71 protein-coding genes are annotated in these 49,965 nt (G+C 50.8%); 12 read left to right on the forward strand and 59 right to left on the reverse strand.

Annotated features, from left to right (window positions below; translation table 11 throughout):
* From V3O24_RS04365 to V3O24_RS04485, 25 genes are all read right to left on the reverse strand, one after another.
* On the reverse strand, positions 1 to 358 hold a 358-nt coding region (locus tag V3O24_RS04365; protein WP_331306345.1), incomplete at its 3' end, for a hypothetical protein.
* A gap of 7 nt (positions 359 to 365) precedes the next feature.
* Complete coding sequence (locus V3O24_RS04370; RefSeq protein WP_331306346.1) at positions 366 to 1,682, reverse strand: DUF3440 domain-containing protein; 1,317 nt, start codon at positions 1,680 to 1,682, stop codon at positions 366 to 368.
* A gap of 49 nt (positions 1,683 to 1,731) precedes the next feature.
* Positions 1,732 to 2,055, reverse strand: a complete 324-nt coding sequence (locus V3O24_RS04375; protein ID WP_331306347.1) for a hypothetical protein — start codon at positions 2,053 to 2,055, stop codon at positions 1,732 to 1,734.
* Positions 2,056 to 2,445: 390 nt separating this feature from the next.
* Positions 2,446 to 2,715, reverse strand: coding sequence for a hypothetical protein (locus V3O24_RS04380; protein WP_331306348.1), 270 nt, complete (start codon positions 2,713 to 2,715; stop codon positions 2,446 to 2,448).
* A 69-nt stretch (positions 2,716 to 2,784) separates the two neighbouring features.
* Positions 2,785 to 3,495, reverse strand: coding sequence for a hypothetical protein (locus V3O24_RS04385; protein ID WP_331306349.1), 711 nt, complete (start codon positions 3,493 to 3,495; stop codon positions 2,785 to 2,787).
* Between the two features lie 114 nt (positions 3,496 to 3,609).
* Positions 3,610 to 5,067, reverse strand: a complete 1,458-nt coding sequence (locus V3O24_RS04390) for a DEAD/DEAH box helicase (RefSeq protein WP_331306350.1) — start codon at positions 5,065 to 5,067, stop codon at positions 3,610 to 3,612.
* 8 nt (positions 5,068 to 5,075) lie between these two features.
* Positions 5,076 to 5,381 carry a hypothetical protein gene (locus V3O24_RS04395; RefSeq protein ID WP_331306351.1) on the reverse strand — a complete coding sequence of 102 codons (306 nt, stop codon included), beginning with the start codon at positions 5,379 to 5,381 and terminating at the stop codon, positions 5,076 to 5,078.
* A 148-nt stretch (positions 5,382 to 5,529) separates the two neighbouring features.
* Entirely contained in the window at positions 5,530 to 5,838 is a 309-nt protein-coding gene (locus V3O24_RS04400; RefSeq protein WP_331306352.1) for a hypothetical protein, read from the reverse strand.
* Between the two features lie 35 nt (positions 5,839 to 5,873).
* The gene (locus V3O24_RS04405; RefSeq protein ID WP_331306353.1) at positions 5,874 to 6,167 is read right to left on the reverse strand and encodes a hypothetical protein; all 294 of its coding nucleotides are present in this window, start codon (positions 6,165 to 6,167) and stop codon (positions 5,874 to 5,876) included.
* 90 nt (positions 6,168 to 6,257) lie between these two features.
* Positions 6,258 to 7,445, reverse strand: a complete 1,188-nt coding sequence (locus tag V3O24_RS04410; RefSeq protein ID WP_331306354.1) for a hypothetical protein — start codon at positions 7,443 to 7,445, stop codon at positions 6,258 to 6,260.
* Positions 7,446 to 7,891: 446 nt separating this feature from the next.
* Positions 7,892 to 8,278, reverse strand: coding sequence for a hypothetical protein (locus V3O24_RS04415; protein ID WP_331306355.1), 387 nt, complete (start codon positions 8,276 to 8,278; stop codon positions 7,892 to 7,894).
* A 36-nt stretch (positions 8,279 to 8,314) separates the two neighbouring features.
* Positions 8,315 to 8,557: a hypothetical protein gene (locus tag V3O24_RS04420; protein WP_331306356.1), complete on the reverse strand. Its 243-nt coding sequence runs from the start codon at positions 8,555 to 8,557 to the stop codon at positions 8,315 to 8,317.
* Between the two features lie 19 nt (positions 8,558 to 8,576).
* Entirely contained in the window at positions 8,577 to 9,038 is a 462-nt protein-coding gene (locus tag V3O24_RS04425) for a hypothetical protein (protein WP_331306357.1), read from the reverse strand.
* Positions 9,038 to 9,664: a hypothetical protein gene (locus tag V3O24_RS04430; protein WP_331306358.1), complete on the reverse strand. Its 627-nt coding sequence runs from the start codon at positions 9,662 to 9,664 to the stop codon at positions 9,038 to 9,040. The genes V3O24_RS04425 and V3O24_RS04430 overlap by 1 nt, the downstream gene beginning before the upstream one ends.
* 232 nt (positions 9,665 to 9,896) lie before the next feature.
* Positions 9,897 to 10,472: an MT-A70 family methyltransferase gene (locus V3O24_RS04435; RefSeq protein ID WP_331306359.1), complete on the reverse strand. Its 576-nt coding sequence runs from the start codon at positions 10,470 to 10,472 to the stop codon at positions 9,897 to 9,899.
* Positions 10,473 to 10,484: 12 nt separating this feature from the next.
* Positions 10,485 to 13,130, reverse strand: a complete 2,646-nt coding sequence (locus V3O24_RS04440; protein ID WP_331306360.1) for a toprim domain-containing protein — start codon at positions 13,128 to 13,130, stop codon at positions 10,485 to 10,487.
* A gap of 3 nt (positions 13,131 to 13,133) precedes the next feature.
* A complete protein-coding gene (locus V3O24_RS04445; protein ID WP_331306361.1) occupies positions 13,134 to 13,946 on the reverse strand; it encodes a hypothetical protein in 813 nt (270 codons plus the stop codon).
* Positions 13,939 to 15,273, reverse strand: coding sequence for a hypothetical protein (locus V3O24_RS04450; RefSeq protein WP_331306362.1), 1,335 nt, complete (start codon positions 15,271 to 15,273; stop codon positions 13,939 to 13,941). Before V3O24_RS04450 ends, V3O24_RS04445 begins: the two co-directional genes overlap by 8 nt.
* Positions 15,270 to 15,458 carry a hypothetical protein gene (locus V3O24_RS04455; protein WP_331306363.1) on the reverse strand — a complete coding sequence of 63 codons (189 nt, stop codon included), beginning with the start codon at positions 15,456 to 15,458 and terminating at the stop codon, positions 15,270 to 15,272. The genes V3O24_RS04450 and V3O24_RS04455 overlap by 4 nt, the downstream gene beginning before the upstream one ends.
* 3 nt (positions 15,459 to 15,461) lie before the next feature.
* A complete protein-coding gene (locus V3O24_RS04460) occupies positions 15,462 to 15,773 on the reverse strand; it encodes a hypothetical protein (protein WP_331306364.1) in 312 nt (103 codons plus the stop codon).
* Positions 15,770 to 16,228, reverse strand: a complete 459-nt coding sequence (locus V3O24_RS04465) for a DUF3310 domain-containing protein (protein WP_331306365.1) — start codon at positions 16,226 to 16,228, stop codon at positions 15,770 to 15,772. Before V3O24_RS04465 ends, V3O24_RS04460 begins: the two co-directional genes overlap by 4 nt.
* Positions 16,218 to 16,496 carry a hypothetical protein gene (locus V3O24_RS04470; RefSeq protein WP_331306366.1) on the reverse strand — a complete coding sequence of 93 codons (279 nt, stop codon included), beginning with the start codon at positions 16,494 to 16,496 and terminating at the stop codon, positions 16,218 to 16,220. The genes V3O24_RS04465 and V3O24_RS04470 overlap by 11 nt, the downstream gene beginning before the upstream one ends.
* A gap of 2 nt (positions 16,497 to 16,498) precedes the next feature.
* A complete protein-coding gene (locus V3O24_RS04475; protein ID WP_331306367.1) occupies positions 16,499 to 16,876 on the reverse strand; it encodes a hypothetical protein in 378 nt (125 codons plus the stop codon).
* Between the two features lie 10 nt (positions 16,877 to 16,886).
* Positions 16,887 to 17,264 (reverse strand): LuxR C-terminal-related transcriptional regulator, encoded by a 378-nt coding sequence (locus V3O24_RS04480; RefSeq protein ID WP_331306368.1) that lies wholly within the window; start codon positions 17,262 to 17,264, stop codon positions 16,887 to 16,889.
* An 80-nt stretch (positions 17,265 to 17,344) separates the two neighbouring features.
* Positions 17,345 to 17,548 carry a hypothetical protein gene (locus V3O24_RS04485; RefSeq protein WP_331306369.1) on the reverse strand — a complete coding sequence of 68 codons (204 nt, stop codon included), beginning with the start codon at positions 17,546 to 17,548 and terminating at the stop codon, positions 17,345 to 17,347.
* A 46-nt stretch (positions 17,549 to 17,594) separates the two neighbouring features.
* On the opposite strand from V3O24_RS04485, the gene V3O24_RS04490 reads away from it, so the two are divergent.
* From V3O24_RS04490 to V3O24_RS04500, 3 genes are all read left to right on the forward strand, one after another.
* On the forward strand, positions 17,595 to 18,038 hold the full coding sequence (locus V3O24_RS04490) for a helix-turn-helix transcriptional regulator (RefSeq protein ID WP_331306370.1): 444 nt from the start codon (positions 17,595 to 17,597) through the stop codon (positions 18,036 to 18,038).
* Positions 18,028 to 18,291 (forward strand): hypothetical protein, encoded by a 264-nt coding sequence (locus V3O24_RS04495; RefSeq protein ID WP_331306371.1) that lies wholly within the window; start codon positions 18,028 to 18,030, stop codon positions 18,289 to 18,291. The genes V3O24_RS04490 and V3O24_RS04495 overlap by 11 nt, the downstream gene beginning before the upstream one ends.
* 421 nt (positions 18,292 to 18,712) lie before the next feature.
* Positions 18,713 to 19,723: a tyrosine-type recombinase/integrase gene (locus V3O24_RS04500; RefSeq protein WP_331306372.1), complete on the forward strand. Its 1,011-nt coding sequence runs from the start codon at positions 18,713 to 18,715 to the stop codon at positions 19,721 to 19,723.
* Positions 19,724 to 20,224: 501 nt separating this feature from the next.
* Here V3O24_RS04500 and V3O24_RS04505 read toward each other — a convergent pair.
* The 3 genes from V3O24_RS04505 to V3O24_RS04515 are packed head-to-tail and all read right to left on the reverse strand — an operon-like array spanning position 20,225 to position 21,087.
* Positions 20,225 to 20,374, reverse strand: coding sequence for a hypothetical protein (locus V3O24_RS04505; RefSeq protein WP_331306373.1), 150 nt, complete (start codon positions 20,372 to 20,374; stop codon positions 20,225 to 20,227).
* Between the two features lie 10 nt (positions 20,375 to 20,384).
* On the reverse strand, positions 20,385 to 20,942 hold the full coding sequence (locus V3O24_RS04510) for a BRO family protein (protein ID WP_331306374.1): 558 nt from the start codon (positions 20,940 to 20,942) through the stop codon (positions 20,385 to 20,387).
* A gap of 1 nt (position 20,943) precedes the next feature.
* Positions 20,944 to 21,087 carry a hypothetical protein gene (locus V3O24_RS04515; protein ID WP_331306375.1) on the reverse strand — a complete coding sequence of 48 codons (144 nt, stop codon included), beginning with the start codon at positions 21,085 to 21,087 and terminating at the stop codon, positions 20,944 to 20,946.
* Between the two features lie 305 nt (positions 21,088 to 21,392).
* On the opposite strand from V3O24_RS04515, the gene V3O24_RS04520 reads away from it, so the two are divergent.
* From V3O24_RS04520 to V3O24_RS04540, 5 genes are all read left to right on the forward strand, one after another.
* Positions 21,393 to 21,875: a hypothetical protein gene (locus V3O24_RS04520; RefSeq protein ID WP_331306376.1), complete on the forward strand. Its 483-nt coding sequence runs from the start codon at positions 21,393 to 21,395 to the stop codon at positions 21,873 to 21,875.
* A 12-nt stretch (positions 21,876 to 21,887) separates the two neighbouring features.
* Positions 21,888 to 22,205, forward strand: a complete 318-nt coding sequence (locus tag V3O24_RS04525) for a hypothetical protein (protein ID WP_331306377.1) — start codon at positions 21,888 to 21,890, stop codon at positions 22,203 to 22,205.
* A 171-nt stretch (positions 22,206 to 22,376) separates the two neighbouring features.
* Positions 22,377 to 22,631: a hypothetical protein gene (locus V3O24_RS04530; RefSeq protein ID WP_331306378.1), complete on the forward strand. Its 255-nt coding sequence runs from the start codon at positions 22,377 to 22,379 to the stop codon at positions 22,629 to 22,631.
* A gap of 271 nt (positions 22,632 to 22,902) precedes the next feature.
* A complete protein-coding gene (locus tag V3O24_RS04535; protein ID WP_331306379.1) occupies positions 22,903 to 23,169 on the forward strand; it encodes a hypothetical protein in 267 nt (88 codons plus the stop codon).
* 16 nt (positions 23,170 to 23,185) lie between these two features.
* Positions 23,186 to 23,434: a hypothetical protein gene (locus tag V3O24_RS04540; protein WP_331306380.1), complete on the forward strand. Its 249-nt coding sequence runs from the start codon at positions 23,186 to 23,188 to the stop codon at positions 23,432 to 23,434.
* Positions 23,435 to 23,811: 377 nt separating this feature from the next.
* On the opposite strand, the gene V3O24_RS04545 is transcribed toward V3O24_RS04540, so the two are convergent.
* The 25 genes from V3O24_RS04545 to V3O24_RS04665 all read right to left on the reverse strand — a co-directional run bounded on the left by V3O24_RS04545 (position 23,812) and on the right by V3O24_RS04665 (position 42,888).
* Positions 23,812 to 24,735 (reverse strand): site-specific DNA-methyltransferase, encoded by a 924-nt coding sequence (locus V3O24_RS04545; protein ID WP_331306381.1) that lies wholly within the window; start codon positions 24,733 to 24,735, stop codon positions 23,812 to 23,814.
* A 162-nt stretch (positions 24,736 to 24,897) separates the two neighbouring features.
* Positions 24,898 to 25,788, reverse strand: a complete 891-nt coding sequence (locus V3O24_RS04550) for a hypothetical protein (protein ID WP_331306382.1) — start codon at positions 25,786 to 25,788, stop codon at positions 24,898 to 24,900.
* Positions 25,773 to 26,468 carry a hypothetical protein gene (locus tag V3O24_RS04555; RefSeq protein ID WP_331306383.1) on the reverse strand — a complete coding sequence of 232 codons (696 nt, stop codon included), beginning with the start codon at positions 26,466 to 26,468 and terminating at the stop codon, positions 25,773 to 25,775. Before V3O24_RS04555 ends, V3O24_RS04550 begins: the two co-directional genes overlap by 16 nt.
* On the reverse strand, positions 26,468 to 27,019 hold the full coding sequence (locus tag V3O24_RS04560) for a hypothetical protein (protein ID WP_331306384.1): 552 nt from the start codon (positions 27,017 to 27,019) through the stop codon (positions 26,468 to 26,470). Before V3O24_RS04560 ends, V3O24_RS04555 begins: the two co-directional genes overlap by 1 nt.
* Entirely contained in the window at positions 27,016 to 27,735 is a 720-nt protein-coding gene (locus tag V3O24_RS04565; protein WP_331306385.1) for a hypothetical protein, read from the reverse strand. The genes V3O24_RS04560 and V3O24_RS04565 overlap by 4 nt, the downstream gene beginning before the upstream one ends.
* Positions 27,735 to 28,223: a hypothetical protein gene (locus V3O24_RS04570; protein ID WP_331306386.1), complete on the reverse strand. Its 489-nt coding sequence runs from the start codon at positions 28,221 to 28,223 to the stop codon at positions 27,735 to 27,737. Before V3O24_RS04570 ends, V3O24_RS04565 begins: the two co-directional genes overlap by 1 nt.
* Positions 28,224 to 28,233: 10 nt before the next feature.
* The gene (locus V3O24_RS04575) at positions 28,234 to 29,904 is read right to left on the reverse strand and encodes a phage tail protein (protein WP_331306387.1); all 1,671 of its coding nucleotides are present in this window, start codon (positions 29,902 to 29,904) and stop codon (positions 28,234 to 28,236) included.
* Between the two features lie 9 nt (positions 29,905 to 29,913).
* A complete protein-coding gene (locus V3O24_RS04580) occupies positions 29,914 to 30,519 on the reverse strand; it encodes a phage tail protein (protein ID WP_331306388.1) in 606 nt (201 codons plus the stop codon).
* Entirely contained in the window at positions 30,519 to 31,694 is a 1,176-nt protein-coding gene (locus tag V3O24_RS04585) for a baseplate J/gp47 family protein (protein ID WP_331306389.1), read from the reverse strand. Before V3O24_RS04585 ends, V3O24_RS04580 begins: the two co-directional genes overlap by 1 nt.
* On the reverse strand, positions 31,691 to 32,011 hold the full coding sequence (locus V3O24_RS04590; protein WP_331306390.1) for a DUF2590 family protein: 321 nt from the start codon (positions 32,009 to 32,011) through the stop codon (positions 31,691 to 31,693). The genes V3O24_RS04585 and V3O24_RS04590 overlap by 4 nt, the downstream gene beginning before the upstream one ends.
* Before the next feature lie 2 nt (positions 32,012 to 32,013).
* Positions 32,014 to 34,311 carry a phage tail tape measure protein gene (locus V3O24_RS04595; protein ID WP_331306391.1) on the reverse strand — a complete coding sequence of 766 codons (2,298 nt, stop codon included), beginning with the start codon at positions 34,309 to 34,311 and terminating at the stop codon, positions 32,014 to 32,016.
* A 130-nt stretch (positions 34,312 to 34,441) separates the two neighbouring features.
* Positions 34,442 to 34,774: a putative phage tail assembly chaperone gene (locus V3O24_RS04600; protein ID WP_331306392.1), complete on the reverse strand. Its 333-nt coding sequence runs from the start codon at positions 34,772 to 34,774 to the stop codon at positions 34,442 to 34,444.
* 95 nt (positions 34,775 to 34,869) lie between these two features.
* Entirely contained in the window at positions 34,870 to 35,085 is a 216-nt protein-coding gene (locus tag V3O24_RS04605; RefSeq protein WP_331306393.1) for a hypothetical protein, read from the reverse strand.
* A 9-nt stretch (positions 35,086 to 35,094) separates the two neighbouring features.
* Entirely contained in the window at positions 35,095 to 35,460 is a 366-nt protein-coding gene (locus V3O24_RS04610; RefSeq protein ID WP_331306394.1) for a hypothetical protein, read from the reverse strand.
* Positions 35,427 to 36,038 carry a hypothetical protein gene (locus V3O24_RS04615; RefSeq protein ID WP_331306395.1) on the reverse strand — a complete coding sequence of 204 codons (612 nt, stop codon included), beginning with the start codon at positions 36,036 to 36,038 and terminating at the stop codon, positions 35,427 to 35,429. The genes V3O24_RS04610 and V3O24_RS04615 overlap by 34 nt, the downstream gene beginning before the upstream one ends.
* Positions 36,038 to 36,496, reverse strand: coding sequence for a phage protein (locus V3O24_RS04620; protein ID WP_331306396.1), 459 nt, complete (start codon positions 36,494 to 36,496; stop codon positions 36,038 to 36,040). Before V3O24_RS04620 ends, V3O24_RS04615 begins: the two co-directional genes overlap by 1 nt.
* 13 nt (positions 36,497 to 36,509) lie before the next feature.
* Positions 36,510 to 37,640: a DUF2586 domain-containing protein gene (locus tag V3O24_RS04625; protein WP_331306397.1), complete on the reverse strand. Its 1,131-nt coding sequence runs from the start codon at positions 37,638 to 37,640 to the stop codon at positions 36,510 to 36,512.
* Positions 37,627 to 38,310, reverse strand: coding sequence for a phage virion morphogenesis protein (locus tag V3O24_RS04630; protein WP_331306398.1), 684 nt, complete (start codon positions 38,308 to 38,310; stop codon positions 37,627 to 37,629). The genes V3O24_RS04625 and V3O24_RS04630 overlap by 14 nt, the downstream gene beginning before the upstream one ends.
* Positions 38,307 to 38,774, reverse strand: a complete 468-nt coding sequence (locus tag V3O24_RS04635; RefSeq protein ID WP_331306399.1) for a phage tail protein — start codon at positions 38,772 to 38,774, stop codon at positions 38,307 to 38,309. The genes V3O24_RS04630 and V3O24_RS04635 overlap by 4 nt, the downstream gene beginning before the upstream one ends.
* A complete protein-coding gene (locus tag V3O24_RS04640) occupies positions 38,771 to 39,271 on the reverse strand; it encodes a head completion/stabilization protein (RefSeq protein WP_331306400.1) in 501 nt (166 codons plus the stop codon). Before V3O24_RS04640 ends, V3O24_RS04635 begins: the two co-directional genes overlap by 4 nt.
* Positions 39,271 to 39,537 carry a hypothetical protein gene (locus V3O24_RS04645; RefSeq protein WP_331306401.1) on the reverse strand — a complete coding sequence of 89 codons (267 nt, stop codon included), beginning with the start codon at positions 39,535 to 39,537 and terminating at the stop codon, positions 39,271 to 39,273. Before V3O24_RS04645 ends, V3O24_RS04640 begins: the two co-directional genes overlap by 1 nt.
* 101 nt (positions 39,538 to 39,638) lie before the next feature.
* Entirely contained in the window at positions 39,639 to 40,172 is a 534-nt protein-coding gene (locus V3O24_RS04650) for a hypothetical protein (protein ID WP_331306402.1), read from the reverse strand.
* Positions 40,173 to 40,182: 10 nt separating this feature from the next.
* Positions 40,183 to 40,905: a phage terminase small subunit gene (gpM, locus tag V3O24_RS04655; protein WP_331306403.1), complete on the reverse strand. Its 723-nt coding sequence runs from the start codon at positions 40,903 to 40,905 to the stop codon at positions 40,183 to 40,185.
* A 5-nt stretch (positions 40,906 to 40,910) separates the two neighbouring features.
* Complete coding sequence (locus tag V3O24_RS04660) at positions 40,911 to 41,933, reverse strand: phage major capsid protein, P2 family (protein WP_331306404.1); 1,023 nt, start codon at positions 41,931 to 41,933, stop codon at positions 40,911 to 40,913.
* A gap of 43 nt (positions 41,934 to 41,976) precedes the next feature.
* On the reverse strand, positions 41,977 to 42,888 hold the full coding sequence (locus V3O24_RS04665) for a GPO family capsid scaffolding protein (RefSeq protein WP_331306405.1): 912 nt from the start codon (positions 42,886 to 42,888) through the stop codon (positions 41,977 to 41,979).
* A gap of 197 nt (positions 42,889 to 43,085) precedes the next feature.
* Here V3O24_RS04665 and V3O24_RS04670 point away from each other — a divergent pair, with 197 nt between their 5' ends.
* From V3O24_RS04670 to V3O24_RS04680, 3 genes are all read left to right on the forward strand, one after another.
* Positions 43,086 to 44,951, forward strand: coding sequence for a terminase family protein (locus V3O24_RS04670; protein ID WP_331306406.1), 1,866 nt, complete (start codon positions 43,086 to 43,088; stop codon positions 44,949 to 44,951).
* Positions 44,952 to 45,246: 295 nt separating this feature from the next.
* Positions 45,247 to 46,311: a phage portal protein gene (locus tag V3O24_RS04675; protein WP_331306407.1), complete on the forward strand. Its 1,065-nt coding sequence runs from the start codon at positions 45,247 to 45,249 to the stop codon at positions 46,309 to 46,311.
* 93 nt (positions 46,312 to 46,404) lie between these two features.
* Positions 46,405 to 46,662 (forward strand): ogr/Delta-like zinc finger family protein, encoded by a 258-nt coding sequence (locus tag V3O24_RS04680; RefSeq protein ID WP_331306408.1) that lies wholly within the window; start codon positions 46,405 to 46,407, stop codon positions 46,660 to 46,662.
* 31 nt (positions 46,663 to 46,693) lie between these two features.
* On the opposite strand, the gene V3O24_RS04685 is transcribed toward V3O24_RS04680, so the two are convergent.
* On the reverse strand, positions 46,694 to 46,876 hold the full coding sequence (locus V3O24_RS04685; protein ID WP_331306409.1) for a hypothetical protein: 183 nt from the start codon (positions 46,874 to 46,876) through the stop codon (positions 46,694 to 46,696).
* 116 nt (positions 46,877 to 46,992) lie between these two features.
* Between V3O24_RS04685 and V3O24_RS04690 the strand changes: the two genes are divergently transcribed.
* Positions 46,993 to 47,310 (forward strand): hypothetical protein, encoded by a 318-nt coding sequence (locus V3O24_RS04690; protein ID WP_331306410.1) that lies wholly within the window; start codon positions 46,993 to 46,995, stop codon positions 47,308 to 47,310.
* A gap of 375 nt (positions 47,311 to 47,685) precedes the next feature.
* Here V3O24_RS04690 and V3O24_RS04695 read toward each other — a convergent pair whose 3' ends face one another.
* The 5 genes from V3O24_RS04695 to V3O24_RS04715 all read right to left on the reverse strand — a co-directional run bounded on the left by V3O24_RS04695 (position 47,686) and on the right by V3O24_RS04715 (position 49,797).
* Positions 47,686 to 47,868 carry a hypothetical protein gene (locus tag V3O24_RS04695; RefSeq protein WP_331306411.1) on the reverse strand — a complete coding sequence of 61 codons (183 nt, stop codon included), beginning with the start codon at positions 47,866 to 47,868 and terminating at the stop codon, positions 47,686 to 47,688.
* Positions 47,869 to 48,244: 376 nt separating this feature from the next.
* A complete protein-coding gene (locus V3O24_RS04700; protein WP_331306412.1) occupies positions 48,245 to 48,532 on the reverse strand; it encodes a hypothetical protein in 288 nt (95 codons plus the stop codon).
* Positions 48,532 to 49,062 carry a hypothetical protein gene (locus V3O24_RS04705; protein WP_331306413.1) on the reverse strand — a complete coding sequence of 177 codons (531 nt, stop codon included), beginning with the start codon at positions 49,060 to 49,062 and terminating at the stop codon, positions 48,532 to 48,534. The genes V3O24_RS04700 and V3O24_RS04705 overlap by 1 nt, the downstream gene beginning before the upstream one ends.
* Positions 49,059 to 49,268, reverse strand: a complete 210-nt coding sequence (locus tag V3O24_RS04710; protein ID WP_331306414.1) for a hypothetical protein — start codon at positions 49,266 to 49,268, stop codon at positions 49,059 to 49,061. The genes V3O24_RS04705 and V3O24_RS04710 overlap by 4 nt, the downstream gene beginning before the upstream one ends.
* On the reverse strand, positions 49,261 to 49,797 hold the full coding sequence (locus V3O24_RS04715) for a ParB/RepB/Spo0J family partition protein (RefSeq protein ID WP_331306415.1): 537 nt from the start codon (positions 49,795 to 49,797) through the stop codon (positions 49,261 to 49,263). The genes V3O24_RS04710 and V3O24_RS04715 overlap by 8 nt, the downstream gene beginning before the upstream one ends.
* Between the last annotated feature and the right edge of the window lie 168 nt (positions 49,798 to 49,965).

The raw sequence follows: 49,965 nt of genomic DNA on the forward strand, positions 1-49,965 counted from the left end.
CAAAGTTAAACAGGTTCCAGATGCCCGCTGTCTCGCGGTCATTGGTGAAAATCAACGGGCACTTTTGCTGTTTTGCATCCGTCAGCGCCCATTCGATTAATTCGTTTTTGATTTTCATGCCCAACTTATCCGCCCATAAATATCGGATATGGGCTTGTTTGTTTTTGCCGATGCGCATTTGACAAAAGCCGAATACAGTATTCATTTCATCTAGCCATAAATACCACAGATCACCATCATTGCCGGTGACGGCGACACCCAGTTCGTTATGTATTTTGCTGTCAATGGCAATCTTGCCAATCAGGCAGTACAGCTTTGGGTCTGTTTTCCGCTCGCCTTGCACATATTTTTTTATCATAACCACCTCACAAGTTTTTATATTTTTCCAGCGCCGCCTTGCGCCGCTGCATATCCAGCCGGGTTAAGCCAAAGCCCATATACTTACAGGCATAGTCATTTTTTAAGATGCAGATGCACATACGTTTGTAACTGGGTACCGATTTAAAATCATTAATCGGCATGTCGTCAGGGTACTCGCTGAATTTCACGAATTCCATTTCCCCGGTATATTTTTGCTGGCGCCTGGGTTCTCCAAGGTATTCGGCCGGCGCATCGATCGCGCGCAATTCGTCGGCTGTTTCCTTGGGCAATGCGCCGCCTTTTTCCGTCCAATAGTTAATGCTGGAATTAAACTTTTCCAGGTATTTGTTGCGCGTGTCTTCTGGCAATGTTGCCAGTAAAAAGTCGAGATACGATTTCCAGGTATGGCCTTTGGGCAAGCTGATATTTTTAAAGGCCATCGCTTTGGATGCGCCGTAAATAGCGGTGAAATTAGCGCCATTTACGCGACCCAGCACGCGGCCCCAGGTGTGCGGCTCGATAATGCGATACAGGTTTAAAGTTTCCTGAGCGGCGCCCAAAAACGGGCTGGCAACGCGCATGTCATGGGGTTTTAGCCCGGCGTAATACATCAGGTCGTACAGTTTGTTGTAATCAAAACCGAACTTGGCGTTAGCGGTCCAGATGTCTTCTACATCCCAGTCATACAGCGGGTACGCCGCACAGTTGTTTTTACCGGTAGCCGTGGTCCAGATATGACCTTTCCAGCTTTTGGTTTTATGGACGATAGCGGTAAACCGGTTAAGGCTTTCTTGGGTGCGGATACCGACCAGCGCCACGGTTGATCCGCCGCCTTGCTGTTGTTGATACCAATGGATGAATTTCTCCTGCAGGTTGTAATCGATCATGCCCGGCTGGTAAAAGTCGAAGTTATGGTTATCGATGTTGATCACTGAGGGGTGATTCGGCATCGGCCTAACCCAGATGTTTTTTTCGTCAGGGTTCCAAGGTATCCAGGCCGATTGGTGCATGGAGGTCGTGCAGGGTACGGACATGGGCATACACAGCCAGTACGGGGTGATTAAATCGGCATTGCCGGTCATCACACGGGTGACATATTGGGTGGTCATGTCGTATTGAGCTTCGTAGTCCATGTGCATGACGCCGATCTTGCGGGTAATGCCCTGCTCACGCATGTAGTGCAGGGTGAGTTCGAGCAATACGCCGGAGTCTTTGCCCCCGCTGAATGCGACATAGATGTTTTCGAACTCGGCAAAAATGTAGGCTAAGCGCTTTTGCAAGGCTTGGTAGACATTGATGTTGATGTGGAGTTTGTCGGCCATTATGCGTTTGTCCGGTTAATGTTGGTGCGCACGGCGCACCCTACATGACTTATTGAAAAAGCTCACCCAATCCTCCCTGCATATCATCGATATGTGCTTCTTCTCTTTTCCAAGAAACGATATTGCCGGTCATATGCCGGTAAAGTGTCACTTCTTCAAGATGATGCTGTTCGGCTTCTTGCGGTGAGACGATGATTAATTCACCGTTGAATTCCACTAGCAGACAACGTTCTATGTTTTCCAGCAAAGCTTTCTCGCTGGCTTTAAAAAAGGTTTGAAATCGGTAATCATGACCGGTTTCGCCTTTTTTGACGGCGTTTTTCATAAAAGGTGCGTAAGTGAATTCTTGATTGCTGATATTGATTGTATTCATGTCCCATACGCCTGCACTGCGCTCGTAGCGTTTGGCTGCCACATGTGATGTCTCGTTGGCGATGTCGAATACCCACCATCGACTGATCGACGAGTTCTTATCACCACATTGATACATGGCATCAAGCTGTTATGCTTTGTTGAAAATGCGCGTCCCGGGGTTATTTGGGTGATGACGAGGCGGGAGTGACTCGATAACTCATCATCATTAAGACATAGGTTTTGATTGATATAGTCGTCGACGTCAGAATCCGCGCATTGGTTTTTTCCGTATTCGCCCAGGATATTTGCAGGCCATTCAACATATAGCGTCAAATCGCCGTTGACGATTTTTTCTATATTAGCGTTTGATAATTTAAAGGGTTTCATTTTTATGCCCTGGCGTAATGATTTAGATGTTTGGAAATAACATGTCATACAACGACATATCCTCGGTTATTTGAGGATGAAGATCCGTAGATAGCTGCCCTCTAAAATCATAACCAAGATTGCTACGGCTTACGGTTCCTATAATCCAGTGCTCGCCGGCTTTGACATAAAGCCTTGGTAATCCTGTGCGTTTTTCTCGGCGCATTACATCCCAGTAGACATGGCTTAGCTTGATGTTCTTTAGGCTTTCAATATCGTTTGTTCCGATATTGAAATCATTGTTTTTTTCCATGACCGTATCTCTCTGCTATTGATAATATTGCCGGTTGATAAGGTGCGCACGGCGCACCCTACATAACTACTACACCCATCCAGGTAGACCTATACCGGTCAATGAATTTTCACCCATTTCAACTTCTCGAATAATCCTGTCAGTGACCTCTTCAGGCGACATTTCAAGTTCTGAGGAATAGAGCCAGCGTAACCTGGATATTTCGCAGGCATAACTTCTGTTTTTTACTTTGTCGTAAACAATATGCACAACTCCACCTGCGCTGCCTTCATCCCCGGTAAATGACCATTGCAACGATTTGCCGTCAATAATGACAGGGATCATCGTGCATTCATCATTATCTATGGCACATAATTGATTCGCTATATTTCCAAACACAGCAAAAACCTGCTTTAGTGTCCCGTTATAGCAAACCAAACGGTCAGATTTTTCACAAACAAGATCATCTTCATCATGATATTTATCATGTAGATAATTAGCGATAAGTTGTTTTTCCTGTTCGGTGTATTCTCCGTTTATTGCGCGGCGCATGGTTGCTAATGCGCTCCATTCGTCAGCATGGTCCGCAATACATTTCTTTAGTCGGGCGAAGAAGCTATCTTGATGAACAGAGATGGAATAGCGAGTTGTAACGCTTGTAAATTCGCCATCGACGAATATTTGCCAGGTATCGGCTTCCTCGGCATTAAACGTTGGATAATTAAATGATTTGCTATCAGTGTAGGCTGATTCGAAGATTACATCATCTTGGTAGTTGATTAGTTTTAATAGAATGTTCATGGCGGATATCCTCTTTAACGGTGTAAATGGTTAATGCCTCCCATCCTGGTGGCCGCTTTGCTGTCCTGTTATGCAAAATTTTAGGCAATTATTGCCTAATCGTCAAATTTATTTTTACAACTGCATCACGAATTCGCGCAGTTTGTTCTTGCTGCTGGCCTTTACCTGGTCAACTTCTTTCTTGAAATCACTAACCGCATTGCTTTTACTCCATAGCGCGGCGCTGATGCGGTCATCAATGCCGGCATCGGTACGGATGTCGATATAAACAACTTTATGATCTTGCCCGATCCGGTGATTGCGGTCTTCGGCCTGGATGCGGTCGGCATATTTAAAACCATTGTTATAAAAAATCACGTAATGCGCTTCGTTCCAAGTCTGTCCAACGCCGCCGCAACTGGGTGTTGAAATCATAAACCGGGCATGGGTGCGGAACTTTTCCACCTCAATAGAACGATCGTTCTGTTTGATGCCGCCATAAAACAGCGCCACGCTATCGGCCCCGTATTGCTCCGACAAATGCGCGGCTATTTGTTCGATGTCGTAATGGTATTTTGCCCAGATGATGACTTTTTTATCATTCGGAATGCTGCTGATCGTGTCTAACAGCATTTCTACGCGCTGATGCGGGATTTCGATCAGCGATTTATGCACTTTTTCGTTAATGTCGATATAGCGCCGGCGCCAAAATCCGCAGCTGATTTGTTGCAGGGCGGTGAACAGTCTGAAAATAGTGTAAGAGGTAAATTCTTCGATGTCCGCGGTCAATATTTCTTCTTTGGCTTGTTCATACAGCCGGCGCTGTTCGCTGGTCATGTCCACGTAGCGGGTTTCGTAGAGTTTATCCGGTAAGTCCAGGCATTCGTCTTTAGTGACCTGGTAGACGTAGGGCTTGATCTTGGCGGCGATCCATTCGCTGTTGTGGCTGCGCACGATCAGGCCTTTGTATTTTTCCGAGTATTCGAGGTGGTTACGGGCAAAGGAGTAATACGACCGGTAGCCGAGTATTTTCGGCGACAGGAAGCGCATTTGCGCATACAGGTCGACAATGCCCTGGCTGATCGGCGTACCGGTCAATATCAGCCGGTACCGGGCTCGCTCGGACATGACGGTAATGCGCTGGGTGCGCATGGATTTGTGGCCTTTGATGAGCTGCGACTCATCGACGATGACCAGGGTTTCGTCGTCGATCAGGCGGTTGACGGTCAGCGCGACGCGGTTGCTGGCGCTCATCGATTCGACGCCGACCACGTACCACCAACAAGCCGGGAGGTTGCGGCTGTTGGTTTTGTCGTTAAATACGCAGACATCGGCGGCGGTGGCTGTGGTGTGTTTGAATATTTCGTGCTGCACAGTGGGTTTTAACGATACCGGACAGAACCAGACCACTTTGCTGATTTTGTGCTGGCGCAAGCGCACCAGCTCGATGGCAGTGCGGCTTTTGCCTGTGCCCATTTCCATGAATAAGGCGCCGACTCGCGTGGGTAGGAGTTTGGTGACGGCGTCGACCTGCTGGGGGAGTAGCGGGGTGCGGGTGGCGATGGGGTGGCGGGCGATTGCCGTGGTTTGCATAAAATTAATTAGGCGTCTTGATTGAACTCAGCTCGTAATGCAGCGGCGATACGATCCATTTGCGCCTGCGCCCAGGGTTCAACTTGTTCAGCGACTTGAGCAAAAGTAGCCCCCTCGAAATTCTTCGATATCAGCAGTTCTGATTCCCCATTTCGGTCAAGGAATCCATCATACATGCTAATGTCGCATATCGCTGAGCACATGCCGTTTTTCTGGTGATTACTTGGCCAGTAGCGGGTTGATACCGCTACGATGTCACCATCATAGTCTTTCTTGCCTTGGCAATCATCGGCCCATGTTATATCGAGTTTCATAATGCTCTCATGAATTATTTATCTAAAAGTCATGTAGGCCGGAATAAGACGGTTCAAGCGATAGCGATAACCGGCGTTTCCGGCGAACGGTTTACAAACGCTGCCGGAAACGCTACCACGCGCTACGCTTGGGTAGCCTTATTCCGGCCTACGGATCTGGCTTCAAGTAATCTTCGCCAAGGTTATCTTTAATTCTGATAACCAGCTTTGGATGGCATAGCAATCTTTCATATTCGCCATATTGCCATGCAAGCAATTCTTCAGCTTTAATTCTCGCTTTGATAAGGTCTATGTGGTTCTCATAATCAACGAGTTCTGAAAAATCAAAAACAACCAGATTTCCAGATAACTGAACACCATCTTCATTGTATTCATTGCAATTCTTAACATTGAATCCTAACCCGTCTCCCAACACAGACCATTTTTCTACGTCGTTTAAATTTTTTTCTGTGCTCATAAATATTCTCAGTCATGCAGGTGCATCGCACCCGTTCAAAGATCGTAAACGGTACGCGGCGCGCACCTTGCATTTAATCTATGCACTTTTTTCATGTCTTTTGTCAGCCAAATAAACGCCACGTCATCTGACGGCTTTGTTCTTTCCATTCCATAGCTACGCAGATATTGCTGATCTAAAATGCCGCCATCACTGACCGATAGATAGTGTCCGCCCACTTCATAGTTGATTAATAAATCCAGATCGTTTGGAAACTCTTCCCCTTTTACAAAACTACCGAAATCTGAGTTACTCGAAAATATCGAGTAACTGAAAAATGATGGGCACAAAAAAACCGCATGGTCTATCGTGTGTGGGTTCCGCTGTTAAAAGAGTTGTGAGGCTCCTGGTAAAAACATAGCGTCGATTCAACGGCGTTGTCAATCACGTAAATCATCATCAACATCCACATACTCAGGCATAGCGAGCCTTACCGGCTTACCATCATCGCCGCTCTTGGTCTGCTCGGGCAAATCAACCTTAGCAATTAATGACTCTCGCTTAACCCGCTGCGCCTCATCCATCGCCGTTTTCGCGGCGGTGGTGATAGAAAAATTATTCACTTCGGCGAAATCCTGCACCTGCTCGAACTGCTCGACGGCTACCGATAAGTGCGGCTTCACATAGCGCGCGGTGGGGATGCGTTTGGCGGCCCGGTAATAATCTTCGTCTTTGCTCCAACGGATGCACAGGCGGCCGGTTTCTTTGCCGCGGGTATATAACGCAATCCAGCGGGTTTGTTCGGATTGGAAGCGGCCGTTGATCATGGCGTCGCGGATGTCGACGTTGTATTGCCTGACGATGAAATGATTGCCGAGCAGGCTATGGCCGATTTCCGCCGCGCGGTCTTCTGAGTTGCCGTTGATGCCGACAAGAGTGCGTTGCCAATGGTCGTCGGCCCAGGTAAAGCCGTGCTTTTTGATCAGCAGGCGGAACGATTCGATTTTTTCCGGGAAACGGACCGAGACGCCGCTTGGCGTGATGCTGATTTCAGCGACGGTTTCGGTGATCGGTTTTTGCGGCCTGACCGTGGCTTCGGCTTTGGCGTCGTCGATGATGGCTTGCTGATCGGCTTCTATGGGTTGTTCCGGCGGATGGGCGACAAATAAGTCGCGCAGGATAAAGCCGATTTTGCTTTCGCGCTGGTCGATCCACCAGGACGCGCGGGTTTGTTGTTTTAGCAGTTCGACGGCATAGCTGGTATTGGCATCATCTATGGCAATGGCTTCCTGACGCCAACCGGATGTGCCCCAGTAAGCGTCGATATGCAGCCGAGGCATGTCGCCGGATAGCGCTTTGGTAATGGTGTCGAGTTTTTCGGCGCGGAGTTTTTCCGCCCAGGCGATTTGTTTGTCGCTGCCGGTCAGGGCAGGAAGGCCGATTGCGGCGTTTTGGTCGGCTGCTTTGACGGCGGCTTGGTCGCGTTGGTTTTGTTTACAATCTTCGCAAATAAAACCTTGGACTTGCGCCCACTCGGCTTTTCTGTCGGCTTCTTTGCGGTTGTGGCCGATTAGGGTGATCCGGTTGCTGCAACCGTCTGTTGCGCAATAGATATGTGATTTTGCCATGAGGAACCTCTTAACGATGTTAATGGTAGTGCCGCCCGTCCTTGGTGGCTGGTTTGTTTTTATGGGGTATTGTAGGCGATATTCGCCTAATTGCAAGTTATTTATTGACGGTTTATAAGGTGCGCACGGCGCACCCTACATAGATTTTTTTTTGATCATGGTTTAAGCATGTCGTAAATATCCGGACTAACACACATTGTTCTCGGTCCCAGTGTGTCCATTTTAAAAACCTTTATGTCATTGCTTAAGTTTAATAGGCCTGGCACTTCATTTATTACCGTTGTGCCAAGCGGCAAGTTATTGCGGGTATTGCACTTTGGACAATGTGAAATGACTGATCGCCCATGTTTAACCGGCACTGATGGAAAAACATGATCGCAATGGTTGTTTTCGCATTTTTTTGGGTTTGTGTTCATAAATCTTCCTGACTAAAACGGTTAATCTGTTTAACGGCAAAAAGAGCGCGCTGCATAACGCTTTTTACCGCTGGCTGAATAGGTAAAACAAGCGCCTTTTGCGCTGGTTTGGTAGATGTTTTTGATGGGTTTTACCTGGCAATCTTTTCTTTCCCATTTATCCTTGGCATCCGATTCGGTGTAGGTTTGCCATTGCATGTTGCTCGGCGCATCCAATCCATTGCAGGCTAAGGGCTTGATATGGTCTATTTTATAACCGGGGCAGGGGCCTGATGTATTGCCGTTAGCCGGGCAGGGATGCGAGGCTTTAAAGTGGTTTTTTGCTGATTCGCTTCTTTTCTGTTTGGCATCGGATATTGATGGGCTTAGCGTGGAAACAATGATTAAGGCGGCTATCAGGTTGTTTTTTAGTTTCATGTTATTGCTCTTATGTTGGGTTTTACTGATAAGGTATTAGTGTTCCCGTTCTTGTTTCCACGGCCCTGAGTATTTCGGTTGTGCAATATACGCGGCCGTGCCTTGAAGCCTGTCCACTGCTTCTTTTTGTCCGACGGTCGCGCACATTGCCAGACCGGCCATGCTAACGAGTTTCATTAGGGCGTTGCCTGCGTCCTGAGTAGTCTGTAATTGGCAGGCGTTCATGTAGTTTTTTATTGTTTCGGCAGCCAGTTTTTCAGCTTCTTGTGGTGTGATCATTGTCTTTCCTTAAATGAGATTAGTAATGTGGCCCCGGCAACAACGGCGGCATTTGCCCCGTTGCATAGGATTGTTCGACTTGCGGCAGCATGAATTGACCGACGGTACCGCCGTTCGGCAATACGATATGCGCGAGAAATTCTTCTTCAAATTCGGTGATACCGGCTTCAACGGCCTCCAGTTTGGCTTTTATGACCAATGACAGCGCACGCCAGCGCTGTCTGACGGCTTGCTCATAGGCTTGTTCCGCTGCGCCGGCTGAGCGAGGTTTTCCGGTTGGCGTTTGGGTGATTTCTGAGCCGCTTTTGTCGGGCATCGCCAGTTTGAAGTGGATGCGACGGCCGTTCATGTCGAAGGCGATCTGGGCATAGGTTTGGTTCCATCCGTACATGAACGAGCTTGCGCCATAGCGTGATAAGGTGCGCTCTATCTCTGCGCGGCTTTTCTCGCTGCTGACGGTGGTATTTTCGGCGTAGGCCATTAGTTAAAACTCCCGCAGGATTCTTCAGGTGTTGCTTTTACAGTGACACAAGCACGGACATGGGCCGGCATTTCAGGCACGTCAATATTATTATCGCTGGCGCAAAAGTGACATGCTCCAGCCCATTCCTCAGCTTGACGACATTGTTCATCTGACCAATTAATAACGTCATCAATGGTTACGTTGTGACCATCGACTAAACAGAGCGTTGTAAAAGTGGCAATATCGTCACGATACCACCCTGTGGCAGTAGACATTAAAGCTATGCCTTTATCAGCCTTGGCGTTTTTCCGGGCTTGCCAGTGATCAGCAGGGAGCGACTTGATGCGCTCGAATTCTTTGCTCTCTTCCTCGTCGGCCTGAATGTTTAAGTGCTCGGCCAATCCCAGTAGCGAGACGCCGACTTGGCCTATTTCCTGGGCGACGTTGCCGGGCATTTTGGCGTAGACGTGTTCGATGATGTCGATCATGGCTTGCTTATCCAGGCCGACGGCTTGAGCCAGTTCGATAGCTTCTTCGGCAAAGCGGCGGATGCGCTCGCCGGTGTTGTCGGCGGTGGATTTGCCGAACGTTTTATTGGCCCATTCCAGAATCTGGCGTTGGCGGGTATTGCGAGTTTCAGTCATTGTTCTCTCCTCAGTGTTTATTGTGTGTTGTGGTGCGCGGTGCGCACCCTACTTGGCTATAGTGAGTGCCAGTGATCGCACTTATTGCAAACATAACCACCATTGCATACTGTCTGGCTCATGTAGGCGCCACACTTGTCGCAGCGCATATTAAATTTTCTTTTATCATTTTTTTTCATAACTCTTCTCATCAATATCTGTTGTTGCGGTGCGCGGGGCGCTCCCTACATGGCTATACCTCATTGCCCCACACGTCCCAGCCAGGCCGGTGGCGACGGGCAAATAGCTCGATTCTCGGACCCTCTCCTTGCACCTCTATGATGTCCTGAAAATGCTCCGGCTTCTGGCTGTGTTTCATAGGGCGCTTTACTTCCCACCACGTTGTATCAATTCGTTTCTTCCCGTTCGGCATGCGTCCCTTCCGACCCAGCAACAAAAACTCAGTAGTGGGGCAATAAAGGCCACCTTGACCTGTTCCCTTTGGCCTCTTGCACCACGTCAGGGTCTGGCAGTATTTGAATCCCCAAGCCTTTAGCACATCGAATGCCGCCGGGAGATACTTTTGCGTGGTCCATAGGTACAGATCGCAATCTGCTGCAGCAATCTCTCCGACTGGCAGTGCCGCGATTTCTCCAACCGTCATTGTCTGGTATGGCATGGCGCTATCATGTGGCTCGTAGAATGATCCACGCGGCGCAACGCTGGCTTTTCCCCACTTGCTATACTTCCACGGAGGGTCGGCAACGATGGTGCTGTATCCGCCATGAGGTATAACAATACGGTCAAACGTACATTCGTTAACCATCATTCCCCCTCTATATCATCGTTTAAAAATCCAACACCGCACCACCCGCGATTCAAGCCGGGACCTGATCGCTTCGTTGCGTAAATATTGCCGTTTCCTGCTGGTCGGCAGGTAGCGGCGCAGTTCTTTGCTGTCCATCAGTTCCAATTTCAATTCGGCGCAACGCTGGCGGAAATGCTCCAGGTTGACGGCGATTTCGGTTTCCGGTTTGCTGGAATGGTTCATGACGTTTTCGGCAATCGCCGGCGCTCCTTCTTCAGACCACAAGGCTTTGCTGTTCATGTAGTCGAAATTGGCCCAGAACTGCTGCACGACCGGATGCTCTTCGTTTAACGATTCCTGGCGGGTTTCGGCCATGACGATCAGCGCGCGCTGGATCTCGGTGATGGCGGCGGCTGAAATCGGCAGTACGATGGTCAGGCAGTCGGCGAAGGCCATGATTTTGGCGTGGTTCTCGACGATACGTTGCAGTTTGATCTTGGGATTGGCTTGCAGCGTGGCCCGGTGTTTGTTGAATTGTTCGGTGAATAGCTTTAATACCGCTTCCGAGCGCTGGACGCTGTGCAACAGGAAACCGGACACGTCCATGACCGGCAGCATGTTGAGGCGGTCTGAGGCGTGCTTGCCCTCGATCGAGTGGTGCGAGCGGTCGAATTGCCAACGCATGATGCGGCTCATGATGGCTTCTGAGGCAACGACAGGCACGTTCTGCACGATCATCAGACCGGCTTTAAAGGTCGGCTTTTTGGTGCTGTTGTCCTGCGATTTTACGCCGGTGACGCGGCCGAACTCGCCGTCGAACAGGTCTTTTTGTTCGTCCCAGTTGAACTGTTTGGCGTGGCGGTCTTCGGCGATTTTCTCGTTGTCGGTTTCGTTGAACACGACCGGCAGGTTGGATACTTCGGCCATCTTACGGGTGCGTCCTGCCAGTGTTGAGGTGTTGGGGTTGAATGATTCGCCCTCGCGGCCCAGCAGTTTCCACAAGAAATCGACCATATCCGATTTACCGGAACCGGCTTCGCCGTCGAGTTCAAAGAACGGGTATGAGCGGTAGTGCTGACGCACTTGTTCGACAAACAGGCAGCCGAACCACCACGACAGCGCGACCATGCCGCCGGTACCGAACGCCGTTTGATAGTCAGGCAGCCAGTCGGCGACCATTTTGGTGTTGAGGCGTTGCTTGATGTCCACGGTTGTTTTGATCCCTGATTTTTTGAGCTGGAAAAACGATTCTTTGTTGAGGTTCAGCAGTTTGCCGTTTTCGACAGCGTAATCGAGATAAACGTAAGCGCTGGTGTTGCTGTCGTAGCCGACGTAATCCAGGGTTTTGACGATCTTTGGGATGTGGCCCATCCAATCCCGATACATATAATCCAGATCTTTAGTGCTGCCGGTGAACAGGGCCGACGGGGTGAGGTGCATGACGGACTTTTTAAAGTCGCCGGCACCGCCAAAGGTTTTTCCTCCGAACGGCAGCTGCACTTCGGCGGCTTTGTTACTGAAATTGAATCTAAAAAAATACTGGCCGTCTTCGCCGTTGTCGGGCTTTTGGAAATACAGAAAGTCCATTTTGAAGGTGGCGATTTCTTTGATTTTGCTGGCGTGGTTGAAGGCTATTTTTTCAGCTTTTAACGGGTCGGTTTCGTGCTCTTTGGTGACGGCTTTTTCATACTCGGTCGGGTCGATGCTGAAGGAGTAGGTGCTGTTAGCGAAGGTGAACACGAAAAACAGCTTTTTTTGGTTATGCTCCCAAATGGTCCTCGCTTTTTCGTAATAGTTTTGCGCCAGTTCGACACGGCCCAGGAACCGATAATGGCGCATGTCCTGTTCGGTCAGTTTTCCGGCTTTGTACAGGTCGTTCCAGTCTTGCTTTTCTTCGGTTTCGCTGGAGATTGCCGCGTGGACGGCTTCTTTCAGTTCGCGCAGCTTTTCGGCGTGTTTTTTCAGGCAGCGGCGGCCGGTGGCGTCGTTGTCGATCGCAATCACCCACTTGATCTTTTTGCCCAGGTGCGGCTTGATCGACTCGCTTGGGAAGGTGCCGGATGACATGATCGCTACGGCTTTAACGCCGCTCAGATTCAGGGCGATGGCGTCCAGGATGCCTTCGCACCAGTAGATTTCGTCCTGGTCGTTGATGGTCAAGCCGGGCGGCTTCCACCAAAGACCACGGAAGCTGCCTTTGAAGTTTTTATTGCGGGTTTCCTTGCCGCCGTCTTCATCGGTGATGGTGACGTCATCAATCAGGCGCTCCCACATGACGGTTTTTTCGTCATCCAGATAAAAGCGTACCGAGGCAGTGCCTTTATCGCCGCCCGGGTGCCAGTATTTGCCTTGTTCGTACCAGCCTTTGATCTTGTCGGGGTTAAAGCCGCGAATCAGCGACAGGTAGGCGTCGGCGGTTTGGCTTGGGCTTTCTTGGGTGGCCGGGTATTTTTTGTTTAGGTTTTCGAACAGTTCGGGGAACAGCTCTTTGCTGGTCGCCTGCCAGGTGCAGTTGTTGGTGCGGTTGCATTGCACCATGCCGGGCTTGGACGCCCAGGTCCAGAGTGTTTTTTTGCTGCACGCCGGGCAAACGCCTTCGCGCAGGTGTTCGCCAACGTGTTTGAATTTGAATTCGCGGATCAGGTTGTCTACGATTTGTGGGGTTAGGTCGAATTTCATCGTTTATACACCGCACATGCCTTCGCATTCGTTGCCGAACAGGTCCGTTTGATAGGTTTTTAGCATGGCTTCAAAATCTATGGTGTCTAGCGGTTGGCATGATCGGTGCAAAAATGGTTTACCTCTAAAACCAGATACATGCGACATAGCAATCTGAAACTTTTTTTCAAACGCGACGGCACTATAAAACGATTCGGGTTCGTCATTTTTTAAACGCAGCCATTCAGCAGGCGAGTGATACGGGCAAAACGAACAACTTGAGCGCGGCGGTGCCGGATAGCCTTTTTCTTGCATCCATTGTAGGCATTGATACCGAGTAAACCGTTTTTCAATCAAGGGCCATCGGTTTGTTATCCATTTGTCGCGGCTTGGCTTCATGCGCTGCACTTCATCCAGGCTAATACCTAGCCATTGCTCGACACCTTGCTGTTTTCCACCTAATTCACGAAGTTTTTTTCGGATAGGATAGATTTTAAAATCGCTGGTGCATTGGCGCATCATGATGCCGAATTCTCCGGTATCTTCATCAAGAATGAAGGCTGGAGGAGCATGTTTATGATATTGATTGCCGTTCTTTGAGGTTTTTATAATTAACGCCTGCTCAGCGAGATTACCTCTGGTAATTCGGTAAACAGGATATGGTAATTGCTTTTCAAGCCAATCAAGCCAGGAATAAACGCTTTCAGGCTCTGCTTGTACATCGGCGAATATCGCGCAATCCGGCATTTCAAGTTCGCCATGCGCAGCCATCAGCGCTAATGTCGATGATTGGACGCCCGCGCCCAGCGATAAAACTCTTAATGGTTTTTTATCCATGACTGCTTTCCAATACTTCAAGCGATAAGCTGATGAATTCAGCCGCGAGGTGCGGATGGATGGCGTTGCCGTAGCCGCGCAGGCGCATTACGCGCGCTTCCGCCGTTTGGTCGGCATCGATCGGTGCGCCTGGATCGCCGCTATACACCATGCCTTTTGGTAACCCATCAACCAACGGGAATGTGCCGGATTCAACTGGCCGCCACTTATCGTCCCGGCAGTAGATCCAGTCAGCAGATAGCCAGTCTGGGTTATGCGCATCGGCATCATCTCCACTTCGGTCGGAAGTACAGCAACACTCTTGAAATGCTCTGAGCGCGATTTCATGGCAGCCGTCAGTGTTTGCCAACATGCAAAATGCACAACTTGGTTGCAGAGCTGCTCGCCTTTTGCTTTGCCGCCGCGCTCTGCATACGGTTTTAAATTGGCTGTGCGGTAATCTCTGGCTGCCGGAGTCGCCCAGCTGCTCAGAGCGACAGTTTTCCGGCTGTAATCGTTGTTTCCTGCTGGATTGTTGCCGTTCTGTGCCGGCGTTCCCGCCATTGGCGTGGGCCATGCAGCAAATTGAACTGTTTGTTTCAAGGCTAATCCACCCTGCCTGTTCGGCGGTATTTTGTCCCCGTTCGCATCGTTCGCTCTGGTCGTCGGCCATGACGCCATATTCGCCGCTGCGACTAACCCCGGACAGCTGCCCCGTTTTGCATCCGGCGGACGTGCGCCCGCTGTCGAATCCGATTGCGTCGCGGTGGGCCAACCAATATAGGCGTTGTCTTTGGTGGTACGAGCCGACGCTGTGTGCACCAATATTTGCGGCCCCAACGCCATAGCCGAGTATTTCCAGCGTTGCCCGTACACCCGAGAGCCAAACTTCGCCATCCGCTCCGGCAACTTGCTCGCCAAAGACGATTGCAGGGCGGCACTCTTGGATGAGCCGATGAAATTCAGGCCAAAGGTGTCTTTCGTCAGCGTGCCATTGGCGCCCGCAATCACAGCAGGCAAATACGCCGGTTCGGTAAGGATGCGGAAGTAGGCTTGCGCTTTGGCATTCAGGACAGGCTTTCTTTTTGCCGGCGACGGAGAAGGGCGGGCAGGGACAGCTGCCGGTCCAGATCGGGTAATCGTCAGGCAATCCGGCAATGCGCAAGGCAAGCGACCAGCCTCCGATGCCTGCGAACAGGTGAATTTGGGTGAATCCGTTAAGGTCTGAAGGTTGGACTTCGGTAATGCTGCGTTCATCGACTTCTCCGGGGGCGATAGCGCCGTTTTTTATCAGTTGCCGAAGCCAGGCGGCGGCTTTGGGGTCGTTTTCGTTGTAATAGGCTGTCATTTAACCGCTCCGGTCATGTCCCTATACGCCGCTTGACGTACTGCTTCCAGTTGCCGGGCGGTCGGTTTTGGGCAGTAGTTGAGTCGTTTTACGATCAGGCCGATAAAGTGCTCAAGATGCGGACTACGGTGCTGCGGCCAATATTGGCGCAGCCAGCCTTTGTCGCTTAGTGGTTGATGGCACATGACTTACCGCCTTGTTTTCTTGCTGTGACGTTTCCATTGCATCCACAATGCATCGAATACTCTGTCGCCGTTTTCTATGAACTCATGCGGTTCGCGGCATAATTCCGCACGGCAGCGGATAACGACCAGGGCAGCGCTATAACGCTTTTCATCCAGACAGCAAAGGTCGGTGATGTCGCAATTGTAGGCATTGAGCAGCACCATTGCGCAGGGCTTAGAGCCGCCGCAATCTTTTACGGCGATTTCCAATAGGCTAGCTACTGCGTCGGCGTAGTTTTCTGTGGTTAGGCTGGGAAGCAGGTGGGTGGCAGTCATGATTGCACCACCTTGGCCGCCGCATCGGCAATCCAGTTTGAGCGATTAAAGGCGCTGATAATGTCGATAATCAGTATTCGGGCTTCATACAGCGCTGTAATATCGTAGCTATGATGGTACGCGGTGATTAGCGTAATCATGGTGCGCTGTTCATCACCCAATTGGTTTGCCTCAAAAAATGTGAGCGGGTCAATAACTAAGGGTAGACATTGGGTTAATGACCCTGCGCCGAGATAGCCTTTGTTGTATTGGTCGATCAATAAATCGAGTTCGTGTTTGATCTTTTGTAGATCCTGATTCCCTTTGCCGCCCGGTTTGTTAAATCGGCAAATACGTTTGATGATGCAGCCGGCTAAAAAACTGAGGTTATTTTGATGGATATATTCAACCGGCTGAATAGTCATGTTTTTGTAGTGGTCTCCGCCGATTTGTATGTTTAAAGGGTTAGTAATCATTGTTTTTCTCCTCAATTGCTTTTAACCCAGCCTCCATGTAGCGGTTGCAGTCTGCGACTGTGAGCTGTACGGTGGCGTTCAGTTGTTGTTTTAGTTCTGCGATGTTGCCGTCGGTTTTTAGCAGTTTAGCCAGCGCCGGATTGGCGGTTTTTATGCCTATCCAAATGGTCCGGCGCTGGTTTTCGGTCATGGCGGACAGGTTTAGCATTCGCTCATGTTTACCGACGTTGACGAACGGCGGAATAATCCGTTTGTCGTAGTCGCTCATGGTTAATGCGTAGGAATTGGGTTGGTATGGCCCATTCCGGTCGCTAAAAACAGCCCGCTAGGAATCCGCGTTAATTTGCCTCTGCGTCCTTCGCCGATAACGACGGCGACATGATCAGCTGTGCATTGTTCCGTATCGATGGCCCATTTTTCGGCACCCGATTCATGACGCTGCACCATTATGATGACGATGTTTTTGATGTGGTCGTAGGTGAAAAAACCGTCTTCCAACGGCGATAATCCGAGTGTGGTGATGTCGATGAATCGGCTACGCTGTTTTGGAAGGTAGACGCGACCTTCGTTTTCGATACGGGTTTCTATTGCCATCATCAGTTGGGCCATTTTTGCGATGACGGGATTGGCTATTGATGTTGTTTTCATTGGGGATCTCTCAGTTGCGGTGTTGTAATCGCACCAGCCTAACGACCGGGGCGCGGGGTGTTTTTGGGCGGCGCATGCCGTGTTGCGGCATTAGGTTGCTGCACATGATCAGCAGCAGGATGATTCTGAGCGCTGGATTGATGGCGCTGTGGTTTAAGGCGATTTCCACTAGGCCCAGTTCTCTGGCGATCAGGACTATTTCGCTGGAGCCGCGGGCGTTTAGTTTTGCGGCGATGTTTTCGACGTGCTTGCCGATGGTACGCGGTGAGCGAAACAGGCGCACGGCGATTTCCGTGGTGTACAGGCCTTCGCACATATAGCGAAGCACTTCGGATTCTTTAGGGGATAGCGGCCCGCTGTCGATGATTCTGGCGCTGATTCTCGTCATTTTAGGTGTTCCGACGTATTTTTTTGGGTAGTCCTGGCGGCGATAATGCAAAAAAATCCCCCTTTTCAGGGGGGTGCTAATCAGCAGCGAGGAGGTTGAACGAATTTATTGTTGTGAATTTTGACGTCGTACATTGCTTCAAGCCCCGCATTAAGGACGTTACGGTATAGGGTGGCAGGGGCTAGATTGAGTTCTTTGGCTTTTTCATCTAGAAACGTTTTTACTTCTAGGCTATGACGAATATTCATCACTTTTTTAGCCGATGTATTTAATGATGTAGGCATGATAATCCTTGTATAATCACGAAAACTTTTGCTATAAAAAAAACTTATGAACACGATAACGCACAAAAAAGGGAGTGTAAACAAAAAAATACCCGAAATAGAGCGTTTTAAGCAGGTGCTAAAAGTTCTTGGTATTAAAACTATTGATATTTCTAAGGAATCTGGGATTTCTGTGCGCACAATAAATAACTATATTTGGAGAAATACACCCTTAGGAGGGCAGTTATTGCGGTATTTAAATGAAAAATACAAAGTATCGATCGATTGGGTGGTGAGTGGACAGGGTTTTATGTTGCTGAACGGTGTTACGGAACCGGTTCAGGTTTATGCGGTCGCCCCGGATGAAGGCAAGGAGGCTAAGCGGGTCATGACATTTTTCGATGAGTTTTTGCGCGAGGCGTCATCTGATGAGCAGGTGTGGCTGGATATGCAATTGAAATTGCATATCCCTCAATATGTTAGGTTTTTGGATCGGTATCGTGAACGCTGAGTACGTTTTTAGGCTATTTGATGATGTAGATGAGGATTACCGGATGCTGGTAATCGATGCGGCGGCGGTCGGCTGTTATCTGGTTAAGCAGGGGCATGAAGCGGCGGGTAGGAAGTTGTTGCATACGGCGATCAAGTCTGCCGGATTGGATTCGTCGTTAGTGCAATCGCTGCTGGCTGACGTTGAAAAAAGTTTGGCGGCGCTGGCAATGCATGCCGAAATCAGGGCGCTGATAAATAAAAAATCTGTTTAGGCCTTCGGAAAAGCGTTACATCCGCAACACGATATTTTTAGTTTCTTTTATTCGTTTTTATTTCAATGGCTTGCGCCTGTTTTTAACGTTGTTACAAACCGCAACATTTCCGCAACATGGCGTTACACAGGATTTGCTTATATACGCTGAACGCGTCTATTAGCGTGGTCTGTGGCGTTTTTTGTGTACCGCAACAAAGTGCAACAAAACCGCTACAAGAAAGCGTGACAATGTAACGGTAATGTTGCACTAATGTTGCGGTAAAAGTGTCTTTAAAAAGCATATGTATCTATATGATTATATTAAATAATATGGTTAAGAATAATTTTTTGTCACGTTTGTTGCGCTTTTCCGACGGCCTTTCCAAAAAAAAATTCAGGTCGCCAACGCGTGTGCGTGCGCGCGTGTGAGGTGTAGTTAAGTGTCTGTTAAGCAAGGGAAAGACGGTAAATGGTCGGTTCAGGTCGATCGGAAGGGAATTCCCAGGGTTAGAAAGTCGTTTGATGTCAAGTCAGATGCCGAAATGTTCGAGCGCGAGTATTTGGCGAAGCACTTGGCCAAGCACCAGCATCAGTCTACTGATCTGCGCACGCTAAAAGAGATTGTCGGGCTTTGGTATAAGTACCACGGTATTAATCTATCTGACGGTGAGCGCCGGCTGCGGGCGTTAAATGATCTGGCATCCGCCTTAGGTAATCCGCAGGCATGTAGGTTGACTGCCGAGCAGTTTGTCGAGCATCGTTTTAACCGTATTCAGGCGGGAATTAATGAGAAAACGATGAATAATCATCACGGCTATTTGTCGGCCGTGTTTAATAAGCTGCGTAAGCTGAAGGTTATTGATTATGAAAATCCGCTCGACGAGGTTGATTTCATCAAGATCCAGGAGCGGCAGCTGTCGTATCTGTCGGTTGATCAGATTAATTTGCTGCTGGAGGCGATTAAGACCGGTTGTGATAATCAATCGACGTGGTATGTGGCTCAGTTGTGTCTGCGTACCGGCGCACGCTGGGGTGAGGCAGAGCAGCTACGGTTTAAGCAGTTGCACAATGGCAGGGTGACTTATGAGTTTACGAAATCGAAGCGGACTCGGACGATTCCGTTGGATGATGGGTTTTATCGTGATCTTATCCGATTTGCCGGATATAAAAACCCGGATGACCGGGTGTTCACTAATTGTATAGGGGCGTTTCGTCGGGCTGTCACCAGGTCTGATATTGATCTGCAAAAAGGGCAGAACACGCATATCCTGCGGCATTCGTTCGCTAGTCACTTTGTTATGAATGGTGGGAATATTCTTTCACTGCAGAAGATTTTGGGGCATGCCGATATAACAATGACTATGCGCTATGCGCATTTGGCGCCGGATCATTTGATGGATGCTATCAAACTGAATCCGGTTGCTCAGCTCAGTTCTATATCTTTGAATTGAACCTAAGTCACGATTTATGCACTGGCGGCAAAGTGGCGGTAATTACCGCCATAAATCGCCAATAACCGCCATATGAAAAGCTACCACGTTTTGTAAGTTATTGTATTTGAATGTTTAAGTTTTTTATGTTGAGATGGTCCGCGTTTTCAATTCCCGCCGCCTCCACCATATAAACTACTGAATTTTAACGGAAACATAAGCTTATAATTCAGGTAGTGGCGACAAATTGGCGGTTAACCTTTGCGTGAATCGCCATTTCTTTTCAAAAAATGTAATTTCAAGTCAGCGAATAAAAACAGCTCTACGTCTAGATATTCAGCAGCCTAAGCTATAAACACGACTTCAAAACTTATTTCAGTGTGAAATTTTTTCGCAAAAACCGCGCGGGCGAGGAGGAGTGATTTTTGGGCGGTGGATGGGCTTGCTTGGGATGTGTTGTGTTGTGTTGTGTAGTGGCGGGTGGCGGTGCTGTGGGGCCGGGCTTGCGCCCGGCTTGTGGTGTTAGTGTAGGGTTGCTGCTAGTTGTTGGATCAGGGGGTTGAGTAGGCAGTAGATCTGGGTGGCCGTGATGGTCTCTTGATCTACTGCGGTGCTGATGCCTTGGGCTGCACCGTTTAATGCTTCGATGAGTTGTTTTTGTTCTTCTGTCATCGTCCGCTCCTTAGGGTATCTTAGCTTGTGGGCTGTCGAACAGATCAACTTGATCCTGGTTCAACGCTATCCACGCAGTTGGCGGTATGGGCTGGTCGATGATGTTGCACAGTCGGCGCAGTTGGTCGTGTAGTAGCTTGCTCCTGAACGCATTCTGAGTATTGACGATTTGTAAGGATATGCTGTCAATCTGTTTTGATATGCTGATCTGATCTTTGATATCGATGGTGCCGAAGAAGCCGGTTTTGCGGATCTCGGGCAGGACTGTTTCACAAACCCAGTTAGCGAAGTCTTTGGCCTTGGGTTTGTTAGAGCGAAAGATCAGGTGATAAAGACCCGCTTCGTTGATGAAATAGGCGTCTCTTTCGCCTTTTATGGTGATGAGATTTATCACCATAAACCAGTTTTCCGGCATGTTTTCGAGGGTCATGCTTGACCATGCAATATCAAGGGCTGCGCAAACGTCTTTAGCACAGAACCAGACCTCGCTGTGTTCATCGGTGGCGGTGCGGATGTCCCGTTCTGAGAACTGGAACGGGTTGGCCAAGGTTTTTAATTTATGATCCATGTTACGCCTCCCGAGTCAAAGCAGGCGGTAACAGCAAGGCGCGGGTAACACGGATAGCGCGTTGGTAGCGGATTTGGAACAGACGGACTGGGATTTGGTGGCGTTTAGGCGCATTGGCGACTAGCCATGTTAAAAGCTTATTCATGGTTTGGTACTCCTCTGTGATTAAAGAGACCTCCACTTGATGTTGCATATTGGGTGGAGGACTGACACAGGATGCAACTACCGCCACAGAGAGCGGCCCGCCCGAAGGCGGCCTGTGCCAGCCCACCATAATGATGATGTTACCGAAATGGTTTTCGGGAACATAAAAACGATAGGCAAAAAAATAGCGCATACGATGCGCTGGCATCTCTGTATTTAAGCGGGGTTGCATGCCCGACTCTCGTTTTTTGCGAGAGCATGATTAAGATAGTAGTTAATTTTTTATTTGTCAAATGAGGATGATTTATGAAGATGGTATTCAAGCGGTCTGCTGCTGTTGTTTTGTTGCTTTTTATGGCGAGTGTCGCCCATGCCGAACAACTGAACGATAAGAACATTAACCAGTTTTTACTCAAATACGCCAACGATTACGCTACCCATTCCATGCGATTGGTCAGAGGATTTAGAAAATATAAAGATCAAGGCGATTATCAAGGGTTTGTTGCATTTAAAAACACAGTATGGCTGCCTGAATTTGAGCGCGATCGGAAGGCATATGACGCTATTCTTGAGGATAATAGAAAATATCTATTCGATAACGGTATGACGTTTATTTTTAGCAATCTTGTGGGCTTAGGCATATATGCCAACAACTTCTTTTTTGATCTTCGGCGTGGCGATAAAAATATCAGGAAAGCAACAGTTGAAAAAATGCAAACCGATATGAATCAATTGGAAACGTTATTCAAAGAAAAAAGTCTGGAATTTAAGCCTTTAGTGCGGGATTAATGAGGGGCAGCCATGAGCAAAAACAACAACACCCACATCGACCAAAAACGCCTGATAGACCGGGGCATAGACGAACTGATCGGCATTTGTAAAGGCATCCTGTTTGATGGCGTAACCTGTTACCCAGAGGCCGTCAACCTGATGACCTGGTTAAACAACAATCCATTAGTCGCCCAACAATTACCGTCGCCGCTGTCCGGCAACAAATTAAGCGCCGACGATGAAGATCAATTCCTGTCGCTATTGCCGAAAATAACCGGATCAGCCGACGTTATGAAACCCAAGCAGCCTGCTGCCGCTTTGCAACCCGGCGCCAGAGGTTGTTTTTGATGGATGCATTCCACACATGGGCGCAAGATTGAAGCGGCTGTTGAGCTGAGGGAGCGCGGGACCGGCATTGCCATTATCTCAGAGGTGCATTTATGGATTATTTGAATTGTATTGACAAAACAAAAACAACCCATTATACTGGACACCTACTTTAAACAACCGGACAACAACATGAACAAAGCAGCCGCCGAAGCCTTTATGAACCAACAGGGTGTCAAAAAAGGCACATCAAAGCACGGTTTCACCGGATATGTGAATGAGCAAGAAACACTGGTCGGTATTCAGTGCGCCGATGCGCTAAAGCATGTTTTAGGGACCTTTTTTAATACCTGGGATGAAGAAAACGCATCGCCTGAAGAGATCACATACATCGACAGTATTTGTGATTTGTTAAAAACACCGGTTAAACCGATCGTCATTAACTGACTCGATGTCTGGTTATATTGGCAATAAAAACGCAGAAAAGGCTGATGAGCATAAAGCATCAGCCTATATACAAATCCGCTGCACCGAAAGCGAAAAAAAAGCCTGGCAGGAAAAAGCAGCGAGCAAAGGATTGAGTTTATCCGCGCTGATCAGGAAACTCTTTAACCAAGCGTGTAAGGAATAGGCAGTTGCGCCTGAAAATTAAATATAGATTAAGCCCGCGCTCTGCTTGAGCGTTGGGTTAGACGCGTTTTTTATTGGGGAGAAAATTATGGAACACAAAAGAGTTTTTACCGGATCGAGCGAAACCGAGGGAGAATTAAGAATATTCATTAATGCTGCCGAATCCTTGGATAGCGGAGTGCCAAGAGAGCTATTCAAGAATGATTATTATTGGAAGGTTATGACGGTTGGACGGAACGGCCCGAAAGACCGCTATCCAGGATCACAGGCGCTTGACGATACCGGCGGATTTTTCGACGAGCGTGAAGGGCTTGTTTACCTGACTGATAAGGCGAAGAGCTGCATAAGTGTATAACTAAGAGTTATGGATTATGATTGAATTTAATATAAATAATTACTGTTTTGTGCAGCTAACAGATGCCGGCAGGAAAGAGCTAAAAAGGCAGCATGACGAGCTGAATAAGCACTTTAACAACTCCCTTGGCGAATACAAACCAGTCGAAGAAGATGAGGATGGCTGGAGCAAATGGCAAATGCACTCTGTAATGAATCAGTTTGGTCATATGCTAATTAATGGCGGCGATTTACCTTTTTACACAAAGATAAAGATCGATGCATAACGCCACGGTAAGGCGACCGCCGCTAAAGGACGCCAAGAAAAACGAAGAACTTTGAAAAACACAAACCGGCGAACCGCGCTTAGGGCGGCGGGTCGCCTTGACCGTATCGTTATGCTGGAGACAAAAATGAAAGACAATCATTGCAAATGCGGTGGAGAAATAAGCACAGTTTACTCAAGAAGGAAAGGTAATCCGCTTCCATTTTGCTCTGTATGCGGATTTCTTGTTGTCCGCCAGTTTCTTAAAAAACCTGCACCCGCCACGCTTCCGTGGTGGAAAAGACTGTTTGGCGTAGCTGCATAACACAAGTTATACGACATTTGTCGCATAACTCATCAATCGCCGATAAAAACGACATATCGGCGATTGATAATCAACTACTTCGCCAACCTACCCACCGCCCCGTCAAACTCATCCATTCCCATCTCACACCCCACAAAGACCCGCCCCAAATCCCGGCAGGCAATCGCCGTTGAGCCGCTGCCGACAAACGTATCCAGAACCACATCACCCGGCCTGGAACTGGCCTCGATAATATGCCGCATCAGATCCAGCGGTTTTTCGCAGGGATGTTTGCCAGGATACCATTGCACCGGCTTAAAGTCCCAGACATTGGTGTAGTGGACGTGTTTAGTCACCGCAAAATGGCGGCGCTGCAGCTTGATAGCGTTGTATTCCGCTTTCAGTTTGTCGTAGGGCTTTAACACGCTGCCGAACAGTTTATCCATAGTTTGATAATGCGGGCGACCGGGAAAGGTAAATTGCGATCGATCGAACCAATGACCTGACATTTGGCAGCCGCAGGCCTGGTCTATTTGCTTTCTTGAGATACCTGCGCCGGTTCTGGCATCGTCCAAATAAGCGCGGATCGGCTCAAACGAGAACGGCGTTTTCTTGCGGCTTTCGGCAAATAGAATATGCTCGGTCTGTGGAAAGTAGCGGCGTAACGATTCCTTGTTGCAGCCGTTATGCCTGCCGGTCGGTTTGCGCCAGATCAAGTGGTTCAACAGATCAAAGCGTCGGCTGACGGCAACGTCAACCTGTGTGGCAAGATGGGGTCCGGCAAACAGGTACAACGAACCGGCCGGTTTTAACACCCGGTGATATTCAACCAGGACACTATCCAGCCAGGCGAAAAAGTCGGCTTTGCTTTGCCATTGATTGTCCCACGCTTCGCCTTTCACTTTGTAATAAGGCGGATCGGTGGCGATCAGGTCGACGCTGTTGTCGGGTAGTTGCGCCAACAGGGTTAAGCAGTCGGTGTTATGTACGGTGATGCCGTTGTTTTGGTAGGTTCTCACGAGTTGTCCTCTTGCAATGACACTCGTGGTGTTCAAGTTTGGGGCTCTCGGCCCTCAAGAAATTAATTGTGCGGCAGCGCGGGCATTTAATCTGCAATGTTTGATAAATGCCGTCGCCCAGTTTTTTGCCGCAGGCTCCGCAGCGGATTTCGTCCATAGCTATTATGCCGGCGGCGTGGTTTCGGTAATCCCGTCCAGCCGTGTCTTGACCGCCCCGGTATCCATTCCAACCTGCGAAACCTGAGCCCCTTGGCTGCAAGCGCCGACCGACGGATGGGTATGGCTGGCCAGGATGTTGCACAGGTTAATAATCAACTGCATCTGCGCGGACAGCAGCATCAGCACGTTTTCATTACTCGACCCCACCCAGCTCTTAGGCGCAATCGATCGAAACTTAACCTTGCTGACCGCATTCAAATCGCCCAGCGCCGACAAATCAAAGCGCTGGCCGCTGGTCAGCTGCATGCCCATGCTTGCCAGAATCTTTTTAATGCCACCGACGGTTTCGGTGTCGCCCGCGTCCACGGTCTTGTCGCTTTTGCCGTAATTGGCGCTGCGCTCGGTTGCGGTACTGGTCTTTTTCAGGCTGGTATCGGACATCGTGCCGTCAGTCACCCGGGAATGGTTGCCGTTTTTGTCGATGGACTGGTAACTGCCGGAGGAATGTTGCAGGCGCATCTCCCCGCGCTCGACGGGAAACTGGCTGCGTCCGTGCGGCAGGACGCAACGGATAAACGGCTTATTGGGCGACCCGTAGGCAAAGCCAATCTCCACCCAAGCGCCGTTCTCAGGAAACGCCGCCATGCCCATTTCATGCCCGGATACCGGCATCGGCAAATGCAGATCCTTCAGCACCGGAAACGCCGCATCCGGTTCCCCGTACTCATCCAACACCTGCACGTCCACCGCGTAAACCGGCCTAAACTCGTCGCATACCTCGCCGCCTTTAGGCGTTTCGCGCGCGGCGACCACCTCGGCAAAGCGGGGCAGGTGATAGCCCCCGGCCAGCTCCGGGAAGGCCGATTGAATCATGCGTTTTATGGCCTTTTCCATGTCACCCCCATTTGGTTGTCGCTAAAATCCACTTTAGTGACGATATTGCCGTTCAGCTTTACGCCAGGCCTTAACGCCGGAATCGCCACCAGCTTGGCGCTGTTGTTGGATAAGTGCTCGGTAAACATGCCCCCTTCCAGCTCGATCGGCAAATCCGCCCACCGGGAATCCTGCCAGCTGCCGGCGTAAATCACACCGTGGCCTTGTTGTTGCCAAAAATAGTTAGCAATGCCAAACACCCGGCCCATCGACTGCATGGCCTGATAGCCGTTGCCCAGGTTATAGAAATTCGCCACCTTTTTGCGACTGTAAGCACCGTCGCCGACGCTAAAGGTCAACCCCGTTTTGCTGTGAATATCGGCAATCACTTCCTGCATCGTCACATGGCGCAAATCCAGCCGCAACGGCGCATACAGCACCGCCGACAGCTCCCGGCAAAACAGCTTCTGCCGCTTGTCCAGCGTATTGACCGACTCGACAAACCCTAAAAACAGCCGTTGCATAGTGTCGCGCTTGGCATAGCCCAGCGTAAACGAGACCACCTGCTTGGCAGCGACCGGCTTGTCGCCGGCATCGATCAAAAACTGCGCCCGCCCGGGCGAGTCCAGATCCAGCAGCACCCGGTCTTCAATGACGCGGTATGGCGTGTTATTGATGTTGAGTTGCCGGTCCAGTTTCATCAGCCACCCAAAAACGAGTCCAGGCCTTTCAGCTTTTGCTCAAACGGCGTCAGCTCAACCGCCTGCTCGGTCACCGCCGCCGGGGCCGCCGCACCTGGCGCTTGCCCGTTAACCGCCGTGCCTTTCGGCGCCTGTTCCGTGACTTTCTTTTCCGCTTTCCTGGCCTCTTTCTTTTCCGGCACCGAATGATGCTCGGACAGCGTAAAACTAATGTTCCAGTCATCGGTCGTTTCGTTTTCCTTAACTGACAGTGTTTCGTCAAAAAAGCCCTGGCGCATGTTCATGGCGTTGGCGGTGTGGTTGATGATGTGGTAAGTCACCCGTTCCCCGGATGCGTCCTTGGCTTCCGCCAGATTGACCAACAGACTCAAATCGTCGGCATCGACAAACTTGATCGAGGTCTGCACCTTAATGGTTTTGCCCTTGTCGCCTTTATCGGCCTTGGCCGTCGAGTTGCTGTTGCCGGACATATCCTCACTGGCGAGGGTTAAATCGATAGACACTTTCTGGTTATGGCCGGGTATTTTGGTATTGTTTAAAAAAAGACTCACGCAATCATCTCCTTCAGCAAGGCCAACTCGCTCGGCGTACCGGTAAACAGCATAATCGCCGTCAGCGTGTATTTGTGATCAGGCGTGTTTTGCATCAGCGCATTGGCAATATCGCTCTCGGCATAAAAGCGCCAGCCGGCCCCGCCGAACAGATTGGCCTTTGCTGCATCCAGCGCCGCGTCAACGGCCGCCGCAGCAGCGGTCTTTTGCGTTTGGTAGGCATCCAGATTAGCCAGCGGGCCGGATTGCTCGAACGTCGCCGCTTCCGTTTGCGCCTGTTGCAAAATCGCGGCTTTGCGCAAATCGGCCACAGTGCCGAGCCCGGACAGGTCCATCGTCTGTTGCGCAATTGCGCCTGGCGCTGTCGGCAGATTGAATTTATCGGTTTCCAGATTAACCAACGCCGCCGCCTTGCGCCCCAGCGCCGCAAACTCGCGCAGCGGAAACACCGCGTTTAACGTGTCGATGTCATTGGCAAAATCGGTCAGGTTGCCCGCCGCAACGGCAATGCCCAGCGCCGCCTGCTCGGAGACGATGGTTTTTGAAAGTGCTTGGGCGGCATTGGGGAAACTCAGGTAACGGTAATGCCCGGAACCCTCGCCGACGCCATGCAGCCACGGATGCACAATGCGCTTTTGCAGGCCGCCGCCGGATTGACTGTCAATCGCGGCGGCATTCCCCAACGGCGGGTTAATAGTGAGCGGCGTCCAAGTCATTACCAGACGATTGCGTCTAAATCGGCCTGAGTGGGCGACGGTAGCGCCGCAACGGCGTCAATCTCAGCCAGTTTCAGTTCGTAATTGTCGAACTGTGCCGAGATATGCGCCTCAAAATCTGCGGCCAGCGCCAACAGCTGAGCATGCGTATGCAGCCTACGCGCTTTAATATTATCGACATCGGTGCAGGTGAACTTGCCCCCGCTGCCCAGCGTGATCAAGTTGTTTAGAAAATTCCTGTTTTCCGCTTGCGTTCCGTAAATATGGGGGGCTCCAAGCGCGGCACTTGTTAAGCCGCTCCCCACCGCAGCATCCCGTGCGTTCTTTATTTCAGCTATTTTCGCCATTATTTGATCGGCGAACGGAAATCGAATCTCATCCGCCTCAACGTTTGAGATTGGAATTAGATCTGATGGAATAAACGCATCATCTGACCCGTCAGCAGCATACGCCCATACTCGAAGCTCAGCATCTTTAAAAAATTTCATTATTCAATCCTCAATAGAGTTCAACCCATTTAAGTAAGGAAGCGGTACCTGTATTCACACCAGCCTGATATGTGTGGAACGCCGGTACTGTCGCGCAAACGAAACACGCCTGGTCACTCGCTGCGTAACTGCCGCTACCAAGAATATCTGCGCTTACTCCAGAGAATGGATCAGTGATAGTTATAGCTGCGTGAGCTTGTATTGACGTAGTCAACATAATTGATATTGTTTTTGGCGAATACGAGTTGTTCGTGTAAATCGTATTCAGAGCCCGCTCAGCTGTTTTGTCTCTATTTGTTTGACCGACGCCAATCGCTAATGTTAATCCTCCGACATTCCAGTTCGCCCCATCATTACCGGCGACGAAACAGGATTCGCCCAATGCCAATATCAGCGTATTCCCGGCCCCTCGTGGCGATATAAGCGTTTCAGTTTCCCACCCTTTGAGCGTAACCGGCTGACCGGAAATATTGCAAAGCCATAATCCGGGGGACATCGTTGCATCCAATGTGCTGGACAATCCAGGTAACGTATATATTTGATTGGGCGTGTTTCCGCCCAAATTTATGAACCCTCCCAGATGCGTTACCGATAGTTCGGCAGAGGCATCTAAATAATAATACCCGGAAAAGTTCCCAAGCACCTTTTTAATGAACTCAGTGCTTGCAATAGATCCACCATTATTAAATAGCGACGGAGTCGGTGCCGTTGGATTGCCGGTAAACGCCGGACTTTCAAGCGGCGCTTTTAGCGCCGTTACAACGTTAATGGCCTGCCGTACTCGTTGTGCAGTCCAGTTCCTGATTGTTGTCGCGACACCCGCTTCCGCCTCGGGCTGCGGCACGATATTATCCGCACTGACGCGCATATCCGCGACACTGCCATCGGCAGCAATATCGGCGATTTTGGTGACATAATGATGAAAGCCCAGGTTGTCTGTGTAATCGGTATGCGCCGCCGCATCAATAACAAACGCCACAACCGCCGATACGCTAGAAATATCGCCTTGTAGAGACACATCCAGCCAGATCGACTTGGGCGGCCCGGCTACCGTGAGCGGCTGCACAATAGCGCCGGCAATACGCACGCCGCCGACATAACCGACGCCGGGCTGCACATTATAGGTTGTCGTCGCTCCATCGCGGACGACCTTCCAGCCATCGCCAAAAAAACCTTGATGACCGTAAATATCGTAATTGCTCAGCCGTTCGCGCTCGTCAATCCCCCATAGCCGGGCATTGAAATCGATTTGCCAAGTTTCCGCCGGCACGGCAATGGCCGTGGTCGCTTGAATACCGGAAAAGGCGATCAAAAAGTTTCTGGTTAAATTGTTGCCCGGTATCGCGCCCGTGGTTTTGCGTTTCTGGATCAGCGGCGTGTAGGTGCAGGCAATCAGCACGCCGTCAGCGTCTTTTAAGCCGACCCAATTAAAATCGAAATCACCGATGGACGAATCCATGACTAGCGAATACACCACTTGGTTACCATTGACATAGCCGAACGAAGTGACCGGCAATGTTGACATGATGTTTCCCGCCGCCGGCATCGCCTCGACGCGGTTGACGGGTTCCGCCCCCAGTCCGGCAATATTCGCCAGCACAAAATGGGTAATGTCCAGTATTTGCGAAGCGCCTTGCTTGACCGCAATTTGGGTTTCACCCGCAACAGTTATAAATGCCATGTTCTCTCCTTATAGTTTAGCGATTGCCAGATCCCAGCTGTTGCCGGTCGATCGGTTGTCAATAGTGACATCTGCCAGCCACGGCGATTCCGCGTGCAGAGCCGCATCAAACCACCAGACATGACCGGTATCCCGAGTCTCGGCGGTGACGCTAATCGGCGTGATGATTTGCAGCTGATAGCGCCGGCAGGTACGTCCGTATTTTTCGATAATTTTTTGCAACAGCTCCATGTTAGCGGACAACTGCGAATCGCTGAGCCGCAGCAGCACCACGTCCCAGTCCACCGGATCGACGCGCTCGTCGATCTCCAGATAGCCGATGCCCAGGCGTTCAAAAATGCGGATAAACCCGATTTTGCTGCCGGCGTCTTCGGCATTCACATACGCAAAGGCAACGCGTTTTCGGTACAGGTCCAACGGCTCGTCCTTAAAGCGCTGAATGTCGCGCTGATAGGCCAGCAGGTTTAATACACCTTCCGAGCAGGTCAGCGCGTCGAACTGGGTCAGCGGCCATTTAAGCCAGGTTTCGATTTGTGCCCAGTACGCCGTCGCCGCATCACGCAGCTTGACCAGCTCAACACCTTCCAGCCAAAACGGCAGTTTGATCGGTTCCATTACTCGGTCACCGCCATATTGATGATCAATGAGGACAAGGTCGGCACATTCAACGCCGACACGATGTCGTCCAGATTAAAGTTCACGCTGTGAATGTCAGAAAACTGCTTGTGTAGCTCCTGCCCCAACTTGGAAAAACTGAACCGGCTGTGCGGATAGGTCAGGGTCGGGGCATAGGCTTTGTTCTCTCTGAATGCCGCCCGAATAAAGACATCAGCATCGGCCTTCAACTGGGTAATCTGCTCTTCCGTTAAAAAATCCTTATGCCAAACATTGACAATCAAAGCATGGTCGGTTTCCGGCATCGCGTAGACCTGCAAGTCATCACCGTGGCCGTGATGGCCCTGGTCGGTAATGTAGGCGTTGATGTCGGACAGGTACTGAACCGCCGGCGCATTGAAATCGAACAGTACATAGGCATTGGCGGTGCCGGGGCCGCGCGGCGCATTATGCTCGAACCAGATCGCATCGATCGCCACGCCCGAAAACTGGCTGATCAGCGCCCGGTACACGCTGTCGGTATGAAAGTCTGAGGCGGTGCCGAACTGGTTGCGCACCCGGTCGCGCAAATCGTTATCAGTTTCGGTTTCTGTGCCTGGCACAGTCAGCCAGCCATCGGCATTGGTTACGCTGGTAATGCCGGCAATCGGCTCTTTTAAAATGCTGTAATAGCCGACCGCCAGATTATAGGCGTCGCCGACCGCCGCCGCCGTGCAGTCGACTTTAACGGTTGCCTGTCCCGGCACAAACGCAGTGGCCGTGTCGGTGATCATCTCGTACACAAAGCCGTTGATCGAGGCGGTCTGGATCACCGTTCCGGCTGGTATCGTGTAAGCAGCGTTAACATCGGCCCGGGTAAAAGTAATCAGCCCTTTGGCCTTGCCTGCCGCTTTGCGGGCAAGGTTGACGGCCCAGGCCAACAGCTCCAGCCAGATTCCGGTCGCCGATTTAACGAACGAATTGGGCAGTACGGTTTCCGCCATGAATTTAATCAGCCACAGCACCGGCACGGTAATTAATGCGGTCACCACCCGCCAGAACGGCGAATAGGCGTTATCGTTGCTGATGGTGCTGCCCTGCGCCGCCACTTCCGCAGACCAAGCCGTTTCCAGCTCAGTTTGCGTGGTCGGGATGCCGTTGTCGCTTAAAATTTGGGTGTAATCAACGTCGCTCATGCGCTAACCTGTAGACCGATTTTTCCGAACTTGACCGTATCGGCGGTAATGAAAAACAATTCCGTGTCCTGCCGGACAATCTTGATCGTACCCGGCACCAGACGCAGGTCATCATCTATCTTGAGGGACAACTGTTGCAGCAATAGCGTCACTTTGGCGTTGTCGCGCTCGCCGATGCAGGCCGACAGCAGGCCGCAGTCGCGGATTAAATGTTTGGTATCCTGAATGATGCTGTCGCGGTCACCGAGCAGCCCGGGTTCATTGCCGGGTCCCAGCGTCAGGTCGTTGTCAGTGATACGAATATCGATGTAGTCCATATTTACCCCGCCGCCATCGCTATTTCATCGGCCAGGCGTTGGCCTGTTACCGGTTGTCCGTAGTTGTTGACCGTAATGCCGCCGACGCTGACTGATTTGCTGTTGTCGGCGTTGTTGATCTGGCTCATGATGCCGCCTTTGGGCACGTTGGCCGTTTGGCTTTGCGTTAATGCCGCAGGCGCCGCGACCGGTTTCGGCGGCGTAAAGCCGTCCATCAAAAGGCCGGGCGCGGGTTGTTGCGTCCATTTGGGCTGTGCCGCCATCGCCGACAAAGACGGTGAGGCGGTTTGCGGGGCGTTAATCGCTGAGTGTGCGTAAAGCTTATCCAGAGCGGCCGGTTGAGCCGCAGGCGCAGCAGCCATGTTGATTTTGGCACCGGTAATAGACTGTATGCCGCGCATCAGGCTATCGGCAGCACTGCTGATTCCGGCAAACGGATTCAGCGTGGACAGCCAGATCTTGAATTCAGACCACCAGTTTTTGATGACGTCAAAATCAGCAACAATCAGGCCGACGCCGGTACCGACTAAAGCAAACGGGTTTAATGTGCCGATCCAGCCGGTAAACCAAGTCCACCATTGAGTAATAGTGTCAAAATTCGCAACAATCAGGCCGATTCCGGCCCCGACCAGTGCGAACGGATTCAATGTGCCGATCCAGCCGGTAAACCAAGTCCACCATTGAGTAATAGTGTCAAAATTCGCAACAATCAGGCCGATACCAGTCCCGACCAAAGCAAATGGGTTTAATGTGCCGATCCAGATCGTAAAACTGTTCCACCATTGCGGAATGCGCTCGAAGAAAGCAACGACTGAATCCACCCAGGCGAACACCCCGGTCGATTCCAGCCACGCGCTTGACCAGTCGACGACCGCTTGCGTCCAGGTATCCCAATAGATAATAGCGGCGGCGATCACGCCGATGAGTGCGCCGATGCCCAGCACTATCCAGGTGATAGGATTCGCCAACAGCGCCGCCGAAAAGCTCCAGACGGCCGGGATGACATTAAATAACCCGCCTTTCAGCAACCACAGCGCGCCTTTAAAGACCGCAGCACCGGCTCCCCAGCCAACCAACAAAAATTGACTGATGCCCACAGCAACAGACAGCGCCGACAGCGCGGCAATAATGCCGATCACGGCAAAAACCGCGTAACCTATGTAACGAGTGATATTGGGAAACAGATCCATCCAGCGCATCAGCTTTTCGCTAATTCCGCTGATGCCGTTAAATACCGGATTCAGTACCGGTAGCATCCTTTGCCCCAACATAATCGTCAGCGCATTACCCGAGCTTTTGGCCTGCTCCCACGGCATCGTCATCGCCTTAGCCATGTCGATAGCGCCCTGCAATCCGGTTTGTTCGCCGACTTTGGCAATGCTGCCGCTCAGGCCGTCGATATTGGTCGACAGCAGTTTGACCAGCGCCACGCCCTCATCAGAGCCGAACGCCTTTTGCAGTAAATCGGATTTGGCAACGGTATCGATTGCCCCGTATTTGCCTTTGATGCGATCAAGTATCTCGACCATTGGCAGCATCATGCCGTGACTGTCGGTAAACTGTAAATTCAGCTCTTTTTGCGCATGCCCGACGCCTTTTAAGAACGCGCGGTATTTGGTGCCGGCTTCGCTGCCCGACATAGTCGCCTGTAGCGTACCCATTATCGCCATCTGCTCGGCCATGCCGACGCCCATCGTTTGCGCCCCGGCGCCCAGCGTAGTAAACGCTTCGGACATGCCTTGTCCGGTGGTTTTGAAAATATTGACGGCAACAGCCGTCTGCCCGGCCATCATATTGATCCAGTCGGCTTTGCCCATCGCGTCGGCGTTTTGCTGGAAAATGCCGTACATCGTGCCGACGTAATCAGTGACCGTCGCCATATCGGCCTTGGTGCCCTTGGCAAGAATCGCCGAGGCGTTGGTGAATTGCGCCAGCTCATTACCGGCCAGGCCGGAAATGGCGCTTTGAATGTCGTATGACGCGTGGACGAATTCAGCGGCAGACTCGCCGTATTGCGCGCTGAATTTCAGCGCTCTGCTGTTGAGGCCGTCAAGCACCTGCTGCCCGACGCCGAGCGATGATATTTCGCCCAGCGCCGATTGCATTTCTTTAGCCGGTTGCAGGATGCTGTCCAAAGAATAAGCCGCACCCGTCAGCCCCGCAGCCCCATAGCCGATTTTATTAAAACCGCCTTGGATCTTGGTAGTGACCCTGTCCATAGTGGACATCATGCCTTTTGCCGGGCCGGACATAGCATCCAGCAGCGACACTTTAAACAGCAGGTTATTGAGTGCAGTCATTATCCGTTAAATGCCTTTGCTATGCCGTTGGCAATCGCGGCCGTGGTGCTTTCCCAGTGCCGCTTATCCAGCCACAGCGCTTCTGACATGGTTTGTTCGTCGATCGGCTGCCCGGGCAGCCAGTGTTTGGTTAATGCGATGAGCTGGCTGTATCCGTTTTGCTCGATGGATTCGCAGAGCTGCTCGACTTTTTTACGGTAATCTCAACATCGGCCCCGCTGTCCAGCGCCAGCACGCCGGCGATTTGCATCACGATGGCGCCGTTGGGGACGCCGTCTTTGAGGATCAGTTTTTTAAACTTCTCCTTGTCCTCGGCAACCACGGTGCGCTGCAAAAAATTGTAGGCGGGTGCGACCTTGTTAGTGGGCATCTGCTCATTGATGAACTGGTTAAAGTCCGCGGTACCGACCTTGAAATTCAGTTCGTCTGCGCCGATGGATACGGTGGTAATGCCTGTGCTCATGTTTCTTCTCTCTCAATGTGAAAAATGTAGGGTACCCATTGCGTACCTTCTACGGTTTTGCAAGATACGCACTGCGTACCCTACGCCTGCGGCCTTCAGCCGAAAAACTTCACTACGGTTTCAACAACGCCGACTTTATCCAGCATGTAAAAGCCAAAGCCGCCGATCAGGATGTATTTAATGTCCCTGATGTCGCTCAGCGCTTTGTCGGTCGCCGCCTGTTTCTTGAACAGGAAGCCGATTTTTTCTGCATGTTGGTCTTGTACAATTTCAAGCCGTTGAATCTTCAAATTACAGTCAGCCGTCGGCATAAAACCTCCCTATTTGCCCTTGTAAAACGCCTCGTCGCCCAGCAGCTGCACAGCGTTGTAATACTTCATCGCCCGCCACTGCCTGGGCAGCATCAACCAGCCGCCTTGGTGGTTAATCAGCGTCAGCAGGTTGTTCAGCAGGTTGCGGTCGGCGCGGTCTTTGTCCGCCCGGCTTGCGCCCACGTTGTAATCGTAATCGTGGATGTTGAATGCCTCGGAGCAGTCCAGCCCGTATAGTGTGTTGGGGATGATGGAGCTGATCCATTTACCGGCAACCCCAGCACCGTTGCAAATTTTGGCTTTTTCCTCCGGCAGCAGGTTTTTATAGCCCCAACTGCTGATTAAGACCGGGGCGCTGCTTGGTGTTCCTGGCATAAATCCGCCTCATCCAGTAGCGTATAACTGAACCGGTTGCCGTATTTGGCCGCCGACTTCTGCGCCAGCGCCATAACCGTATCGAAATCCTTGCTGTCCGCAAACACTTGGCAACCGGCAGACACTTTGTCGGTGCGCAAGGTCAGCGCGTTGGCTCCGGCCCGGTGCAGGTTGATACCAAAATAGCCGGTCTGCTCGTTCGCCTTGTCCAAATGCGCGTCCTTGTTGCGGTCGCGGTAAACGGTCATCGGGCCGCGCTGTACCAGCGCGATGTATTTGCCCTGGTGCGCGCCGATCTGCCAGCACTTTGGATAATGCCCCGGCTTTAAAATGGCGGTGCCGTCCACGTTGATCGGATGCTCGCGGTAATACATACCGGGGTCTGTCGTGATGGCGAACTGCTCCATTTGCAGCTTGCCGCCTTTCTCGTACAGCACGCACAACAGGTCGTTAAAGGTGTTGGCGTCGCTATCTTTCGAGCGTATGCCGACCAGGGTGAGGTTCAACTCACCCTTAAAAATGGGTGCATCCTTGCGTGAGAGAGCGTCCTTTAACTGAGTAATCGTAACAATGTCCATTACAGATCCCTGATGTCCTTGGCGCTGAGGTACGGCACGCCGTCGATACGGACAAAATCGGGACTGGTGACCTCGAATTTGATTTTGTGTTTGTTCTTCTCGCCGCCTTTGCCGTCCAGGTTGAACAGGTCGGAGATGGACAGCAGGCAGCCGAACAGTTCTATTTTCTGTTCGTGGTCGATAGTTTTGCCGACGCAGACGATGTCGAACGGCGGCAGCTCCCTGAAGCTTCCTGACGACCTGGCCGAGTCGATCAACAGCGTCAGGTTGGCGCTGTCGATTTCCAAATCGCCGGTGCAAGCTACATCGCCGTTGACGTAGCCATCTGGGATGCCGCGCGTTTGCACCGCTTTGCGGTTGTCGCTGATGCTGGCCGACAGGTTTTCGACGTGAACCATCGCGTCACCGAACATGACGTCGAAATCCTGACCCGATAAATGATTGCCTTTTTTAGCCATAACTACTTAATCCTTATTGAGCGGGTGCCGATAAATCCAGCACGATGTTGGCGGTCAGGTCTTTGGGTATTTCAGACGGCCGCGCCTTGATGAATATCTGTACCTGGGTGCGGGTCACCCACTGGATGGCAATATCGCCGTCCACCGGCGACTTCAATTCAGCCGGAAACGGGATGCCCTGAAAGTCGTATGACCGGCTCATCTCGAACAACGGGCGCATCAACTTGCTGATCGCCCAGGCTGTGCCGATTGGGCTGGAGTTAAAACGGCGGTCGCCGACCAGGCTGATCAGCACCAGGCGCACTGCACGCGCGGCTTTATCGACCACGCGCAGGTTCTCAATGACCGTATAGTCACCGATAGCGGCATCCAGCGTCTGTCCGTCCGTCCAGTACACCCCCTCATAATCCGGGTAGAACTGCGGCACGCTGAAACGCTGGTCGTTCAGGGCTTTGGCATGGGCGTTGTTGTAGATGATGCCGTCCTTGTCGGTCGGCAATGTCGATTGATCCTGCCCGATAATTGAGCCGGTATTAACCCGCATCGGCGTATCGGCGACGCTCGTTTGATAGTTGCACAAGCGGCCCGCGTAAATGCCGACCGCGTCATCGTAAATATAAGGAACGATAGATACGCGCATCGCGGCCAGCGTCGTCGTCAATGCCGTCAGCGCGGTAATGTACGCAGACCAGGTTTGCCCGGTGGAGGGTGTTGGGTCGATCGCTTCGGCGGCGGCGATAAAGAACAGCCTGCGGCCGTAGGTGGTGTTGATTTCTTCGGCCTTGGTGTGCATGGCCGTTAAGTCGGCCTGAGCCGCAACCGGCGTGCAGATCACGATAGCTTCGACCTTGACGTTATTGTTCATTGCCAGGTCAACGGCAGGCGCCCACAGCGTGCCGTCGGCGACCGGAATCGCGCAACAGGCCCAGTTTTGCCCGGCGTTGGCTTTGGCGGCCTTGACCTGGCGCTTGATTTCGGAATCCGCAACGCCCAGTTCGGTGTCCAGATTGCTGTCTGAGTTCAGGAACAGCAGGGTGTTTGGGTTGGTTGCACCAACGCCGATAAATAGGAAATATTTCTCGACGGTCGGAAACGGACCCTGGTTTAAATTAAGGGCGTTGACTGTGATTTTACCTAATGCCACGTTTCATCTCCTGTTCCATGTCGTCATAAATTTGTTCAATGTATTGCTGGATTTCCGCAGCGGTTGCGCCGAGGAAACTCCGTGCCGGCAACACCGTTGACCAGCTGGTTTTTGTCGCCACGCCGGCCCATGCCCGCAGCCGTTTTAATGCCGTTCCTGCCTGTCCCTGGGTGTAGTGCTCCTTGATGTACTTCATGGAGGGGCTTTTCCTGCCCTTGCCGTTTATTCGCAACTTAAACCCCGCCTCGATCAACGCCCTGGCCTGTTTTTGTGTCGCCGGTTTGTTGTACGATTCGGCGCTACGTCCGCCAAAGCTCGCGGCGGATACTGTGGTTCGTTTTCCGTATTGCTGGTCTGCGGCGATACGACCGGCAACCGGGCTGTTAAATCCGGCGGTAGCGCTGTTGCTGTCCGCCTGGATGACTTTTAATTCTTTTACCAACCGGCTGAGCATCTTGCGCCGGTCGTGCGTACGCTTTCTGTGCCGGTCCTGGTAGCGATTGCCTTGTAAATCGACCTGATTGCGCACCCGTTTGTTGCTGTCCTTAATCACCTTTTTAGTGACCCTGGACACCAGCCGGCGGCGGCGGTCCGGCGATAGTTGCAGTAGTTTCATTTGCCGTTCAAACGGCAATATGCCCACTACATCGAGTTTTAAAACCTGCTTCACGTCACTACATCGCCCGACAGCACATAATCGATTTCAGGATCGGCGACGCGGTATTTCTTATTCTTTATCGTGATGGTGCCGTTTACGGCATCCTCGACCGCGTAAACGTCCTGCTCGAATTTGATCCGAACTTCAATGTTGGCGGTGTCGTTGTCCAGCACGTCTACATTGGTTTCCGGTTGCGGTATCTCGTCTGTGCCGTTGCCGTTATCCAGCAAATAGGCGCTGATCTGCCCGAACAGCTCTTTAACCGGATGTTCGTTAAACGGGTAATCGTCGATGTTGAACACGGCGGTGTAGGTCTGCCGGTACAACACGATGCCGGGCGCATTCAGTCCGGTATCCAGCGTCGCCACCTTGCCGGACGGTATAATCTTCGGTTCATCGGCAACGCTGTCGATGTTCTCCGCCGCGACCAGGTCCAGATTGATCAGCAGCGCGTGCAGCTCGTCCAGTTGCCTCATATCAACACCGCCAGGGTGTTGGCCTTGCTAAACACCGTCTCGGCCGGTAAAAACCGACGGAAAAATTCAGCGATGGCCGCTTGGCTTTCATCGAGCCAGTGGGTTTCCATGTCGTCGCCTTCTTTGGCCTGGTTCTCGGCCTGCGGCCGCCGGTTGATCGCTGCAAACTGCATCAGCAGCCCGGCCTTAGCACGGGCATAGACCGCATGCTTGTAAAGCTCTTCCAGCACCTGCTTGCCGTTTAATGCTTCAGGATGCGCCGTGGTGTAAGCCGCCAGCGACACATAACCGTCCAGCACCAATTGGGCTTTAACACTCGCCAGCTTCAGGTTGACGTTAATCAGCGCCATGTTTAATCCGGTTTTAATCACGCCGTCCGCATACTCGGAGGGGATGCGGTAGTTGTTCATCAGGTCGGCCAGCGTCAGATCGGGCCAGAAGCCATCGTTGGTTACGGCGGCAGCTGTGGTTAAGGCTGGTTTGCCGGTCAGGCTCATTAGCCGCAGATCCCGTTTTCTGGGATGAACGGGTATTTAATACGGATCAGCCGTAATGCAGCCGCGCGTGCGGCCGAATCCTGGACATTGCCGCAGTAGGTATCCCGGGCCTGTTTAATTTTGTCTTCTTCGCGGATCACGATATGGGTGATGTCGCCGATCTGGTAGCCGTCGTCCAGCTCTTGTGCCGGACAGCCAGCCAGCTGCAATATCGCCGCCAGCGCCAGGCCCAGGATTAAGATTTTTCCGAGTCCTATTTTCTTCATGCCTTACTCCGTAAAAATATAGTGCCTGGACAAACAACCTTTGTAATATCAACCGTCAGGCGAATTACAGCCGTGTTGCCAGCCAGGGCTTGAGGAGATCGTTATCGTTGCGCAATATCCAGCTTCAACGTGAACTTTTCCGCCGATACCGGCGTGTAAGCGCTGCGCAGCACCAAGGCCCACCACAAGTTCTGGCTGTTCGCCGCGCACTTGAAGTTTTTATTAATATCGTTGATTTGGTAGATACGGTTACCGGCCGCAGCGGCGCCCGCATTGCCGATAATCGCCCCGGAAGCCGGCAGCTTGACAATCAGCTCGACGCTTTCCGCTTCGGCATCGGTCGGTGCAAAGGCGGCGTTGTCGTTGGTTGCGGTATAAGCGGAATTGAAAAACCAGAGTTCCAGGTCGGCCGCGGTCGCCGCTTTATTGGAGTCGATTAAAATCAAATTGTTGATGATGCCGCCGCGGCCATTAGCCAGCGCCGCCCCGGTCAGCACGTTGACCACCGGCGCCGTGTCACTGTTGGCGATAATGTCGCCGTCCGCGTAGGCGGCGGTATCGGCCGGACGCGTGAGCGCCGCGGTCAGTCGTGTATGCCGGGGATGTTGTTCGGTTAATGCGTATTTACCAGCCATTGTCGTCTCGCTATTCCGTTGGTTTCAGGTTCTTCTGCGCCTTTTCTTTCATGGTTTTTACGCCAGCGCCTTCCGGGTTTACCGCTTCGGCTTTTTCGCATAAAGCTATGCAGTTCAGCCAATCGCCTTCGCGGTTTTTATGCTTGGCCAGCAGCGCGTACATCTTCGATTGCACCGGCGGCGATAGTGACCACTTGTCGTTGTCGATATGCGCAACTACCGCATCAAGATACGGGCTTGCCGATTGCTCTTTTTTCAACAGCTCGTTGGCCCAGTCATAGCTTGCATCGCAAACAAAGGTAGGCAAATCACGCCGTTCAAACCGGGGCGGCATTTGCTGAATACCCTGTTCGATCAGATGAAAAGCCAGGTTAAGCGCTCGCTCGATGTCCAAGGTGTCGAACAGCCAGATCATCAGTTGCACGGCAATGCGGTTCGTGTAGGCATCGCCGTTGTCCATATAGCTCTTCACAAAACCCCAATAGGTTTCGATCATGGTTTTTTTCGCGGCTTGCTTTTCGTCCAGCGTTTTCAGGTCTTTCAGGCTATTCAGATCGGCGTCCATTGCAGCTTGGTAATGCTCCAGCCTGCCAAAATCTGTCCCAACAGGACGTACAACCGTTTTTTCAGCTTCAGGCTTTGCCGTATCAACGACGATATAAGGGTGATCTGCACCCGATTCCTTCGCGGCTTCAATCTGCGCTTGCTTAATGCGATCCAGTTTTCCGGCCATAGCGTTTACTCAACCAGGGTGACGTTTTCGACAAACGAGGCGGCCAGTTCTTCTTCGACGACGTAGCCCATGTTCATCGAGTTAAACTCTTCGACTTGGCTTTGTTCGGGGTTATCGCGTTGCGTTCTGCGTACCGACGTAGATTGGTAATACACCGACAAATTCGCCAGCGGCGTTACCAAAACACTGCCGTTAGGCATGAACGCCGGCGAGATAGTGGGTAAGCCGCCGAAAGCGCGGGTGATTTTGGTGTCGCGCAGTAACGCCTTTTCTGTTGGTGTGTTGCCTTGCGACTCGTAATAGGTTGCATCTTGATCGGCCAACAGGTCGTCGGCAATCAACGCGACTAGATCTGGACGCTGCCGGAATTGCGGCGCAATACGCTGCTTGGCGTCATGGACCAAACTGTCCAGTGTCGGAAAATCAAAACCGCCTAATTGAATAGGCGCTAGTTCTGTGCCGGCCACATGTTGCGATCCGCCGTTGTAAGTGCGCAAAAGTTGGAACCAGCCCTTGTTCAGGTCTTGCAATAATGGATTGGTGACTATATCAGTGTTCGCTTCCGCCGATGTGCCTGTCCAACCCGCCTGCAATATGTCGTTCTGGATCGCTTCGCGAACCGCTTTCATGTAAAGCTCGGCAAAGTTGGGAAACTTAGACCACACGTCGATGGTGTTATAAGCCAAGGCTACGTCGAAATTAGTATCGAATAACTCGTAACCTTGCGCATCGGTATTGGCAAGGCGTTTGGCGGAGCGCTTGTTGCCCGGCGTTGCGGTATTGGTTCGACTGGCGACTCGGCCGGTTAACCCGAGCAATATTTTGTCGCCTTTCATGTCAGATACAGGCAGAACGTTAATCATTTTCAGGAACGAATCGCCCTGTTCAACGATCTTCTGCATGATGGTTTGCGCCCCGGATGGCGTTGCAGAGAATTGTTTGCCGACTTGCGAGTTAAATGCCTGTGCAGTCCTGACCAATAATTGATCAAGTTGTTGACGTCCTTCGCCGCTTAATGCGTATGCCATGTTCTTGTCCTTTGAAATAGATTGTTTTGAAATGCCCGAGGCGTTACGTGTATTGGCTCAAATCGCCTTCAGCGCCGAAGTGCTCGCCGCCGGTGGTGCCGGGTTGTTCTTTCAGCGCATCCTTGAGCGTGGCTTCCAATGCGGTGAATTTTTCAAGCACTTTATCCAGGTCGTCCGGGCTGACCGATACTTTATCGTTTGCCGGTTTTTGGCTGAATTTTGTTTCCAGCTCATCAAGGCGCTGCATAACGACGGAAAATTGCTCGGAGGTTATTCCCGTCGTTTTATCGCCCGGTTTTTCTTCATTCTGCATAGCGGGCTTCTGTTTGATGAATGTCGTCAGCAGACCTTTAACTTCTGCAAATTCCGTTTGTAAGTTCTTCAAGGCTTCTGTATCCGCCATGTCTGCTTCCTCTTTGGGTGGGTTTTGGTTTTTGAAAATGGCTTTGACAAGGCTATTAATCAGCCCCTCTTGCTCTGGATCTTGAAAAGAGTGTGGTTGCGATTCAATAAAACTTGAGAACACAACAGGACCCTCTTCGCCTGCTTGTTTGTTAAACATGACTTCGCTGGTGCCGAGGCTGGCCGGATCGTCGGTTGCGACCAGACCGGTTAGGTACCAGCGTCCGCTTTCAGCAAAATTCGGCTGTAACTCCATGCTGGTAAAGTTTTTTTGTCCTGCCGCGCGTTCGGCAAGATAGGATGAGTTCGGGTTTAACTTAGCGAATAGCTGCACAACACCGTCGGCGGTTCGCTCAACACGCAAAGCAAGCACTTTCCCGAAGTTACTCAGCCACCAAGGTTTTGGACTGATGTGAAACGGCCAAATTTGGGCGGTATAGTTCTTTGTGTTATAGGTTTCGGCCGCATCTATAAGCCATTGCGGATCAATAACGCGTCCATCCGTGGTCGGCCCGCTTTGCCCGATAATTTCCCAATCAGTCGATAACGCCATTTACATCGCCCTTCCTTAAATAAACACCCAGAAAACTACGTCAGTAGCGCTTAGATTACCTAAAAAACGGCGCAAAACAACGCGTATTATTCCTTCCCGTTTCTACATGATAAGTATAGGAACTTAAAGGAGAAGTTATGCTAAATAACCGCCCATAAACGCACTAAAATCGACGTAAATAATTTTATGTGGACATTATGGCAAGACGCTATTCCGAGGAGTTGAAACAGACGGCAAAGCAGCTCTTTGTGCGCGGCTACACCGTGACCGAAATCGAGCGCGAAACCGGCGTGAACGAGCGCACGCTGTACAACTGGCAAAAAAACGAGGATTGGGACAGTTTCTGCCCGCCGGATACGGTTGAAATCGCGCTGGCCAGGCGTATTAACATCCTGGCCGAACGGGAAAACAAAACTGATGCCGAGCTGAACGAGTTCATCCGCTTGGTCGAGACTTTCGGCAAGATGCAGAAAGACCATGCGGTGGCGATCAAGATCAAAGCCGAAGCCTCAGCGATCGAAAAAGGCCTGCCGATTTACGGCAGCATCCCGGGCGAAGCAAATTACCGGGAACCGGACCACGGCGGAGACCCGGATAGGCCACGGCCAGCGAAAGGCAAAAAGCGCGAGAAGAAGGCAAAAAACGACATCTCCGGTATTACCCCGGAAATGCTGGACGAAACTAGACGTAATCATCTATTCAAGGATACCGATAAAGACGGTAAGGAAATCTGGCGAGGGATTTTCGATTGTCAGGAGACCTGGTATGAGCACCGCAACGATCGGATCAGACTGATCCTGAAAAGCCGCCAGATCGGCGCCACGGCTTATTTTGCCTTCGAAGCGTTCGACCGGGCGGTGCGTACCGGAGAAAACTGTATTTTCCTGTCGGCATCGCGCGACCAAGCCGAAGTGTTCAAGGCATACATCATCGCCTATGCACACACCTGCTTCGACGTCGAGCTGAAAGGCCAAGGCGTGATTATTCTATCCAACGGCGCCGAGCTGCGCTTTTTATCGACTAACAGCAACACCGCGCAGTCATACCACGGGCATTTGTACATTGACGAGGTGTTCTGGATACCCAATTACAAAAAGCTCAACAAAGTGGCCAGCGGCATGGCGGCGCATAAGAAATGGCGCATTACCAAGTTCAGTACGCCGTCGGCGATCAGTCATGAGGCTTATTCGGAATGGTCAGGGGAGATGTACAACCAGCGCCGTGCCGACAATAACAAAGTCGAGTTCGACATCAGCCATAATAATTTGAAAAACGGCTGGTACGGGCCGGATAAGAAATGGCGGCACATGGTCACGGTCAAGGATGCGGAAGAGCAAGGCTGCGATCTGTTCGACATCGATGAGCTGCAGGATGAATACAGCGAGGACGATTTCAATAACTTGTTTATGTGCAAGTTTATCGACGACAGCCAGTCGGTGTTCAACTTGTCGAAATTGCTGGCCTGTACGGTGGACGTCGATCAATGGCCAGATTACAAGCCGGACAACGCGCGGCCGTTTGCCAATAAGCCGGTGTCGCTGGGTTACGACCCGAGCCGCACCCGCGATAATGCCAGCCTGGCGGCGCTGGGCATTCCGTTGATACCGGGCGAGGCGTGGCGAGTGCTGCGCACCGACAGTTATCACGGCCAGAATTTTCAGTACCAGAGCAACCGCATCAAAGACGTGCGCGAGGCGCATAACGTGCAGCACATCGGCATCGATACCACCGGCATCGGCCACGGCGTGTTCGAGCTGGTGCAGGATTGGTACCCGCTGGTGACGCCAATCCACTACAGCATGGAGATGAAAACCAAACTGGTAGTCAAAGCGCTGGATGTGGTCGAGAACGGACGCTTTAAGTACAAAGCCGGCGATCATGAGATCACCCGGGCGTTTTTAATGATCACCAAAACCACGACCGGCAGCGGCCTGATTACCTACGCCAGCAGCAGAAGCGTGGAATCCGGCCATGCTGACATTGCCTGGGCGATCATGCACGCGCTGATTTACGAGCCGATAAACAACGACGGTAGGAAAACGACTGTTACATTTAGTAATTGATGTGTCCGCGCTGCGCGGTTTAATAATGGCGATCATGAGCGCCGGGTTAGGTTGGATTGAATATGGGTATGAAAAAACTATTTAACTGCGATATTTGCCGCGATAACAAAGAGCCTCAGTTTCTGAAAGGAATATATTTCACTGGCAACAAATCAGGGCAATTTAAATTTTCATTGGCTCATGCAACAGATGGCGTGCATATTTGCTGTGAATGTCTGGATAGACTGAAAACAATACTTAACGAACATGACGCCTAACGATTTTTAAGCACTACAGTGATATAAGGCCAAACAAGATGATAAGCAACATAATCAGCACGGTGAAAACAATCGCCGGAACGTTCAACAGCAACGGTTACGCTACGGCCAATACCGAAAAATCTCTGGTGTTTTCCTTCGGCGATCCGGAACCGGCGCTAAGCAACCGCATGACCGAGTACTTGGGCACGTTTCTTGATCTTAGCGGCGATTATTACCGGCCGCCGGTCGATTTAACCGGGCTGGCCAACTTGGTCAATGCCAATGCCTACCACGGGCCGATCCTGCATTTTAAAAAAAACATGACCGCCAAATGGTTTATCCCGTCCAAATTGCTGTCCACGGATGAGCTGACCCAAGCGGCGCTGGATTATTCGGTGCTGGCCAACGCCTATTTCCAGAAATTCACCGACCGCTTCGGCAATGTGCTGCGTTTGGCAAGATTGCCGGCTATCGCCATGCGGCCTGGGAAAAAGCCGGATGTGTTTTTTAAACTGAACAGCGACGGCACCAAAGTCGAGTTTAAGCCTGGCGAAGTGCTGCACATCAAAGAGCATGACCTAAAGCAAAGCGTGTACGGCGTGCCGCAATATTTCGGCGGCATACAATCAGTGCTGCTCAGCGAGGATGCAACCTTATTTAGGCGCAAATACTACGTCAACGGGGCGCACATGGGTTATATCCTGGTCACTACCGACGCCAATCTGGACGATGCAACTGCCAAACAGATCGAAAACCAGGTTAAGCAGTCGAAAGGGCCGGGCAACTTCCGCAGCCTGTACCTGAACATCCCGCGCAGCAATAATCGGGAGCCGGTCAAGGTCATTCCAGTCGGCAACATCGGCAGCAAAGACGAGTTTCAGGCCATCAAGGAAATTGCCGAAATGGACATGCTGGCCATGCATCGGGTTTATCCAGGATTGGTGGCGGTCATGCCTGCCAATATAGGCGGCTTTGGCGATTTGCAAAAATCGATGGAGGTTTATCACGAGCTGGAGGTGATGGCGATGCAACAGGTGTTTTTGACGATTAACGAGCAGATACGGGGAAATCCGGTAGCGTTTAGAGAACCGGATTGGAAAAAGAAGTTGTCTGAGGCGTAGCTGCTAAGTAATCTTAAGCACACTATTTGCGATTATGCGTTAAACGATTAATTTTTATGTATAATATCGCAAAAATTTGAGGAGATTTTTTGCATGTTGATCCAATGCCCCAACTGTCAAAGCAAAGCCCGGATCGGGTCGACCAATGCAATCACCCTCACTATCCGCGACCTTTACTGCCAATGCAGTAATGTTAAAGACTGCGGCTGCACGTTTGTGGTGACGCTGGCCTTTAAAAACTACCTGAATCCCCCTGTCAACGACACCCAGCAGCTGGCGGCGAGTTTGCTTCGGCAATTGCCGAAAGAACAGCGACGTGAGTTGTTGGCTCAGGGGGATTTGTTTAATTGACTTAATGTCGTTTTTATCGGTTATTCCGTAGTTATACACTCTTGTTCCTCATCCACCACGCGATAGCCTCAAGGTCATCAGCGGTAAATTCTCCGTCAAGCGTTGCGCTTTCATCTCCCTTATTCCATGATAAATACCAGCCCAAATCATACAGACCCCCATCTTCCTTGAATATTTCTGGTTCAATTATTTTTCGTACTTTTTCTTCGTCCATTGCGCTCTCCTACGTGTATAACCCGGCGCTCAACAGGAGCGCGGATTCAATCTGTGTTTAAATTACGGGCGCTTCGCCGCGCCCTGTTAGCTGTTGCGTTAGGAGGGGGGTAACTCATGGACATCTCGGCTTACATAGGCAGCGCGGTTACGGCGTTCCAAAAGGTAATCAAGCCTCTTTTCGAGCTTTTTAAGCTTAAATCGGAAGTAGCGACGCTCCGCCTTGAGAATCAAGAGCTCAAGAAGAAAGTAAAGGATCTCGAACAGCGGTGCAAAGAACTTGAAGCACCAGGTGAGGCTAAAAAACTTGGTTATGAACTTTGCCATTGCACTACTCCACCACAAATCATGAACAGTATTGCCCATCGGGTTTTTGTTTGCCCTCGGTGCAACAATAAGGTAAATCTAAATGCCACAGTCGCATTCTCTGATTAATAAGCCTAACATTGCGCTCAAGCAGAGCGCGGTTCTACGGCGGGTTTGTTTATCAAGCTACCAGGGCCGCGCCCGCTTAGCTTTACGTTATACACTTAAATTACTCGCCATGCGCCGCGCATACAGCCAAATAATGTTTCTTTAATTGACCATAAGAAGCACCTAAATTTACGCTTCGGTTTAATTTCGTAAACATCGTGTGCCGCAACCCTAAACAAATAAACCACGAATCCAACAGTTTTTAGTGCTGGAATTGTTGCTAATCCTGAAAGATAAAATATTATGTTATCCATGCATATAACTCTATGATTAAATGGGATGAACTTAAAGTTTGGCGCAGTGTTAAAGTGCATCGTGCGCGCCTTTACCAGGGCGTTATATGCCACAGCAAATGTTAAATACTTCGTAGCCAAACATATCGCCAAGCAGGCTTGACTCTGCCGCTGTTCTGGCTTCTTCTTCGGTTTCAAACCGTGCAATATCTTCTTTTTCGGCCTGCTCTAGCGGCGTGTAGCTTCCATCTTGCGTAAATAGCATTACAAAAAAATCGCCTTTCATTTCTGGTACTCCAATGGCGTATAACTATGAGCTCAAGCGAGAAAGCCGCCCGAAGCTCGTTTGTTTGTTAAAGTTCCGTGTGTGGCTTTACGCTTAACACGGCGTTATCGCCGACTGGACTGATCGACGGCTCGATGCCTCTGCCTCGCCTATCTGATTTATTCAAACTTCCGTCGCGATTAAATTTATACAAATTGCACGAAGAAACCCGAATAGCCTTTGTGGTAACTTCAACGATTCTTTGTTGGGTTTCTTGTCCAAGGCTATTTTTTAAAATCACTCGTTGCCCAACTATCGGGTTATTAAATAGCTGTTTCATTCGATACCTCTGTAATACTGTTAAGTTAAGGTTATGCGATAGGTTGAGTATCGCTTTTTACAAAAATTTACAATTCGGACAAGCGCCGTCATCCTCCCAGTCCGGCCCTGGATAATCGCATCGAGGACATTTATTTGCATCGGCTAAGGCCTCCAGCGCAAATTGAACCGGGTATGGGCATTTATCAGCGGTGCTGGCCTTGCCAGGATCGGCTAAATACGAACGCATCGTTCGCTCACTAATGCCGATACGCCGCGCGGCTTCTCTCTGGCTGACGCCTATTTTGTCTATTAACTGGCGTAAATAGGCAAAGTCCGGGTTATGTTTTGAACTATCTGGTTTCATTACTTACCTAATATCCAGGTTTCTGTGGTTTCAATTAATTCGTCAGGTTGACGCTGCATCCAGTTAGCCATGATACCTGGCTTATCGGTCGCGGCCAGTTGCTCCTGTACTGCGCTTAAAAACGCTAAAGTCATTGCCGGTGGCAGGGTGACCAGCCTCAAAGCTCTTAATGTTTTCTTTTCGTCAACGGCATGGATTTCGATTACCAAGCGGTGCTCGGCATTGTCGATATTGTGCAACTCGCGGTCTTTATCCTGGATTAAGCGCGCATCAAACGGGGCATCGAAGGTGATTAAGGGCTTGCCTTGGTCGCCGTAAAATTGAAATAAGAACAGCATTGAGCCGGAATTATATAAAAAGCCGGATTTAATCATGCCGGATCGTAAGGCGGTTTGCTCTTTGGCGGACATACCTGGAAGGATGATTTGCAGGATACTGCCGGATTTCAGCAGGAATTGCGCTGCCGCGCCTTCTTTTCGGTTTATTGGCAGCGGGTAGGGCTTGCCACGTTCTAAGATGGTCATGTTCATAGTAATACCCCGATTTTCTTTATTAAGTCGTTTAATACCTTATTAAAATTAATATTAAAAAATCCAGTATTAAATAGCACTAAACAGGTTGTGAGTTGCCACGGTATATCACCGGTAACTGTCCAATAAAATAAAAGGAATGCTCCAATAACTTGAAGAATAGGGACGCGCTCGGTGTCTATTGTTATGATTTTTTCTTCAGTCATGATGATAAAACTCCAGTTCGTTAGTGTCTTTGACCCAGGCTTGGGAAAAATCCTTGTTTTTAAACAAGGCAGCCAAGCCGCTAATCTGCTTAAGCCGCAGTATTTCATCAACGTCCATGCCGATGTTTTTACAGATCCATTCGTCGGACATGCCGGATTCGACCAGTTCAGCGACGATGTTAACCATCAGGTCGACAGAATGGCTTCCGCGTGCCCGGTTATGTCGGATGGTGCTGGCCATGCGGTTGCTAATGTCTTTTTCGATGGTCACCACCGGCATCATGCTGTTTTCACGGTCGCGGATGCGCTTTGAGGTCTGCATGATCGTGTAACGGTGGAAACCGTCGACGACTTCATAAATATCCTCGTCCTGGATGTAGTAGCAGACAATCGGCATGGTGTAGCCGTCTTCCCAGATAGAGAGTTCCAGGAGCTTCATTTCCGGCGGCGCTACGGCGTTCGGGTTGTAGGCGTTTGCGCGGATTTTATCCAGTGGCACGGCTTTTACGTTGTAGACGGGGCTAGTCATAAGGCTTTCTCCCAACGGATAAACGTGCCGCGTTTCTTCTCGCCAGGCACAAAGTTAAACAGGTTCCAGATGCCCGCTGTCTCGCGGTCATTGGTGAAAATCAACGGGCACTTTTGCTGTTTTGCATCCGTCAGCGCCCATTCGATTAATTCGTTTTTGATTTTCATG

The sequence above is a fragment of the Methylobacter sp. Wu8 genome, from assembly GCF_036440755.1.
In the GTDB taxonomy this organism is placed as follows: Bacteria; Pseudomonadota; Gammaproteobacteria; order Methylococcales; family Methylomonadaceae; genus Methylobacter_A; species Methylobacter_A tundripaludum_A.

Bases quoted from the DNA above. Each gene is read 5' to 3' on its own strand.
- V3O24_RS04370 (WP_331306346.1), bottom strand. From the start codon at position 1,682: ATGGCCGACAAACTCCACATCAACATCAATGTCTACCAAGCCTTGCAA.
- V3O24_RS04375 (WP_331306347.1), bottom strand. From the start codon at position 2,055: ATGAATACAATCAATATCAGCAATCAAGAATTCACTTACGCACCTTTT.
- V3O24_RS04380 (WP_331306348.1), bottom strand. From the start codon at position 2,715: ATGGAAAAAAACAATGATTTCAATATCGGAACAAACGATATTGAAAGC.
- V3O24_RS04385 (WP_331306349.1), bottom strand. From the start codon at position 3,495: ATGAACATTCTATTAAAACTAATCAACTACCAAGATGATGTAATCTTC.
- V3O24_RS04390 (WP_331306350.1), bottom strand. From the start codon at position 5,067: ATGCAAACCACGGCAATCGCCCGCCACCCCATCGCCACCCGCACCCCG.
- V3O24_RS04395 (WP_331306351.1), bottom strand. From the start codon at position 5,381: ATGAAACTCGATATAACATGGGCCGATGATTGCCAAGGCAAGAAAGAC.
- V3O24_RS04400 (WP_331306352.1), bottom strand. From the start codon at position 5,838: ATGAGCACAGAAAAAAATTTAAACGACGTAGAAAAATGGTCTGTGTTG.
- V3O24_RS04410 (WP_331306354.1), bottom strand. From the start codon at position 7,445: ATGGCAAAATCACATATCTATTGCGCAACAGACGGTTGCAGCAACCGG.
- V3O24_RS04415 (WP_331306355.1), bottom strand. From the start codon at position 8,278: ATGAAACTAAAAAACAACCTGATAGCCGCCTTAATCATTGTTTCCACG.
- V3O24_RS04420 (WP_331306356.1), bottom strand. From the start codon at position 8,557: ATGATCACACCACAAGAAGCTGAAAAACTGGCTGCCGAAACAATAAAA.
- V3O24_RS04425 (WP_331306357.1), bottom strand. From the start codon at position 9,038: ATGGCCTACGCCGAAAATACCACCGTCAGCAGCGAGAAAAGCCGCGCA.
- V3O24_RS04430 (WP_331306358.1), bottom strand. From the start codon at position 9,664: ATGACTGAAACTCGCAATACCCGCCAACGCCAGATTCTGGAATGGGCC.
- V3O24_RS04435 (WP_331306359.1), bottom strand. From the start codon at position 10,472: ATGATGGTTAACGAATGTACGTTTGACCGTATTGTTATACCTCATGGC.
- V3O24_RS04440 (WP_331306360.1), bottom strand. From the start codon at position 13,130: ATGAAATTCGACCTAACCCCACAAATCGTAGACAACCTGATCCGCGAA.
- V3O24_RS04445 (WP_331306361.1), bottom strand. From the start codon at position 13,946: ATGGATAAAAAACCATTAAGAGTTTTATCGCTGGGCGCGGGCGTCCAA.
- V3O24_RS04450 (WP_331306362.1), bottom strand. From the start codon at position 15,273: ATGACAGCCTATTACAACGAAAACGACCCCAAAGCCGCCGCCTGGCTT.
- V3O24_RS04455 (WP_331306363.1), bottom strand. From the start codon at position 15,458: ATGTGCCATCAACCACTAAGCGACAAAGGCTGGCTGCGCCAATATTGG.
- V3O24_RS04460 (WP_331306364.1), bottom strand. From the start codon at position 15,773: ATGACTGCCACCCACCTGCTTCCCAGCCTAACCACAGAAAACTACGCC.
- V3O24_RS04465 (WP_331306365.1), bottom strand. From the start codon at position 16,228: ATGATTACTAACCCTTTAAACATACAAATCGGCGGAGACCACTACAAA.
- V3O24_RS04470 (WP_331306366.1), bottom strand. From the start codon at position 16,496: ATGAGCGACTACGACAAACGGATTATTCCGCCGTTCGTCAACGTCGGT.
- V3O24_RS04475 (WP_331306367.1), bottom strand. From the start codon at position 16,876: ATGAAAACAACATCAATAGCCAATCCCGTCATCGCAAAAATGGCCCAA.
- V3O24_RS04480 (WP_331306368.1), bottom strand. From the start codon at position 17,264: ATGACGAGAATCAGCGCCAGAATCATCGACAGCGGGCCGCTATCCCCT.
- V3O24_RS04485 (WP_331306369.1), bottom strand. From the start codon at position 17,548: ATGCCTACATCATTAAATACATCGGCTAAAAAAGTGATGAATATTCGT.
- V3O24_RS04490 (WP_331306370.1), top strand. From the start codon at position 17,595: ATGAACACGATAACGCACAAAAAAGGGAGTGTAAACAAAAAAATACCC.
- V3O24_RS04505 (WP_331306373.1), bottom strand. From the start codon at position 20,374: ATGACAGAAGAACAAAAACAACTCATCGAAGCATTAAACGGTGCAGCC.
- V3O24_RS04510 (WP_331306374.1), bottom strand. From the start codon at position 20,942: ATGGATCATAAATTAAAAACCTTGGCCAACCCGTTCCAGTTCTCAGAA.
- V3O24_RS04515 (WP_331306375.1), bottom strand. From the start codon at position 21,087: ATGAATAAGCTTTTAACATGGCTAGTCGCCAATGCGCCTAAACGCCAC.
- V3O24_RS04520 (WP_331306376.1), top strand. From the start codon at position 21,393: ATGAAGATGGTATTCAAGCGGTCTGCTGCTGTTGTTTTGTTGCTTTTT.
- V3O24_RS04525 (WP_331306377.1), top strand. From the start codon at position 21,888: ATGAGCAAAAACAACAACACCCACATCGACCAAAAACGCCTGATAGAC.
- V3O24_RS04530 (WP_331306378.1), top strand. From the start codon at position 22,377: ATGAACAAAGCAGCCGCCGAAGCCTTTATGAACCAACAGGGTGTCAAA.
- V3O24_RS04535 (WP_331306379.1), top strand. From the start codon at position 22,903: ATGGAACACAAAAGAGTTTTTACCGGATCGAGCGAAACCGAGGGAGAA.
- V3O24_RS04540 (WP_331306380.1), top strand. From the start codon at position 23,186: ATGATTGAATTTAATATAAATAATTACTGTTTTGTGCAGCTAACAGAT.
- V3O24_RS04550 (WP_331306382.1), bottom strand. From the start codon at position 25,788: ATGGAAAAGGCCATAAAACGCATGATTCAATCGGCCTTCCCGGAGCTG.
- V3O24_RS04555 (WP_331306383.1), bottom strand. From the start codon at position 26,468: ATGAAACTGGACCGGCAACTCAACATCAATAACACGCCATACCGCGTC.
- V3O24_RS04565 (WP_331306385.1), bottom strand. From the start codon at position 27,735: ATGACTTGGACGCCGCTCACTATTAACCCGCCGTTGGGGAATGCCGCC.
- V3O24_RS04570 (WP_331306386.1), bottom strand. From the start codon at position 28,223: ATGAAATTTTTTAAAGATGCTGAGCTTCGAGTATGGGCGTATGCTGCT.
- V3O24_RS04575 (WP_331306387.1), bottom strand. From the start codon at position 29,904: ATGGCATTTATAACTGTTGCGGGTGAAACCCAAATTGCGGTCAAGCAA.
- V3O24_RS04580 (WP_331306388.1), bottom strand. From the start codon at position 30,519: ATGGAACCGATCAAACTGCCGTTTTGGCTGGAAGGTGTTGAGCTGGTC.
- V3O24_RS04585 (WP_331306389.1), bottom strand. From the start codon at position 31,694: ATGAGCGACGTTGATTACACCCAAATTTTAAGCGACAACGGCATCCCG.
- V3O24_RS04590 (WP_331306390.1), bottom strand. From the start codon at position 32,011: ATGGACTACATCGATATTCGTATCACTGACAACGACCTGACGCTGGGA.
- V3O24_RS04595 (WP_331306391.1), bottom strand. From the start codon at position 34,311: ATGACTGCACTCAATAACCTGCTGTTTAAAGTGTCGCTGCTGGATGCT.
- V3O24_RS04600 (WP_331306392.1), bottom strand. From the start codon at position 34,774: ATGAGCACAGGCATTACCACCGTATCCATCGGCGCAGACGAACTGAAT.
- V3O24_RS04605 (WP_331306393.1), bottom strand. From the start codon at position 35,085: ATGCCGACGGCTGACTGTAATTTGAAGATTCAACGGCTTGAAATTGTA.
- V3O24_RS04610 (WP_331306394.1), bottom strand. From the start codon at position 35,460: ATGCCAGGAACACCAAGCAGCGCCCCGGTCTTAATCAGCAGTTGGGGC.
- V3O24_RS04615 (WP_331306395.1), bottom strand. From the start codon at position 36,038: ATGGACATTGTTACGATTACTCAGTTAAAGGACGCTCTCTCACGCAAG.
- V3O24_RS04620 (WP_331306396.1), bottom strand. From the start codon at position 36,496: ATGGCTAAAAAAGGCAATCATTTATCGGGTCAGGATTTCGACGTCATG.
- V3O24_RS04635 (WP_331306399.1), bottom strand. From the start codon at position 38,774: ATGAGGCAACTGGACGAGCTGCACGCGCTGCTGATCAATCTGGACCTG.
- V3O24_RS04640 (WP_331306400.1), bottom strand. From the start codon at position 39,271: ATGAGCCTGACCGGCAAACCAGCCTTAACCACAGCTGCCGCCGTAACC.
- V3O24_RS04645 (WP_331306401.1), bottom strand. From the start codon at position 39,537: ATGAAGAAAATAGGACTCGGAAAAATCTTAATCCTGGGCCTGGCGCTG.
- V3O24_RS04650 (WP_331306402.1), bottom strand. From the start codon at position 40,172: ATGGCTGGTAAATACGCATTAACCGAACAACATCCCCGGCATACACGA.
- gpM (WP_331306403.1), bottom strand. From the start codon at position 40,905: ATGGCCGGAAAACTGGATCGCATTAAGCAAGCGCAGATTGAAGCCGCG.
- V3O24_RS04660 (WP_331306404.1), bottom strand. From the start codon at position 41,933: ATGGCATACGCATTAAGCGGCGAAGGACGTCAACAACTTGATCAATTA.
- V3O24_RS04665 (WP_331306405.1), bottom strand. From the start codon at position 42,888: ATGGCGTTATCGACTGATTGGGAAATTATCGGGCAAAGCGGGCCGACC.
- V3O24_RS04670 (WP_331306406.1), top strand. From the start codon at position 43,086: ATGGCAAGACGCTATTCCGAGGAGTTGAAACAGACGGCAAAGCAGCTC.
- V3O24_RS04675 (WP_331306407.1), top strand. From the start codon at position 45,247: ATGATAAGCAACATAATCAGCACGGTGAAAACAATCGCCGGAACGTTC.
- V3O24_RS04680 (WP_331306408.1), top strand. From the start codon at position 46,405: ATGTTGATCCAATGCCCCAACTGTCAAAGCAAAGCCCGGATCGGGTCG.
- V3O24_RS04685 (WP_331306409.1), bottom strand. From the start codon at position 46,876: ATGGACGAAGAAAAAGTACGAAAAATAATTGAACCAGAAATATTCAAG.
- V3O24_RS04690 (WP_331306410.1), top strand. From the start codon at position 46,993: ATGGACATCTCGGCTTACATAGGCAGCGCGGTTACGGCGTTCCAAAAG.
- V3O24_RS04695 (WP_331306411.1), bottom strand. From the start codon at position 47,868: ATGAAAGGCGATTTTTTTGTAATGCTATTTACGCAAGATGGAAGCTAC.
- V3O24_RS04700 (WP_331306412.1), bottom strand. From the start codon at position 48,532: ATGAAACCAGATAGTTCAAAACATAACCCGGACTTTGCCTATTTACGC.
- V3O24_RS04705 (WP_331306413.1), bottom strand. From the start codon at position 49,062: ATGAACATGACCATCTTAGAACGTGGCAAGCCCTACCCGCTGCCAATA.
- V3O24_RS04710 (WP_331306414.1), bottom strand. From the start codon at position 49,268: ATGACTGAAGAAAAAATCATAACAATAGACACCGAGCGCGTCCCTATT.
- V3O24_RS04715 (WP_331306415.1), bottom strand. From the start codon at position 49,797: ATGACTAGCCCCGTCTACAACGTAAAAGCCGTGCCACTGGATAAAATC.